55 protein-coding genes, 2 tRNA genes, 1 pseudogene and 1 riboswitch (2 of these 59 running past the window's edge) are annotated in these 55,983 nt (G+C 58.6%); of the genes and pseudogenes, 33 read left to right on the forward strand and 25 right to left on the reverse strand.

Annotated elements, in window-relative coordinates:
- The 4 genes from PH5382_RS09320 to PH5382_RS09335 all read right to left on the reverse strand — a co-directional run.
- Nucleotides 1-1,679: the 5' portion of a sarcosine oxidase subunit alpha family protein gene (locus PH5382_RS09320; RefSeq protein WP_058334114.1), read on the reverse strand. Its footprint begins 1,267 nt before the window's first position; 1,679 of the gene's 2,946 nt are visible here — the first part of the coding sequence; it begins with the start codon at nt 1,677-1,679; its stop codon lies beyond the left edge, outside the window.
- Entirely contained in the window at nt 1,676-1,957 is a 282-nt protein-coding gene (locus tag PH5382_RS09325) for a sarcosine oxidase subunit delta (RefSeq protein ID WP_058334115.1), read from the reverse strand. Before PH5382_RS09325 ends, PH5382_RS09320 begins: the two co-directional genes overlap by 4 nt.
- Nucleotides 1,958-2,026: 69 nt before the next feature.
- The gene (locus PH5382_RS09330; RefSeq protein ID WP_058334116.1) at nt 2,027-3,280 is read right to left on the reverse strand and encodes a sarcosine oxidase subunit beta family protein; all 1,254 of its coding nucleotides are present in this window, start codon (nt 3,278-3,280) and stop codon (nt 2,027-2,029) included.
- 599 nt (nt 3,281-3,879) lie between these two features.
- Nucleotides 3,880-5,310, reverse strand: coding sequence for a Glu/Leu/Phe/Val family dehydrogenase (locus tag PH5382_RS09335; protein ID WP_058334117.1), 1,431 nt, complete (start codon nt 5,308-5,310; stop codon nt 3,880-3,882).
- 348 nt (nt 5,311-5,658) lie between these two features.
- On the opposite strand from PH5382_RS09335, the gene PH5382_RS09340 reads away from it, so the two are divergent.
- The 3 genes from PH5382_RS09340 to PH5382_RS09350 are packed head-to-tail and all read left to right on the forward strand — an operon-like array spanning nt 5,659 to nt 8,429.
- A complete protein-coding gene (locus PH5382_RS09340; RefSeq protein WP_058334118.1) occupies nt 5,659-7,290 on the forward strand; it encodes a pilus assembly protein TadG-related protein in 1,632 nt (543 codons plus the stop codon).
- Nucleotides 7,287-7,826 (forward strand): TadE/TadG family type IV pilus assembly protein, encoded by a 540-nt coding sequence (locus PH5382_RS09345; RefSeq protein WP_058334119.1) that lies wholly within the window; start codon nt 7,287-7,289, stop codon nt 7,824-7,826. The genes PH5382_RS09340 and PH5382_RS09345 overlap by 4 nt, the downstream gene beginning before the upstream one ends.
- 3 nt (nt 7,827-7,829) lie before the next feature.
- The gene (locus PH5382_RS09350) at nt 7,830-8,429 is read left to right on the forward strand and encodes a TadE/TadG family type IV pilus assembly protein (RefSeq protein ID WP_058334120.1); all 600 of its coding nucleotides are present in this window, start codon (nt 7,830-7,832) and stop codon (nt 8,427-8,429) included.
- A gap of 113 nt (nt 8,430-8,542) precedes the next feature.
- On the opposite strand, the gene PH5382_RS09355 is transcribed toward PH5382_RS09350, so the two are convergent.
- A complete protein-coding gene (locus tag PH5382_RS09355; protein WP_156414876.1) occupies nt 8,543-9,016 on the reverse strand; it encodes a hypothetical protein in 474 nt (157 codons plus the stop codon).
- Between the two features lie 235 nt (nt 9,017-9,251).
- Here PH5382_RS09355 and PH5382_RS09360 point away from each other — a divergent pair, with 235 nt between their 5' ends.
- Complete coding sequence (locus PH5382_RS09360; RefSeq protein ID WP_058334121.1) at nt 9,252-10,439, forward strand: 4Fe-4S double cluster binding domain-containing protein; 1,188 nt, start codon at nt 9,252-9,254, stop codon at nt 10,437-10,439.
- Nucleotides 10,440-10,556: 117 nt separating this feature from the next.
- The gene (locus PH5382_RS09365) at nt 10,557-11,483 is read left to right on the forward strand and encodes a pirin family protein (protein WP_058334122.1); all 927 of its coding nucleotides are present in this window, start codon (nt 10,557-10,559) and stop codon (nt 11,481-11,483) included.
- Between the two features lie 39 nt (nt 11,484-11,522).
- Here PH5382_RS09365 and PH5382_RS09370 read toward each other — a convergent pair whose 3' ends face one another.
- Entirely contained in the window at nt 11,523-12,110 is a 588-nt protein-coding gene (locus tag PH5382_RS09370) for a TetR/AcrR family transcriptional regulator (RefSeq protein ID WP_058334241.1), read from the reverse strand.
- Between the two features lie 129 nt (nt 12,111-12,239).
- On the opposite strand from PH5382_RS09370, the gene PH5382_RS09375 reads away from it, so the two are divergent.
- From PH5382_RS09375 to PH5382_RS09400, 6 genes are all read left to right on the forward strand, one after another.
- On the forward strand, nt 12,240-12,503 hold the full coding sequence (locus PH5382_RS09375; protein ID WP_231751836.1) for a hypothetical protein: 264 nt from the start codon (nt 12,240-12,242) through the stop codon (nt 12,501-12,503).
- A 154-nt stretch (nt 12,504-12,657) separates the two neighbouring features.
- Nucleotides 12,658-13,944: a homoserine dehydrogenase gene (locus PH5382_RS09380; RefSeq protein ID WP_058334243.1), complete on the forward strand. Its 1,287-nt coding sequence runs from the start codon at nt 12,658-12,660 to the stop codon at nt 13,942-13,944.
- A gap of 167 nt (nt 13,945-14,111) precedes the next feature.
- On the forward strand, nt 14,112-15,104 hold the full coding sequence (gene glpX / locus PH5382_RS09385; protein ID WP_058334123.1) for a class II fructose-bisphosphatase: 993 nt from the start codon (nt 14,112-14,114) through the stop codon (nt 15,102-15,104).
- Nucleotides 15,105-15,205: 101 nt separating this feature from the next.
- Nucleotides 15,206-16,951, forward strand: a complete 1,746-nt coding sequence (gene recJ / locus PH5382_RS09390) for a single-stranded-DNA-specific exonuclease RecJ (RefSeq protein ID WP_058334124.1) — start codon at nt 15,206-15,208, stop codon at nt 16,949-16,951.
- 119 nt (nt 16,952-17,070) lie between these two features.
- Nucleotides 17,071-17,145, forward strand: a tRNA-Glu gene (locus tag PH5382_RS09395).
- Between the two features lie 336 nt (nt 17,146-17,481).
- A tRNA-Glu gene (locus PH5382_RS09400) sits at nt 17,482-17,556 on the forward strand.
- A gap of 263 nt (nt 17,557-17,819) precedes the next feature.
- On the opposite strand, the gene PH5382_RS09405 is transcribed toward PH5382_RS09400, so the two are convergent.
- From PH5382_RS09405 to PH5382_RS09425, 5 genes are all read right to left on the reverse strand, one after another.
- The gene (locus tag PH5382_RS09405) at nt 17,820-18,830 is read right to left on the reverse strand and encodes a GGDEF domain-containing protein (RefSeq protein WP_058334125.1); all 1,011 of its coding nucleotides are present in this window, start codon (nt 18,828-18,830) and stop codon (nt 17,820-17,822) included.
- Nucleotides 18,827-19,414, reverse strand: a complete 588-nt coding sequence (locus tag PH5382_RS09410) for a heme NO-binding domain-containing protein (RefSeq protein WP_058334126.1) — start codon at nt 19,412-19,414, stop codon at nt 18,827-18,829. The genes PH5382_RS09405 and PH5382_RS09410 overlap by 4 nt, the downstream gene beginning before the upstream one ends.
- 588 nt (nt 19,415-20,002) lie before the next feature.
- A complete protein-coding gene (locus PH5382_RS09415) occupies nt 20,003-21,556 on the reverse strand; it encodes a trimethylamine methyltransferase family protein (protein WP_058334127.1) in 1,554 nt (517 codons plus the stop codon).
- Nucleotides 21,557-21,850: 294 nt separating this feature from the next.
- Nucleotides 21,851-22,540 carry an HAD family hydrolase gene (locus tag PH5382_RS09420; RefSeq protein ID WP_058334128.1) on the reverse strand — a complete coding sequence of 230 codons (690 nt, stop codon included), beginning with the start codon at nt 22,538-22,540 and terminating at the stop codon, nt 21,851-21,853.
- A gap of 152 nt (nt 22,541-22,692) precedes the next feature.
- Nucleotides 22,693-22,986, reverse strand: coding sequence for a DUF3572 domain-containing protein (locus PH5382_RS09425; RefSeq protein WP_058334129.1), 294 nt, complete (start codon nt 22,984-22,986; stop codon nt 22,693-22,695).
- 107 nt (nt 22,987-23,093) lie between these two features.
- Between PH5382_RS09425 and PH5382_RS09430 the strand changes: the two genes are divergently transcribed.
- The gene (locus PH5382_RS09430) at nt 23,094-24,506 is read left to right on the forward strand and encodes a diguanylate cyclase (protein WP_058334130.1); all 1,413 of its coding nucleotides are present in this window, start codon (nt 23,094-23,096) and stop codon (nt 24,504-24,506) included.
- Between the two features lie 74 nt (nt 24,507-24,580).
- Here the strand turns inward: PH5382_RS09430 and PH5382_RS09435 are convergent, their stop codons facing one another.
- From PH5382_RS09435 to PH5382_RS09450, 4 genes are all read right to left on the reverse strand, one after another.
- The gene (locus tag PH5382_RS09435; protein ID WP_058334131.1) at nt 24,581-25,114 is read right to left on the reverse strand and encodes a periplasmic heavy metal sensor; all 534 of its coding nucleotides are present in this window, start codon (nt 25,112-25,114) and stop codon (nt 24,581-24,583) included.
- Nucleotides 25,111-25,512 (reverse strand): hypothetical protein, encoded by a 402-nt coding sequence (locus PH5382_RS09440; protein ID WP_058334132.1) that lies wholly within the window; start codon nt 25,510-25,512, stop codon nt 25,111-25,113. The genes PH5382_RS09435 and PH5382_RS09440 overlap by 4 nt, the downstream gene beginning before the upstream one ends.
- Nucleotides 25,505-26,107: an RNA polymerase sigma factor gene (locus PH5382_RS09445; RefSeq protein ID WP_231751837.1), complete on the reverse strand. Its 603-nt coding sequence runs from the start codon at nt 26,105-26,107 to the stop codon at nt 25,505-25,507. The genes PH5382_RS09440 and PH5382_RS09445 overlap by 8 nt, the downstream gene beginning before the upstream one ends.
- A gap of 67 nt (nt 26,108-26,174) precedes the next feature.
- The gene (locus PH5382_RS09450) at nt 26,175-26,678 is read right to left on the reverse strand and encodes an EF-hand domain-containing protein (RefSeq protein WP_058334134.1); all 504 of its coding nucleotides are present in this window, start codon (nt 26,676-26,678) and stop codon (nt 26,175-26,177) included.
- Between the two features lie 198 nt (nt 26,679-26,876).
- Here PH5382_RS09450 and PH5382_RS09455 point away from each other — a divergent pair, with 198 nt between their 5' ends.
- Both PH5382_RS09455 and PH5382_RS09460 read left to right on the forward strand, forming a co-directional pair.
- Nucleotides 26,877-27,332 carry a DUF983 domain-containing protein gene (locus PH5382_RS09455; RefSeq protein ID WP_197410027.1) on the forward strand — a complete coding sequence of 152 codons (456 nt, stop codon included), beginning with the start codon at nt 26,877-26,879 and terminating at the stop codon, nt 27,330-27,332.
- Between the two features lie 36 nt (nt 27,333-27,368).
- Nucleotides 27,369-28,100 carry an NUDIX hydrolase gene (locus PH5382_RS09460; RefSeq protein ID WP_058334135.1) on the forward strand — a complete coding sequence of 244 codons (732 nt, stop codon included), beginning with the start codon at nt 27,369-27,371 and terminating at the stop codon, nt 28,098-28,100.
- 55 nt (nt 28,101-28,155) lie between these two features.
- Here the strand turns inward: PH5382_RS09460 and PH5382_RS09465 are convergent, their stop codons facing one another.
- From PH5382_RS09465 to PH5382_RS09475, 3 genes are read right to left on the reverse strand one after another with little or no spacing between them, the layout of a single operon-like run.
- The gene (locus PH5382_RS09465) at nt 28,156-29,058 is read right to left on the reverse strand and encodes a DMT family transporter (protein WP_058334136.1); all 903 of its coding nucleotides are present in this window, start codon (nt 29,056-29,058) and stop codon (nt 28,156-28,158) included.
- A gap of 17 nt (nt 29,059-29,075) precedes the next feature.
- Nucleotides 29,076-30,005: a fatty acid desaturase gene (locus PH5382_RS09470; protein ID WP_058334137.1), complete on the reverse strand. Its 930-nt coding sequence runs from the start codon at nt 30,003-30,005 to the stop codon at nt 29,076-29,078.
- Complete coding sequence (locus PH5382_RS09475) at nt 29,998-30,204, reverse strand: DUF2061 domain-containing protein (protein ID WP_058334138.1); 207 nt, start codon at nt 30,202-30,204, stop codon at nt 29,998-30,000. Before PH5382_RS09475 ends, PH5382_RS09470 begins: the two co-directional genes overlap by 8 nt.
- A gap of 109 nt (nt 30,205-30,313) precedes the next feature.
- Between PH5382_RS09475 and PH5382_RS09480 the strand changes: the two genes are divergently transcribed.
- Nucleotides 30,314-31,177 carry a helix-turn-helix domain-containing protein gene (locus tag PH5382_RS09480; protein WP_058334139.1) on the forward strand — a complete coding sequence of 288 codons (864 nt, stop codon included), beginning with the start codon at nt 30,314-30,316 and terminating at the stop codon, nt 31,175-31,177.
- A 109-nt stretch (nt 31,178-31,286) separates the two neighbouring features.
- Here PH5382_RS09480 and PH5382_RS09485 read toward each other — a convergent pair whose 3' ends face one another.
- From PH5382_RS09485 to PH5382_RS09495, 3 genes are all read right to left on the reverse strand, one after another.
- Nucleotides 31,287-32,057: an SDR family oxidoreductase gene (locus tag PH5382_RS09485; protein WP_058334140.1), complete on the reverse strand. Its 771-nt coding sequence runs from the start codon at nt 32,055-32,057 to the stop codon at nt 31,287-31,289.
- Nucleotides 32,054-33,529: a carnitine 3-dehydrogenase gene (locus PH5382_RS09490; protein WP_058334245.1), complete on the reverse strand. Its 1,476-nt coding sequence runs from the start codon at nt 33,527-33,529 to the stop codon at nt 32,054-32,056. Before PH5382_RS09490 ends, PH5382_RS09485 begins: the two co-directional genes overlap by 4 nt.
- Nucleotides 33,530-33,718: 189 nt before the next feature.
- Nucleotides 33,719-34,636: a 3-dehydrocarnitine:acetyl-CoA trimethylamine transferase BcoG gene (locus tag PH5382_RS09495; RefSeq protein WP_058334141.1), complete on the reverse strand. Its 918-nt coding sequence runs from the start codon at nt 34,634-34,636 to the stop codon at nt 33,719-33,721.
- Between the two features lie 133 nt (nt 34,637-34,769).
- Here PH5382_RS09495 and PH5382_RS09500 point away from each other — a divergent pair, with 133 nt between their 5' ends.
- Nucleotides 34,770-35,807: a GlxA family transcriptional regulator gene (locus tag PH5382_RS09500; RefSeq protein WP_058334142.1), complete on the forward strand. Its 1,038-nt coding sequence runs from the start codon at nt 34,770-34,772 to the stop codon at nt 35,805-35,807.
- 278 nt (nt 35,808-36,085) lie between these two features.
- Here PH5382_RS09500 and PH5382_RS09505 read toward each other — a convergent pair whose 3' ends face one another.
- Nucleotides 36,086-37,129 carry an aldo/keto reductase gene (locus PH5382_RS09505; RefSeq protein WP_058334143.1) on the reverse strand — a complete coding sequence of 348 codons (1,044 nt, stop codon included), beginning with the start codon at nt 37,127-37,129 and terminating at the stop codon, nt 36,086-36,088.
- A 206-nt stretch (nt 37,130-37,335) separates the two neighbouring features.
- Here PH5382_RS09505 and PH5382_RS09510 point away from each other — a divergent pair, with 206 nt between their 5' ends.
- From PH5382_RS09510 to PH5382_RS09525, 4 genes are all read left to right on the forward strand, one after another.
- Nucleotides 37,336-37,737 (forward strand): rhodanese-like domain-containing protein, encoded by a 402-nt coding sequence (locus tag PH5382_RS09510; RefSeq protein ID WP_058334144.1) that lies wholly within the window; start codon nt 37,336-37,338, stop codon nt 37,735-37,737.
- A gap of 130 nt (nt 37,738-37,867) precedes the next feature.
- A complete protein-coding gene (locus tag PH5382_RS09515; protein WP_231751838.1) occupies nt 37,868-38,551 on the forward strand; it encodes an ImuA family protein in 684 nt (227 codons plus the stop codon).
- Between the two features lie 60 nt (nt 38,552-38,611).
- Nucleotides 38,612-39,238: a YceI family protein gene (locus tag PH5382_RS09520; RefSeq protein WP_058334145.1), complete on the forward strand. Its 627-nt coding sequence runs from the start codon at nt 38,612-38,614 to the stop codon at nt 39,236-39,238.
- 81 nt (nt 39,239-39,319) lie between these two features.
- A complete protein-coding gene (locus tag PH5382_RS09525; protein WP_058334146.1) occupies nt 39,320-40,549 on the forward strand; it encodes an MFS transporter in 1,230 nt (409 codons plus the stop codon).
- Nucleotides 40,550-40,633: 84 nt separating this feature from the next.
- Here PH5382_RS09525 and PH5382_RS09530 read toward each other — a convergent pair.
- Together PH5382_RS09530 and PH5382_RS09535 are read right to left on the reverse strand one after the other, a co-directional pair.
- Nucleotides 40,634-41,296 (reverse strand): annotated as a pseudogene (locus PH5382_RS09530) (flotillin family protein); the annotation flags it as partial.
- A gap of 94 nt (nt 41,297-41,390) precedes the next feature.
- Complete coding sequence (locus PH5382_RS09535) at nt 41,391-42,155, reverse strand: OB-fold-containig protein (RefSeq protein WP_058334147.1); 765 nt, start codon at nt 42,153-42,155, stop codon at nt 41,391-41,393.
- A 236-nt stretch (nt 42,156-42,391) separates the two neighbouring features.
- Here PH5382_RS09535 and metG point away from each other — a divergent pair, with 236 nt between their 5' ends.
- From metG to glpD, 12 genes are all read left to right on the forward strand, one after another.
- Nucleotides 42,392-44,110 (forward strand): methionine--tRNA ligase, encoded by a 1,719-nt coding sequence (metG, locus tag PH5382_RS09540; RefSeq protein WP_058334148.1) that lies wholly within the window; start codon nt 42,392-42,394, stop codon nt 44,108-44,110.
- A gap of 508 nt (nt 44,111-44,618) precedes the next feature.
- Nucleotides 44,619-44,789, forward strand: coding sequence for a hemin uptake protein HemP (hemP, locus tag PH5382_RS19445; protein WP_082645616.1), 171 nt, complete (start codon nt 44,619-44,621; stop codon nt 44,787-44,789).
- A gap of 11 nt (nt 44,790-44,800) precedes the next feature.
- On the forward strand, nt 44,801-45,280 hold the full coding sequence (locus PH5382_RS09545; protein ID WP_058334246.1) for a hypothetical protein: 480 nt from the start codon (nt 44,801-44,803) through the stop codon (nt 45,278-45,280).
- A 59-nt stretch (nt 45,281-45,339) separates the two neighbouring features.
- Nucleotides 45,340-46,608, forward strand: a complete 1,269-nt coding sequence (locus PH5382_RS09550; protein WP_058334149.1) for an imelysin family protein — start codon at nt 45,340-45,342, stop codon at nt 46,606-46,608.
- Between the two features lie 92 nt (nt 46,609-46,700).
- Nucleotides 46,701-47,717, forward strand: coding sequence for a porin (locus PH5382_RS09555; RefSeq protein WP_058334150.1), 1,017 nt, complete (start codon nt 46,701-46,703; stop codon nt 47,715-47,717).
- A 229-nt stretch (nt 47,718-47,946) separates the two neighbouring features.
- Complete coding sequence (locus PH5382_RS19450) at nt 47,947-48,240, forward strand: (2Fe-2S)-binding protein (protein WP_082645617.1); 294 nt, start codon at nt 47,947-47,949, stop codon at nt 48,238-48,240.
- Nucleotides 48,188-48,676 carry a bacterioferritin gene (gene bfr / locus PH5382_RS09560; RefSeq protein WP_058334151.1) on the forward strand — a complete coding sequence of 163 codons (489 nt, stop codon included), beginning with the start codon at nt 48,188-48,190 and terminating at the stop codon, nt 48,674-48,676. Before PH5382_RS19450 ends, bfr begins: the two co-directional genes overlap by 53 nt.
- Nucleotides 48,633-50,195 carry a di-heme oxidoreductase family protein gene (locus tag PH5382_RS09565; RefSeq protein WP_058334152.1) on the forward strand — a complete coding sequence of 521 codons (1,563 nt, stop codon included), beginning with the start codon at nt 48,633-48,635 and terminating at the stop codon, nt 50,193-50,195. Before bfr ends, PH5382_RS09565 begins: the two co-directional genes overlap by 44 nt.
- 1 nt (nt 50,196) lies before the next feature.
- The gene (locus PH5382_RS09570) at nt 50,197-51,201 is read left to right on the forward strand and encodes an imelysin family protein (protein WP_231751839.1); all 1,005 of its coding nucleotides are present in this window, start codon (nt 50,197-50,199) and stop codon (nt 51,199-51,201) included.
- Nucleotides 51,202-51,237: 36 nt separating this feature from the next.
- Nucleotides 51,238-52,323, forward strand: a complete 1,086-nt coding sequence (locus tag PH5382_RS09575) for a DUF1513 domain-containing protein (protein ID WP_058334153.1) — start codon at nt 51,238-51,240, stop codon at nt 52,321-52,323.
- A gap of 184 nt (nt 52,324-52,507) precedes the next feature.
- Nucleotides 52,508-53,305: a DeoR/GlpR family DNA-binding transcription regulator gene (locus tag PH5382_RS09580; RefSeq protein ID WP_058334154.1), complete on the forward strand. Its 798-nt coding sequence runs from the start codon at nt 52,508-52,510 to the stop codon at nt 53,303-53,305.
- Nucleotides 53,298-54,875 (forward strand): glycerol-3-phosphate dehydrogenase, encoded by a 1,578-nt coding sequence (gene glpD / locus PH5382_RS09585; RefSeq protein WP_058334155.1) that lies wholly within the window; start codon nt 53,298-53,300, stop codon nt 54,873-54,875. Before PH5382_RS09580 ends, glpD begins: the two co-directional genes overlap by 8 nt.
- Before the next feature lie 38 nt (nt 54,876-54,913).
- Here glpD and cobO read toward each other — a convergent pair whose 3' ends face one another.
- Complete coding sequence (cobO, locus tag PH5382_RS09590) at nt 54,914-55,549, reverse strand: cob(I)yrinic acid a,c-diamide adenosyltransferase (protein ID WP_058334156.1); 636 nt, start codon at nt 55,547-55,549, stop codon at nt 54,914-54,916.
- A gap of 51 nt (nt 55,550-55,600) precedes the next feature.
- A riboswitch (cobalamin riboswitch) is annotated at nt 55,601-55,839 on the forward strand.
- Between cobO and PH5382_RS09595 the strand changes: the two genes are divergently transcribed.
- Nucleotides 55,827-55,983, forward strand: the 5' portion of a protein-coding gene (locus PH5382_RS09595; protein WP_306341245.1) for a DUF1636 domain-containing protein. 365 nt of this gene lie beyond the right edge of the window; only the first 157 of its 522 coding nucleotides appear in the window; its start codon is at nt 55,827-55,829; its stop codon lies off the right edge, out of view. (Overlaps the previous riboswitch by 13 nt.)

Raw genomic sequence — 55,983 nt, forward strand, 5'->3', positions numbered from 1 at the left:
ATGGACCGTCCGGTCACATCCGCCAGCACTGCCAAAGCTGCCACATTGGAATTCTTGCCTTGATCCGTGGCCATTCCCTGCGTCGTGTAGCGCTTCATATGTTCGACCGAGCGGAAATTCTCATCTGCCGCCTGGGCCACATCCTTAACAGTGACATCGTTCTGAAAGTCCAGCCAGGCGCGCCCCTTGCCCGGCACCGCCCAAAGCGGCGCAATGCGATAGGGCGCATCATCCGCTTGCGGCAAGGCTGCAGCCACGCGCGCAAGCCCCAGGTCTTCCAGTGCCGCCGCAGCCGCCGCCTCACCTTCGCTGAGGGCACCATGGGTAGAAAAGGCACCGTTGCAGGCCCCAGCCGTACGCAAACCCGGCACCGCGCCCGGCGTCGGTACAAATGCCAACAGATCCCGCTGCCAGGTTGGACGTGCATTCAAATGGCAGGTCAAATGCACCGAAGGGTTCCACCCCCCCGACATCGCCAGACAGTCGGTCTGGATCTTTTCTTCCCCACGCACCGAGCGCACAGTAATGCTTTCGAGCTGTCGTCCGCCTGACGAATTACACACCTGTGCCCCTTTGATCACCGGGAACAGATCACTGTCCGGCGCGTCATGGCGACTGTCGATCACGGCTGCCAAATGCACCCCGGCCTGCGCCAGATCACGCGCCGTGCGATGGGCATCGTCATTGTTGGCAAAAACCGTCAGGCGCTCTCCCGGGGCCACGCCCCAACGATTGAGATAGGCTCGCACAGCTCCCGCCATCATCACGCCGGGACGGTCATTGTTGCGAAAAGCCACAGGCCGCTCGATCGCACCGGCGGCCAAGACCGCCCGCTTGGCAGCAATGCGCCAGAAACATTCGCGCGGACGATGACTGCCTTTCAGGGAATGACTGCGCGGCAGATGATGGCTCACCCGCTCCAGCGCGCCATAGGTGCCCTCATCATAGGCCCCGGTGACAGAGGTTCGGGTCATCAAGCGCACGTTGTCCATCGACCTCAGCTCAGCCAGCACAATCTCAACCCAATCGACAGCCGCCAGGCCGTCGATCTCTTCCTGCTCCACCAAAAGACGCCCGCCCATGCGGCTGTCTTCTTCCAACAGAAGAACGTCCGCCCCTGCCCGCCCAGCGGTCAAAGCCGCCATCAGCCCGGCAGGACCTGCGCCAATGACCAGAAGATCGCAAAAGGCATAGGCCTTCTCGTAGCTGTCGGTATCCGCTTCTCCAGACAGCGCCCCCAGACCGGCAGCGCGACGGATCATCGGCTCATAGAGTTTTTCCCAGAAGGCGGCTGGCCACATGAAAGTCTTGTAATAAAAACCGGCACTAAAAAACGGCGCGGCCAGATTGTTCAGCGCCAAAATATCATGTTCCACCGACGGCCAGCAATTTTGACTGCGCGCCTCCAGCCCATCAAACAGCTCCTGCGTGGTGGCACGCTGATTGGGGTCCTGGCAGGTGCCATGCCCGACGGTGACCAGCGCATTCGGCTCTTCGCTGCCTGCGGTCAGAATGCCGCGCGGACGGTGATATTTGAACGAGCGCCCCACCAGATGAATATCATTGGCCAGCAGCGCCGAGGCCAATGTATCGCCCTCCTGCCCCATCAGATGGCGCCCGTTGAACGTGAAGCTGACCGATTTTGGCTGCGTCGAAAGCCCCTTGCCTGCAATCCTCATGGCTTGCCTCCCGAAGCTGCACCCGGCTCAGCGTCTGACGCTAGCCGCACATCCAGGATTTCATGCGTCGCCGTGTTACGCATAACAGTAAGCCAGCTACCGCAACCCATCTCGTGGTACCAAAGCTCAGCCAGTGGCCCTGCCGGATTTTCCCGCAGATTGACATAGGCATGCCATGCCTCAGGCTCTGCATCTTCGGCGGGACGATCAAGGGCTGCACCCTTGTAATAGAATTCGCGGCGATCCCGCTCACCACAATGCGGACAGGTGATCCTCATGACCAACGCTCCCGTTTCATCTTGCCCCAAATACCTCCGCCAGAGGTCTCACTGATCAACCCCCAAGGCCTAGTGCAGATTATGTTGCGCACCGGTGCCCTCCTCGTCCATCAGGCCATGACCAGACCGGAACCGGTCCAGTTTGAATTTACGCGCAGCCCCATGCGGGCGATCCGTAGCAATCAGATGCGCATAGGCATTGCCCGATCCGGGGGTCGCCTTGAAGCCGCCGTAGCACCAGCCGCAATTGAGATAGAGGCCATCAATGGGCGAGTGATCAATAATGGGCGAGCCATCTGGCGTCATGTCCATGATCCCGCCCCAGCTGCGCAAAAGGCGCGCCTTGCTGACCGCAGGCACCATCGCCACGCAGGTCTCCATCGTGTGTTCCACCATCGGCAGGTTGCCGCGCGCTGCGTAAGATGCGTAGAAATCCAGATAGCTGCCAAAAACCAGCCCGCCCTTGTCGGACTGGCTGATATAAAGATGCCCCTCGGCAAAGGTGATCACCTGATCAATCAGCGGCTTCACCCCTTCCGTGACAAAGGCCTGCAAGACATGGCTCTCAATCGGCAGGGTCAGTCCCGCCATCGCTGCCACCTGCGAGCTGCGCCCAGCCGCCGCCAGCGCCACCTTTTTGGCGCGGATCGGCCCACGTGCAGTTTGCACGCCAGTAACCTTGCCACCCTCGACATCAATGCCGGTGACTTCGCATTTCTGGATCAGATCGACCCCACGCATATCCGCCCCGCGGGCAAAGCCCCAGGCCACCGCATCGTGGCGTGCAGTGCCAGCGCGGCGCTGCATCAGCGCGCCCATGATCGGAAAGCGGTTGTTGTCAAAATTCAGATAGGGCGCCAATTTACGCACCCCGTCACGGTCCAGCAACTCCGCATCATCCCCTTGATTGATGATGGAATTACCACGCCGCACAGCCGCATCCCGTTGCCCGTCATTGTGATAGAGATTGAGGATCCCCCGCTGCGACATCATCGCATTGTAGTTCAGCTCCTGTTCCAAGCTTTCCCACAATCGCAGAGAATGAGAATAGAACTCAGAGTTGCCTGGCAGATAGTAGTTCGCCCGCACGATGGTAGTGTTGCGGCCAACATTGCCGCCGCCCAGATAGCCTTTTTCCAACACGGCGATATTGGTGATGCCATGTTCTGCCGCCAGATAATAGGCCGTGGCCAACCCATGACCGCCACCGCCAATGATCACCACATCATATTCGCGTTTGGGTTCCGGGTCACGCCAATGCGGGCCCCAACCCTTGTTACCGGTCAGCCCCTCTTTGAGCACCCGCCATCCAGAAAACCGCATCACGCCCCTCCCCGTTCGTATCCCGTCCGGATTTTGCCAACAGACGATGATAAACCTGTGATATTGCTAGCGGCTTTGCCGCAAGCCGCCTAGCCCCAGAGGTAAAATTTTCCACAACAGGCGTGCTCTTGCTGGTCTTTGCACAGGAAACAGACACATGTGTCTAGCTCGAAGCGCGACGTGCCGTGCCGCTTATGAACCATGGTCAAAACCAGGCTGGCACCTTCAACCACGCCAGCCTTCTGCATCCAGCCAAACAGGCCCCGCTATTTTTCAAGAGATGTACAACGAAAATTCAACGTCTCGGCAGCACAGCTCCCCGCCCTCCCGCACTCGCTAAAAAGGCCATTGGCTTCCGTTATAGCCCCTTCAACTTAGGGCAAAACCTGTATGCTTGACCTCTGAGCCACCTGTGCGCTCTGCCATCTTGTAATGGTCACACACCCCCGGTCCCTTAAGTCCCTTAAGTTTCTTAAGTCTTTTAAGTCTTTTAAGGCCCTCAAGGCTGTATGGATATCAGTCGGCGCCTCGACAAAAAAATGGCGGGCACAAGGCCCGCCAAAAAGACCAGAAAACTGGCCAGAGCTTTGTGCAAAACCTCAGAGCCCCTTGGCGCGATAGCTGGCGGCCACCTTGCCAATGGAAACCAGATAGGCCGCAGTCCGCAAATCGGTCACGTCATCACGGCTGTGCCAGACTTCGCGCATCGACTGATAGGCAATCCGCATGGTGTCATCGAGCCCCGAGCGCACCAGCTCCAACTCATCGGCACCGCGCAGATACTTCTCTTTGAAGCCCTCGTTCAGCGTCCAGGTTTTGCCCATGCTGTCCGAAAGCCCCTCCAATTCGTCCACCACCAGCTGGTGACGCGCCTCTTCCTGGCGTCGCTGCATGCGACCAAAACGAATATGGCTGAGGTTCTTGACCCACTCAAAGTATGACACCGTCACACCGCCGGCATTGGCATACATGTCCGGAATGATCACCGTGCCCTTTTCGCGCAGGATTTCATCCGCACCCGCAGTCACCGGACCGTTGGCGGCCTCGATGATCAGCGGTGCCTTGACGCGGTCTGCATTGGTGAGGTTGATCACCCCCTCCAGTGCCGCCGGGATCAGGATATCGCACTCCTGCTCCAACAGCTCTGCCCCGTCTTCGGTCAGTTTGGCATCCGGGTAGCCAGAGATGCCGCCATGTTTAACGATCCAGTTGTGGACAGCTTCCACGTCAAGACCTTCGGCACGGTACAGGCTACCATCGCGTTCGATGATACCGGTAATCAAAGAGCCATCTTCCTCGCTGAGGAATTTGGCCGCGTGATAGCCCACATTGCCAAGCCCCTGCACGATGACGCGCTTGCCCTTCAGCTTGCCCTCAAGACCGGCCTTGGCCACGTCTTCCGGGTGACGGAAGAATTCCCGCAGGGCATATTGCACGCCGCGACCGGTGGCCTCGACCCGGCCGGCGATGCCGCCCGCATTGAGCGGTTTGCCGGTCACGCAGGCCTTTGCATTGATGTCGGTGGTGTTCATGCGCTGATACTGATCAGCAATCCAGGCCATCTCGCGCTCGCCGGTGCCCATATCGGGGGCTGGCACGTTCTGGCTGGGATTGATCAGGTCGCGCTTAGCCAGTTCATAGGCGAAACGACGGGTGATCAGTTCCAGCTCATGTTCTTCGTATTTGCGCGGGTCAATGCACAGACCCCCCTTGGATCCACCAAAGGGCGCTTCCACGAGGGCACATTTATAAGTCATCAGTGCCGCAAGGGCTTCGACTTCATCCTGATGCACGTTGATGGCATAGCGGATACCACCTTTTACAGGCTCCATATGTTCGGAATGCACCGAACGATAGCCGGTAAAGGTCACCATCTCACCCCGCAGTCGCACCCCGAAACGCACCGTATAGGTGGCATTGCAGACGCGAATTTTCTCCTCCAACCCAGGTGGCAGATCCATCAGTGCGACGGCTCTGTTGAACATGAGGTCAACGCTTTCGCGGAAACTGGGTTCTTGGGGGCTGCTCATGGGCGGTTCTCCGTACTCTTAAAACGACTGATTCCTATCGTTACGGCAACTCTATGCACGGAAGTTTAAAGAGTGCGACCTTTTTGACCATTCCCTTCCAAAGATTTTTCGGAACGCCATCGCATACTGATTCTGTTTTTTCAAAGCAGGACGGCCAGGCTCCTTTGTTGACAAATCGTGAACAGTCAGCGGCATCGGTTAAAGATTGCCTCACTCATTAAGAAAATTGAAACTAAATGGACCTAACCGCGCCCCATTTCCGCCATCTTCCCCAACCAAATATGAACAACACGAAATCTCGTTCCACACTGACGCCCTGAATCCACGGGGCAGATGAGGCTGTTGTCCATGACCCTGCGTTCCAAGACTACTACAGCTCTGCCATACAATGTCCTGCAAAAAGGCGCTGCACATCTGCGCGCCTTTCGACAGGACGAAAGTGGCGTCATGGCCTATCCCACGGTTGCCTTCTTTCTATCGATGCTGGCGGTTGGCGGGATTGGCGTGGATCTGATGCGGATGGAGCGCGACCGCACCATCCTGCAATACACGCTTGACCGCGCAGTACTGGCTGCGGCTGACCTCGATCAGACCCTAGCCCCGGCCATTGTCGTCAAGGACTACCTGAACAAGGCCGGCCTGGGTGACTATTATCAGGATCCGATCGTCGAGTCGGGCCTTGGCTACAAACGGGTGCAGGCCACAATCGACCAGACATTCGAAGCCCACCTGCTGAAGTTTTCCGGCGGCGGTGACCTACCAGTCTATGCAACGTCCAAAGCCGAGGAAAGCATCGACGGGCTGGAGATTTCTCTGGTGCTGGACGTATCCGGGTCGATGAATTCCAACAGCCGTCTCACCAACCTGAAATCCGCAGCCAAAGATTTTATCGACACTATGGTGGCCAATACCACCGATGGCAAAATGTCGGTATCGATCGTGCCCTACGCAACCCAGGTCTCCCTGCCGGATGACCTGTTCGGCGAATACACGACCACCGGCGGGAACGACTATTCCAATTGTGTAAACTTTGAAGGATCTCAGTTCAGCTCTGCGTCATTGCCGACCAGCCAGTCCCTGGAAGCCTCGATGCATTTCACCCCTTGGGGGTATAGCAACCGGGACATGCGAACCTATTACAGCACTCAAAATCTGGTCAGGAGTCCGGTTTGCGACGATCGTGACAGCCGCCAGATCCTGCCGTTCCAGAAAGACGCAACCAAGCTGAAGACCTTCATTCAGAACCTGTCGGCAGGCGGCAACACCTCGATCGATATCGGGATGAAATGGGGCACCTCGCTGCTGGATCCAACTGCAAGACCGGCAATTCACGCCCTTTCCACAGGGTTTGAAACCTCGGTTCCTGCTGATTTCACCGAGCGCCCAGCAGATTATACTGACTCCGACACATTGAAGATCATCGTGTTGATGACCGACGGTCAGAACACGTCGCAATACTATGTCGAGGATGAATACCGGGATGGTTTCAGCGGTGTATGGTACAACTCACACTACAAATCCTACTCGACCTATGACTCCCGGTATGGCGGACGCTACTTCTTTCACTACAACAACAGCTGGTACGACCATCCCTATGGCAATGAAGGCAGTGAATCAGGCACCGCTGTCAATCTGACCTACGCCGAACTGTTCGCCCGCACCTCGCTAAAATATTTGTATCGCTACATCTACGATGAGTGGATGGATTTCTATGATGCGCGCAACAAGTGGTACTATGACGTTTTTGGCTCCTACGGCAACTCGACCAAGAACGCCCGCACCCGCAGCATCTGCACGGCCGCCAAGGCTAAAGGGGTCATCGTCTATACCATCGGCTTTGAGGCCCCCAGCAACGGTGTCGCCGTCCTGAGAGACTGCGCCAGTTCTGATGCTCATTACTTCGATGTGGACGGGCTGGAAATCAATGATGCCTTTGCATCGATCGCCACCTCCATCCGCCAACTGAGGTTGACCCAATGACCCAACATGGACCCCTTCGCGCCCTGCGCCGGTTCCGGCGCGAAGAAGATGGCAATGCCACATTGGAATTTGCCATCCTCATCCCGGCCTTCCTGATGATCCTGATGTCCACGGTCGAATTGGGGCTGATCAATATCCGCCAATCCCAGCTTGAACGCGCCTTGGACATCACGGTCCGTAGCATTCGCCTCTCGACTGGTGCGGTGCCACAGCATGACGCAATCCGCGATCAGGTCTGCGAGGTTTCCGGCTTTATCGACAATTGCAGCACCTCGCTGCGACTGGAAATGGTGCAGCTGGATCCCTTCGCCTGGGCAGGCGTCGATCCAGAGCCCGATTGCATCAGCAAGGTCGAAGACGTCCAGCCTGTACGCAACTTTACCGGCGGACAATCCAACGAACTGATGCTGATCCGCGCCTGCATGAAGTTCCGCCCGATGTTCTCTGACTGGGGCCTGGGCGGAGATCTGGGAAAAGACAGCGATGGACGGGTCAGCCTGTTTGCGTCCTCCGCCTTTGTTCAGGAGCCAAGATAAGCCATGTTACATGCTTTCCTCCAGCGCCTGCGCGCCTTCCGGCAAGAGACCTCCGGTCTGGTCTCCGTTGAATTCGCTCTCTATGTTCCGCTGCTTCTGTGGCTCTTTGCGGCAATCTACACCTTTTTTGATGCCTTCCGTCAGGAAAGCGTCAATCTGAAAGCCGCCTATACCGTTTCGGATCTGATCTCACGCGAGACGACAACGCTGAACGAGACCTATATCGACAGCATGTACGAGATGACCAAACTGCTGATCCGGTCGGATTCGCAGATCTCGCTTCGGGTCTCGGTGGTGCGCTGGGACGAAGACAACAATCGCTACTATGTGGACTGGTCAAAGGTACGCGGCAGCAATCTGCCAGTCTGGACCAACAGCACAATCAGCGAGGTCAAAGATGACCTGCCGGCCATGCCCGACGAAGAACGCGTAATTCTGGTGGAAACCCGCAACGAGATGGTGCCCGCCTTCAAGGTCGGCCTGCCGGATCTGGACATCAACAATTTTGTCTTTACCCGCCCCCGTTTTGCACCGCTGGTACATTTCGAAGGCGAAGACCTGGGCGGTGGCGATCACAACGATGGATCAGACGAGCTGGATTGATGCAGACTTGAACTGTTTCAGGCTTGGCCCGGTTCAGACTTAGTCTGACACCAATCAGGACTTCAGACTTAGTCTGACACCAATCAGGGCGGGGCAGTTACAGACACTGCTGGCTACAGGCTGCGCTGAGCAATCATGGCGGCGAGGATTTCCGACATCGCCTTGCTGTGCGAGCCCGGCGTCACACCGCCAATGCCGATACGACGCCCTGCGCGCCACCACAGACCCGGCATCCAGATCCGACTTCCGGGTGTCGCAGTGCGGATCAAAAACCCGTTCGAGGGCTTAAAGGCAAAAAAACCACGATCAATGGTCTGGATGTCTTCCACCCGAGCAATGACGGTCCCGTCGGTGCAACGCAGCTCACGTTCGGTCAGCTCAATCTGGTGCTCTGTGGCCTGCCACATACGCACGGCCAGCCACAGCGCGCCCAGCCCGACAACCAGCAAAAACACCAACCACCCCATGGATGGCGGCGTGGCAACCGCAACATAGAGCAATGTCGCACCAATTACGGCCAGCATGCTCACGCCCATGACACGCCGCAGACCCGAGGCCTCAACCGTTACCAAGACTTCGTCTGTCATCCGTTGTTCTCCTGCCATCATCTGTCACAGCACTCCTTTTGTCAGCGCCATGGGTCGGCCCAACCTCTGGCCGGACACTGGCGGGAGGCATAACCTGAATTTACAAAAACGAACAGCCCCACTCCAATCCCGTCTGAACTTCGCTTCCCACAAGAGCAGCCGACCTTGGCACTGCAACGACAAAAACTGAAACAGCTCTATTGTGCGCGCCACTTAGCCTCACTATCGTCGCGCCATGAGCTGGCCACAAAATACCCCCCCGCGCCAAGACAGTGATGCCGCTGCTGGCATCGAGATCTCAGATAATTTCGAACGCTTCACGCAGCGCAACGATATCTTCACCCGCGCCTTTTGGGACCCCAGCGTCACATCCAAACATACCGCCAAATTCTTTGCCTCCTATCGCATGGAGGCAGCACCCCGGCGTGGTGACGGGTTTGCGCAGCGCGATTTTGCCCTGCGCAATGCAGCCTGGCTGGTGTCGGATGTGATTTCCAACCGGCGCGGTGATCAGGGCATCCGCGAGGGGTTTCAGGCTCCGATTCAAAACGACACCCCCGTCGCACCTGACCCTTTGGAGGTCGAAGACCCTGCCCGCATGAGCGCCGAAGTGAAACGCATTGCAGAGTTTTTTGGCGCCGATCTCTGCGGAATCACTGATCTGGATGAACGCTGGCTTTATGCCTCCCGCGTGGATACCCGTGATTTTTCAGAAGCCCCGCATGATCTGCCCGAAGGGCTGAACACAGTGATCGTTCTGGGCCACGAGATGGAAGCCGATCTGGTGGCCACCTACCCTTCGGCGCTGGCCGGAGCTGCGACCGGGCGCGAATACAGTCACGAGGCCTCGGTGGTGATGCAGCTGGCCGCCTATATCCGCAATCTCGGCTACGAGGCCGTTCCGTCGATGAACGACACGGGTCTGGTGATCCCCTATGCGGTCAAGGCTGGTCTCGGTGAATATGCCCGCAATCAGATGGTCATCACGCCAGAGTACGGCCCGCGTCTGCGGTTTTCCAAGATCTTCACCAATCTGCCGCTGGCCCATGATGCCCCCAAACCCAAAGGTGTGCGCGCCTTTTGCGATATCTGCACCAAATGCGCCGAGGCCTGCCCGGTCAAGGCGCTGCCCTTTGGCCCACCGCAAGAAGGCGGCAGCAATGTCTCGGCCATCAAAGGCGTGCGCAAATGGACTTCGAACGCAGAGAAATGCTTTTCCTTCTGGGCCAAGATGGCCTCGGACTGCGCCATCTGCATGCGGGTCTGCCCGTTCAACCGCGACTATGAAAAGCCAGTCAACCGCCTGTGGTTGCGACTGGCCCTGTCCCGGTTTCGCAAACTGGCTCTGCGGCTGGCAGAAAAACACGGCACCCGCCTGAAGCCCGGAGACTGGTGGGCGCAGAGCCAAAAAGGCTCAAAGTGAGGCTTGCGCCTGACCATATCTGTGCATTTTCGCGCAGACGTGGTGATGAGATCGGGGTTTTGTGAAACCATGTAGCGTCCTAGCTATTGGGGGCACCAACCCCTCAGGAGGCGGAACATGTCCCTTCAATCCGGCAAAGCAAGGCCTATTCTCGAAACCCGGGCTGCCCGACCCACGCTCGAAGGGGCGGGTGTGAAACTGCACCGCGCCTTTGGCTTTCAGGATCCGAGTGAACTCGACCCCTTTTTGCTGTTTGACGATTTTCGCAACGAAGATCCTGTCGACTACATGCAGGGTTTCCCGTGGCACCCGCATCGCGGAATTGAAACCATCACCTATGTTTTGTCCGGCGAGGTCGAACACAGCGACTCTCTTGGCAATACCGGCAGTCTTGGGGCTGGTGATGTGCAATGGATGACGGCTGGATCCGGCATCCTGCATCAGGAAATGCCGCGCGGCAACGCACAGGGACAGATGCACGGGTTTCAGCTCTGGGGTAATCTGCCTGGGGACCAGAAAATGTGCGCCCCGCGCTATCAGGACGTGGCCGCGCGCGAGATCCCGGAAGTTATCGATGATGACGGCACCCGGGTGCGGGTGATCACCGGCGAGTTCTGGGGCAAACGCGGCCCAGTGGATGGCATTGCCGCGGATCCCCAGTATCTTGATGTCTCGGTTCCGGCTGGGGTGACCAAGACCTTTCGCATCGACACCTACCGGCGCGCCTTTGCCTATGTGTTTGAGGGGGCCGGTGCCTTTGTCGATGCCTCTGCTCCGCAGGGCGTGCTGCTGGAAAAGGAAGTCGCAGGCCAAGAGGTCAATATCCGCGACCTGTCAGGCAATCGCACTCTGGTACGGTTTGGCACCGGCGATGAGGTCACCGTGCAGGCAGGCCCTGACGGGCTGCGTTTCTTGCTGATTTCAGGCGCGCCAATTGATGAACCTGTCGCCTGGCACGGCCCCATCGTGATGAATACAAAGGCCGAATTGCAGCAGGCCTTCAAGGATCTACGCAATGGAACCTTCATTGCTCCGACACATTAACACCTCTCGGGCGGGGAGTTTCTCCGCCCAATGCGCCCTTCAAGCGGTGACTGATTTTCGCACCATGTCCCAATAGACGCTTTCAACCTCGTCCAGCGACAGACGGCCGCCACTGCGATACCAAGTCATCACCCCGTTCAGCATGGCAATCACCGCAAGGGTGGCGATCTTGGTGTCCGGGATGGTGAATTGCCCCGTCGCGACCCCCTGCTTCAGCACCGCCTCCAGCGCGTCCTCATAGGCTCGGCGCAGGGTCTCGATTGCGGCAAAATTTTCCTCGGTCAGATTGCGCAGCTCCATATAGGCGATGAAAACCGCATCCGGGCGCTGCATGTGAAAGCCGATGTGAAAGCGCACAAATGCCTCCAGTTGCGCCATGGCATCATCGGGCTTGGCAGCGGCCTGCCAGGCCGCCAGCAACTCGCGCATGTGGCCCTCCATCAGGGAATGCAGCAGGCTTTGTTTGTCTGGCGTGTAATTATACAGAGCCCCAGCCTGCACCCCGACCTCTTTGGCGATCTGGCGCATCGAGACCGCAGCATAGCCATGCTGCGCAAACAGATGCAGCGCCGCATCACGAATGCGCGGGCCAGTGATATCGGAATGAGAACCTTGAGTACGTGCCATGGCAATGACGGTAACTGAACATTTGTTCAGAAAAAAGCCCCCAAGCGGTAAAAACACCCCAACGCAAAGGCCCAGCTTGTGCCTATCCTGACAATTGTGCATCAAGGGGCATCTCAAAGGAAATGTGATATGCGCCGTCCTCTTGCTCTGCTGCCAATATGTGCTGTTCTTGCGATTGGATTGCTGACCGGCTGCACCAACGAGCCGGAACTTGAAAATCGCATCTCGCCTGCCCTGCGCAAAGCGGACTATCCTGATCTGGCGCCGATTGATCAGCTGCTGGAACCGCTGCCTGCACCACAGGACCAGGCTTTGGAATTGGAACAGGAGCTTGAGGCCCGCAGCAACAGGCTGGAACGCCGCGCCGAGGCGCTGCGCCGGGCAACCAACTGACCCCAGCTGCGACCGCATCAAATCTGCGCAAGCCACCCTTTCTTATTTGGGCAATCACTCCTTATTTCCCGGCGCTTTTGCCAGCGCCGTTGCACCCTTTCTCTGAACCCGCTAAGGCGGGACAACACAGATGGATAAAAAAGGATCTCCGGCTATGACAAAACCGCTTCGTCTTGGGATTGCAGGTTTGGGCACGGTTGGCGTGGGCGTTGTCAAAATCGTCCGCCGCCAGGCTGAAATGCTGGAGATGCGCACCGGTCGCCCTGTGGTGATCACAGCCGTTTCTGCCCGCGACGCCGACAAGGATCGCGGTGTCGCCCTGACCGGTTATGCCTGGGAAAGTGACCCAGTGGCATTGGCCAAACGCGATGATGTCGACGTCTTTGTCGAACTGATGGGCGGCCACGAAGGCGCTGCCAAAGAGGCAACCGAGGCAGCGCTTGCCTCTGGCAAGGATGTGGTCACCGCCAACAAAGCACTTTTGGCCATCCACGGTCAGGCCCTCGCAGAACAAGCCGAGGCCGCAGGTCAGGTGATCCGTTTCGAGGCAGCTGTCGCTGGCGGCATCCCAGTGATCAAATCTCTGACCGAAGGTTTGGCCGGCAATCAGATCACCCGGGTGATGGGCGTAATGAACGGCACCTGCAACTATATCCTCACCCGGATGGAGGCCACCGGCGAAGGCTACAATGTGTTGTTCGACGAATGCGCCCGCCTCGGCTATCTCGAGGCTGATCCAAACTTGGACGTCGGCGGCATTGATGCAGGCCACAAACTGGCGCTGCTGTCGTCGATCGCCTTTGGCAGCAAACCCGCCTTTGACGACGTGGTGCTGCAGGGCATCCAGCGCATAGAGCTGGATGATATCCGCCATGCCGCCGATATGGGCTACCGGATCAAACTGCTTGGGGTTGCCCAACGTACCGCCCGCGGGCTGGAACAACGCATGACGCCCTGCCTGGTGCCTGCAAACTCGCCCCTGGGTCAGCTCGAAGGCGGCACCAATATGGTGGTGATAGAAGGCGACGCAGTCGAACAAGTGGTGCTGCGCGGCCCTGGTGCCGGCGAAGGCCCTACCGCCAGCGCTGTTCTGGGAGACATTTGCGATCTCGCGCGCGGCTTGCGTATTGCCACCTTTGGCCAGCCCGCCACCACCTTGCAGCACATCCCGGCCGCACAAACCGGACTGCCTGCCCCTTACTATTTGCGTCTGGCACTTCAGGACAAACCCGGTGCGCTGGCCAAGGTCGCTGCCGTGTTGGGGGATGCGGGGATCTCCATCGACCGGATGCGCCAATACGGCCATTCTGAGCCCACCGCCCCGGTGCTGATCGTCACTCACAAATGCACCTCCGCAATGCTGGATATTGCGATCGAAGCCCTGGCAGACACCGGTGTCGTGGATGGCGACCCCGTCGCCCTGCGCATCGAAGAGTTGTAATTTGCCGCCCAATCGGAGCGAAAAGACGAAAAAGGCGCGCAAATCTGCTCCCTTCAGAGCACAGAGCGCGCCTTCCCGCCAAAGCTAACGCTATCATCCCTTGCCCGCGGCCCCAGCAAAAGGCTATGCGACAGGCAGCCCGTACGGATTGTAACAGGATTTTGAGTATGACCTCGACCGAGACCGCCACCGACGCCCCTTTCCATGACCGCATGCTGTCCCTCGGCCTTGCCCGTGTGGCAGAACAGGCCGCTCTCGCCTCTGCCTCGCTGATTGGCCGTGGTGACGAAAAAGCCGCCGATCAGGCCGCCGTCAACGCCATGCGTGAACAGCTGAACCTGCTCGACATCAAAGGTGTCGTTGTGATCGGCGAAGGCGAGCGCGACGAAGCGCCCATGCTTTTCATTGGTGAAGAAGTCGGTACCGGCAAAGGCCCCGGCGTTGATATCGCGCTGGACCCTCTCGAAGGCACCACGCTGACCGCCAAGGACATGCCCAACGCCCTGACCGTGATCGCCATGGGCCCGCGCGGCTCAATGCTGCATGCGCCTGACACTTATATGGACAAACTAGCGATTGGCCCCGGCTACCCCGAAGGCGTTGTCTCGCTCGATATGTCGCCCCGCGCACGTGTTGAGGCCCTGGCTGCCGCCAAAGGCTGCGCGCCCTCTGACATCACCGTCTGCATTCTCGAACGTCCCCGCCATGAGGCAATGATTGCCGAAGTGCGCGAAACCGGCGCTTCGATCCGTCTGATCACCGATGGGGATGTGGCTGGCGTCATGCACTGCGCCGAATCTGAGACCACCGGCATCGACATGTATATGGGCCAGGGTGGCGCCCCCGAGGGCGTTCTGGCAGCAGCCGCGCTGAAATGCATGGGCGGTCAGATCTTTGGTCGCCTGTTGTTCCGCAACGACGACGAAAAGGGCCGTGCCGCCAAGGCCGGCATTACCGATCTGGACCGCATCTATACCCGTGACGAGATGGTAACACAGGACGTGATCTTTGCGGCAACCGGCGTCACCGGCGGCTCCTTGCTGCCCGCAATCAAGCGCCAGCCCGGTTGGGTCGAGACAACAACCCTGCTGATGCGCTCCAAAACCGGGTCGGTTCGGCGCATGTCCTACCGCACACCCGTTGATGCGCTCGAGGCCTGAAGACCTGCGTTAGCGGCAGGCACGACTTCCAGAAAAGGGCCGGATCCATCGGGGTCCGGCCTTTTTCAGTTTTGAAGGGAACAACAGATGAGCTTTCACAGATGAGCTTTCTAGGGGTAGAGACATCTCTGACCGGGCGTCGCTGGCTGGGTCTTGGCATTGATCTGGAACGCGCCGCCGAACATATGGTGCAGCAGACCGGCCTGCCCGCGCCGCTGTGTCAGGTGCTGGCCCGTCGTGGCGTCCCCGCCCATGAGGCCACAGGTTTCCTGACCCCACAGCTGAAAGAACTGCTGCCCGATCCACGCAGCATGAAAGATATGGAAGTGGCCGCCTCCCGCTTCCTGCAGGCGGTGGAAAAGCGTGAGCGCATTGCGATTTTTGCCGACTATGATGTTGATGGCGGCAGCTCAGCCGCGCTGTTGATGGTCTGGCTGCGCGCCATGGGGCTGCAGGCCACGCTCTATATCCCGGACCGCATCGACGAAGGCTACGGCCCCAATGACGCCGCCATGTCCGGGCTGGCGCGGGATCACGACCTGATCATCTGCGTCGACTGCGGCACCCTTTCGCAGGGGCCTATCGCGGCCGCAAAAGGCGCAGATGTCGTAGTGCTGGACCATCACCTAGGCGGTGAGACCCTGCCTGACTGTGTCGCGGTGGTGAACCCCAACAGACAGGACGAAGACGGCGATCTGGGCTATTTCTGCGCCGCAGGCGTGGTCTTTCTAATGTTGGTCGAAACACGTCGTCAGGCTCGCGATAAGGGGCTTGGCACCGGGCCGGACCTTTTGAGCCTGCTGGATCTGGTAGCGCTGGCGACGGTGGCTGATGTCGCGCCCCTGATTGGTGCCAACCGCGCTCTGGTGCGACAGGGGCTCAAGGTTATGGGCGCACGTCAACGCCCCGGTCTGGTGGCGCTGGCAGATGTATCGCGTATGGATGCGGCCCCCTCGACCTATCATCTGGGATTTCTTCTTGGGCCACGTGTCAATGCTGGCGGGCGCATCGGCAAGGCCGATCTTGGCGCGCGGCTGCTGGCAACGGAAAACCCACACGAAGCGGCAGCGCTGGCGGAACGCCTGGATCAGCTCAATACCGAACGGCGTGACATCGAAAACGCAGTACGCGCCGCCGCCATGGAACAGGCTGAGGCCCGGGGCTATGACGCGCCTCTGGTCTGGGCCGCTGGCGAAGGCTGGCACCCCGGCGTGGTCGGCATTGTTGCCTCGCGTCTGAAAGAGGCTGCAGGACGTCCTGCCGTCGTTATTGGCCTGCAGGATGGCGAAGGCAAGGGATCGGGCCGGTCTGTCAGCGGCATTGATCTGGGCGCTGCGATCCAGCGCTGCGCCGCTGAGGGACTGCTGATCAAAGGTGGTGGACACAAAATGGCCGCTGGCCTAACGGTGGCCGAAGACAAGCTGGAAGCCGCCATGGAACGGCTGAGCGACCTGCTGGCAAAGCAGGGTGCCGCAGACCTAGGACCAGCAGATCTAAAACTGGACGGTATGCTGATGCCGGGTGCGGCAACCGTGGATCTGATCGAACAGATAGAACAGGCTGGCCCCTTTGGGGCAGGTGCCGCCGCCCCTCGCTACGCCTTTCCTGATCTGGCTGTCCGATTTGCCAAACGTATCGGTGAAACGCACCTGAAGCTGTCTCTGACCGATGGGATGGGCGGTAATCTGGACGCGATTTGTTTTGGTGCCTTTGACACCGATCTTGGCCCGCGCCTGCTCGAACATGGAGGCGCGAGATTCCATTTTGCTGGCCGACTTGAAATCAATACCTGGGGCGGCAGACAAAGTGCACAGCTGCGTCTTGAGGATGCTGCTGCCACCAGCTGAATCGGCAACGGCTCACTAGATCCAAGACGAAATTCGCCGCAGAAAAGAATCTTTCGCCAGACGCATTTTTTGTCTTGCGGCTTTGGTCTGGAATAACTAAACACCGCTCCACAGCAAGTGGCCCGTTCGTCTATCGGTTAGGACGTCAGGTTTTCAACCTGAAAAGAGGGGTTCGACTCCCCTACGGGCTGCCACTTTACTTTCCTTGACAAAATGCTCCCTCCTACGAGGCAGTCTTCCAGTAAGACAACCTCGCAGATAAGACAGCGGGTAAAATCCAAGCCTTTGTGCTCTGGCGGGACGCGTTGCCCGCTCGTGGTGTGGTCCGGACTGTCTATCGGATTCGGCCTGCCTATTGGCACTGAAGTGGTGAGCAGCCTGGAAAAACGGCTCCCCCATTTGAAAAGCCACGAGGCGGTGGAATGTCTCGATTTTTCAGGAAGTTATCCAACTTCAAAAAAAGTCAATTTCTCGCAAAAACCCCCTTGCGCTGCCCCGTCGGACTGAGTAGAAACCGCTTCACAGAAAGTGGCCCGTTCGTCTATCGGTTAGGACGTCAGGTTTTCAACCTGAAAAGAGGGGTTCGACTCCCCTACGGGCTGCCACTTTACTCCCTTTCGTTTGAAAAAATGAATGCGCTTGAAACGCCTGCATCAGTGATCACTGAGCCAAGAAACGCGCCTTGCTCTCACGCCTGGTTCTCACGGAAGAGATGTCTTGTTCGGGTGATACTCTTTTCAGACGACACTCATGATGCATGCAGTGTGCGTGCGGCACGTCCCACAGGAAAATCTGGCCGCAACACCAGCCCGCCAGTCCTGAGCAGAACCCCGCCCTATAGAAGCACCACTTGCCTTTCTTAGGGGCCTTAGGGGGTTGCCAGCTGCTCGTCTTTTTCCATGCCCTGCTCATAGAAACAATGCCGGGAGCGACCAGCCCGCTTGGCCGCATAGAGGGCGACATCGGCCTGATGCAGTATTTCGGCAGCTTCAAATGGCACGGTATTCCAAACAGACAGCGTCGTACCGGCACTGGCAGACACTTTGCAAAGCCGCCCTCCATAGGGAACAGGCTCTTCAAGTTGGGTAATCAGACGCGTCGCCAAAGTCTCTAGTATCTTCGGCTCTCGTACGCCTTCAAAAAGCATCACAAACTCATCGCCACCAACGCGGGCGACAGTGTCGGTTTGACGGGTACATTCCACCATGACCTTGGCTACATTTTGCAAAACAGCATCACCGGCAGCATGCCCCAGAGTGTCATTGACCTCTTTGAAGAAGTCGAGATCGACATGCATCAGGGCAAAATCGGCCCCGGCCCCAATCAGACGCCCCAGAATGTGATCCATAGCGCGGCGATTCTTTAGACCTGTGAGCGTGTCGGTAAAGGCCTGCTCCTCCGCCGCAATCATCGCCCCCTGCAGACGCAGGTTCAATTGACGCGAGGCCTCCATCGCGGCCGACTTCGCCTCCACCAGGTAGAGCATTTCAATGGTCAGATCCGTCGGCGAGAAATCAGCACTTGTCAGATCATAGTCGCGTACAGCCTCCAAAACCGAAATCCCAAAGGACAGGTTGATCAAAGCACCTTCACCATCGGGCAAAGGCACCAGAACCCCTTTCAGGCTGGTATGCGGAGAATCGCGAAATTGCAGATGCAACTTGGATCCGGCAGTCTGCAGCAGATCATCCATTGAACGCACCCAACGCGGGCGCAACAGATCAAAGACCCGAAAGAACCGCCTCCCCTCCCACTCAAAGTCGGGGCGGAGCTTTTTCAGTGTTGGTCCAACACCGCGCAACCGGCCATTGCCGTCCACCAATGCGTACATCGGGCAGAGCTGGTCAGCCATCGCGAGGAGGTCGGCAGACGTCATCATAAGGAATGTGCCCCAAGATCGAAGGCGCGGCCTTCTGCAAAATCGGTTTCAACCAGGGTAATCGAAATCACCTCCGCACCATCTTGGGTTCCGCGATGATCCAGAATGACCAAATCACCGTAGTCATCCCCCATGGCGCGTAAGACACCCATCATCACAAAGGCGTACCCCGGCAACCCGGGCTGACAAATCAAGTCGAACTGGCCAGGCGAATGCTCTACCAGCTCCAGTGCGGGCAAGTGCAGGTCGGCGACAGCCAGACGAGCGCGATCAGGCAAGTCATCCAGTGAGTGTAGAAACTCCACATAGTTTACTCCGCCAAACCGCAACAGGCGGCGAAGGGCCTCTACCTGTGGATTTGAAACCAGAAACGTCCCCATATCCTCGAGAATTTCGGGCAGAGGGCGCTCCAGAACCTGCTCCATGGCGGAGAGCATCGTATTTGATTGTTCATCCGTATAGATCAGCATGGCTTCGAACTCGGCAAAGCCAAGTCCCGCAAGATCCATGACGTCACGCCACCGCTCTTCCCCGTAGGTACTGGCGACGAACACCTGAATAGCCCTGTTGATCAGACCATGCATACATTGGCCCCTTGTTTCACTACACTCATGTTTGGCGCTGGATTGTTAAGATACGCCCAACAAGTAAAAATCGACAGAGTTTCCGAGGCAAATTCCGCCCAATAGTTCTAATACAGCACAAACATTCCTGCGAGCCACAGTTTTTATCAGATCTAAATCGAGATTCGCTCAAAATACCCCCTCCGATGGCACTCAGCTTTTGCAGAAAAATGTGAACCATTCGGCGACTCCTCCCGAGCACTGCCTTTTGGCACCAAGATTTTTCAAATCGGCTGAACCATCACTTGGGGGAGGGTCTTATCCTGTCCGGATGCCGCGCGAAAGAAAAAACTGCCCAGATTACCTGCCTGGCTACAGGTCCCCTGAAGGCAGCTGCTGTTGACTTCAATACAATCTAAACGAGGCGGCCGCTTCCTGCCGCACGCCCGGCCGTCGCCTTGCGCAGGGCGACTTCAGAATCCGCCCAGACCAGGCTCTGAAATCATCACACATATCGAGCATGAAAAATGGCGCCGGAAGACGCGAAAGGATGCCTCGGCCTGCGATCCGGAAACACGTCTTGATAGACCGCTCGCAAGGATCCTCGCGCTAAAAATCTGTCGGTGCGCCGCCCTGGGATTTACGCCGGGCGACAAAATCCTTCAGCTCATCATGAATTGCGTCTTCCAGGGGCGGCGCTTCAAATTCAGCCAAAATGTCTTTGAACACCTTATTGGCCCGCTCCGGGGTCCAGACTGCCCCTGCTGCCTCCCAGGCCTCATAGTTTCGCCAATCGCTGAGAAAGGGCTGATAGAAAGCCGTGGTGTATCGATCCTGGGTGTGCTGGATGCCAAAGAAATGCCCCTCGTTGCCGACTTCGCGAATGGCGTCCAGGGCGATCTCTTCGGGGCCCGTCGCGCAAATCTCGGGCTGCATATAACGCTGGATCTGCTGCAGGATTTCGCAATCCATGATGAATTTTTCCGGGCTGGCGATCAGCCCCCCCTCAAGCCACCCTGCCGCGTGATAGACCATATTGGTGCCAGACTGCACCGCCGCCCAAAGCGAATTCGACGTCTCCCACATGGCCTGCCCGTCGGGCACATTGGCAGCACAAACCCCGGACGAGCGCATTGGCAAGCCGTAATAACGTGCCATCTGCCCAGTCATCTGCGTGGCCCGCATATATTCCGGGGTACCAAAGGCAGGCGCGCCAGATTTCATATCCACATTTGAGGTAAAGGTGCCGATCGCGCAGGGCGTGCCAGGACGCACATATTGAAACAGTGCAATGGCACAAAGGGCTTCGGCCAGCGATTGCGCCACGGCCCCCGCCATGGTCACCGGTGCCATGGCACCTGCCAGCGTAAAGGGGGTGACGACAACTGCCTGCCCCCGGCGCACCAAACGCAGGCAGCCGTCGATCATCGGATAGTCATGTTTCAGCGGGGAGGTAGAGTTGATATTGGTATACATACGCGGTGTGGCTTCAAATTCAGCCTCGCTGAGCCCGCCGGCGATCCGCACCATCTCCATCACGTCTTCAACGCGTTCCTTGCCCAGCGAATAGGCATGCATCACCTTGTCGCTGAGTGTCAGCTTGTCATAAAGCACATCCAGATGCCGTACAGAGGCATGGATATCCACCGGCTCCACCGGATAGCCACCGGCAAAATGGATGCAGTTGAAATACTGTGTCAGCTTCAGCAGGTTGCGGCACTGTTCACGGTTGCCAGCCACCTTTTTGTTGAGATCCATATCCCAGTAGTTCGGCGGCGAAGACACATTGCCAAACAGGATATGATTGCCCCCAACCGGCAGGGTGCGATCCGGATTGCGCGGCGTTAGCGTAAAGGAGCTGGGGGCCTTACCCACCATCTCCATCACGAATTCGCGGTCCATGCGCACCAGATCCCCTTCGACCCGGCAGCCGGCCTCCTTCAGGAGCTGCAGTGCTTCGGGGTTTAGAAAGACAACACCGATTTCCTCAAGGATGCGCATCGCGCCATCATGGATGGCAGCCACGCCGTCTTCGCTCAGCGGCTCAATCGGGCGGTCGATATTGACCGGAATGGACCAGGGCATCTGCTGCAAGGCCGCCTTGCCGCGCCGTGCCGCTGCTCCGGCTCTGCCGCCGCCTCTTCTGCCTGCTTCGCGCGCCATGACATTCTCCCTGCGTTCTATTCTGGTACCTTTCCTTTCAGCAGGCCCAATCTGACGCCCCGAAACCTGTCCATTCACGACACCTGCCGTCGTTTTTCAACTACAATCCGCCGTGAAGCTGCTTTTCTGTACAGAAGTGCCCAGTATTCAGAAAACCGCCTCTGCAACGCCGCTGAACACCTTTCCGGGAGAAGAAAAAAGGCGCACCCTTAAAGATGCGCCATAGGCAAACGTCTGACAGAATCACCAGAGGCAGCTACCGATTGGGTTGTGCTCTCCCGTAGCGTGGTTGGCTCAGCGATCCAGCCAGCCTGGGATATGGCCGATATTGGGCAACACGACATCCGCATGGGGTGCCAGGTCTTCGTGTAACGCCATGCCGGTCAGCACACCGATTCGGGTCATACCAGCGGCAGCGCCCGCCTCCAGATCGTGCAGGCTGTCGCCTACCATTGCGGTCCGCGCCGGGGACACACCGGTTGCGGTGCAGAACGCCAACAGCGGATCAGCGGCTGGCTTTTCCCCGTGGCCACTATCGAAACCGGCAACAAAGGCAAACCGGTCCAGCACACCAGAGCGTTCCAGCTGGCTGATGGCGGAAATCTCGGCGTCATTGGTCATCACCCCCAACACCTTGCCTCGCGCCAAAAGCCCGTCAAGGAATTCCGCCAGCGGCACAGCCTCGCTCAGCGCGGCCGTCGCCGCACTGCGGGCCAGAAAGCGTTCCAGCTCAGCCTCTTGCATCTGCGGCACCAGGGGGGCAAGCACTGCCGCGACTTCGCCATTGGTGCCGGCAATCACCAGACTGTCAGGGTTGAACTCTCCCTTGCTGCGATCGAAACTGATCACTTGCGCCATAGCTTCGGCGCGGGCCTCGTCGCCCTGAGACAATTCCTTCAGCATCTCCTGTGCCCAGGAGTTCCAAGTCTCGCCAAATTCAAAAAGCGTTCCGTCTTTGTCAAAGAGAAGAGCATCCACCGGCATTGCATATCCTTGCGCGTTTCAGGTTTGGCGCGAACCGTATCGGCAATTGCCGACAGCGCAAGCCAATAGTCCTGTTATTCCTATCGTGGTTCCTGTTGTGCGCGTCCTCCCCCCTACGAGAGAGCCCCGGAGGGATGGAAAAGTCGCCAATCTCAGGTCCAGTGCACCTGATTGCCGCCAGGCAAAGCCATGCGTGCCATCAGCGGTGTCTCATATGTTAACCCGGCTTGGTCGCAAAATGCGATCACCCAGGCATCGTCCATCGTTAAGAAATCGAGCAGAGAGCCCAAAAACTCTGGCTCGGCAGCGCGGACACGCAAATCTGCTTCGGAAATGCCCGAGGCGCCCATAAATACTGGCAATAGCTCATCGTTTCCCATCAACCAGGCAAGCGCTTTTAGGCCTATGACCTCGGCTTGGTCGGCGGAAATCTGCGTCTTGGACATCTTCCTGACACCTTGTGAACAATTTAGTAAAACCCCGAAACAGTTTATTAACCAGTCTCGCGGAAACTTCCAAGTGTAGGAAGTGCAAGGTTTGAAAGGCGTGCGGCGTGCAAGGTACCATCCTCGTCATAGACGGTGTATCCACCAACCGCATCTTGTTGAAGGTGCAGCTCGCCGGTGCGTATTACGCGGTTGAGCAGGCAGGATCTGTAGCCGAAGCCATGACAGCCGCGCGTGCCAGTCGTCCTGATCTGGTCCTCACCGCCATGTCCCTGCCCGATGGCACCGCCGCGGATGTAAAAGAAGCACTCAACAGCGACGAGATGCTGGCCGAGATCCCGGTGATTGCCATCAGCCACTCCAACGCGCCCGAACGCCGTCTCAAGGCATTGTCGGCCGGGATTGACGATGTTCTGCCGCAGCCTGTTGACGATGTCATCCTGCAGGCCCGTATCCGCAGTCTGCTGCGCGCCCGCAGCGCCAACGAAGAACTACACATGCAGCGCGATGCCTCCCATGGATTCGTCCTGCCGCTGTCAGACCGGACCGGCGCGGCCGAAACCGCCAAGGCCCGCGTGGCACTGGTAGCTCAGGATCCACAGACGGCGCGGAACTGGGCCAAGCGTCTCGGGGAGCAGGTGCCCTATGATCTGTGCTGTCACCAGCTCGATGATATTCAACCCCTGATGAGCGAACCTGTCGCCGATGTCTTTGTCATTGAACTGAACGAGCTCTCAGCCGGCCCCGGCCTGCGCCTGCTGGCCGATCTGCGCGCCCGCGCCGCGACCCGGCAATCGGTCGTGATCGCGGTGCCGAACCCGGCAGATCCTCATATTTCCGCCGAAGCTCTGGACCGTGGTGCCCATGACGTGCTGCAATCCGGTTTCGATGTAGACGAGCTGGCGCTGCGCCTGACCACCCAGCTGCAATATAAGTGCCGCAATGATCGTTTGCGCGACAGTGTACGCAATGGCCTGCGTGCAGCCGTGCAGGACCCGATGACCGGGCTGTACAATCGCCGCTACGCCAAGCCCTTTCTCGACCGCACCGCCAAGCGCGCCGCCGAAACCGACGAAAAATTCGCGCTGATGCTGGCTGATCTGGACCACTTCAAGCGGATCAATGATCAATACGGCCATCCGGCTGGCGACGCGGTTCTGATCGAAGCCGCCCGCCGCCTGCAGGCGGAGCTGCGCCCGGTTGATTTGCTGGCGCGTGTCGGCGGGGAAGAATTCATGTTTGTGCTGCCAGGCGCCGACGAAATCGCCGCCGGCATGGCTGCGGTGGATCTGTGCAACGCCATCAACAGCAAACCTTTCCAGGTTCCTGGACTGGACACGCCGATTGAAGTCACGATCAGTATCGGCGCGGTCATCGGCGGCGGCAAAGATCAGGCCGAAGGATCGGCAGTAGCCCAGGTTGCCGAGCTGATTTCCGCCGCAGATCGGGCGCTCTATAATGCCAAGAACGCAGGTCGCAATCAGGTCACCCTTGGGTCTGGCAATACAGCTGCCGCCTAGCGCTCAAACCTTACAAAAAAAGGCGCAGCAAGACAGCCGCGCCTGTTCTTTGATTGGCATTCAGGTAACGACAATCAATCGGAAAGATCACCGCGGCGCCCTTCATGAAAGTCATCATGCGAGCGTCTGGAATGATGTGGGTCATGCTCCATCCGCCGCTGCATGCGGTCGGCAAGCCTGCGGCGGTCTTTCAGGCTCATGCCCTCCAGGCGCTGCCCCCAGGCCTGCACCACCGAACGCATAAAGGCGCTGGTTTCCACAATATGGGCATCCAGAACCGCATTCATTGCAGGGACATCCAGTGTCTCGGCCTTGATCAGCGCAATCACCTGCCCCATCTCGGCGCGACGTCGGTCTGGTGCTCCGCCGGTTGCTGCCGATCCCTCACGCAGCAGACGACGGATCTCCTTGCGGCCCAGATCCTTGAAAACAAAGCGCCCGAGCATTGGCGGCCCCTCCGCCATGGGAGGCCCGTCGCGAAACCGCCAGGCCGCACCGGCCCCAAGTCCCACTACCGCCAGGTTCAGCGCCAAAGAGACGCCAAGCAAGACCTTGAGCCAAGGGCGTAGACCACGTTTCGTTTCCTGGCTTGTTCCATCCTGGCTCATTCAATCACCTCTTCGCCGATCAGCAGGCTCACGTCATAGCCCAGGTTTGATATCAGTTGCGAGCCATTGGACAGCTCTGCGATTTGCGCCACCGGGTCAGGCAAAAACGACGGAGGTGCTAGGCCAATCCAAAGCCCTGACAGGCTTGCCGCAACCATACCGCCCAGCGCCGGCCAGCCACCAACAGCGCTGGTGAACTGCCGCCAGAGCCTGCGCACCCCCTGATCCTGCTGCGCAGAAACAAACGAAACCGCTGCAGTCTTGGCTCTCTCATCCAGCACATTAGCGGCATCAGACAGGATGGCCGCCGTCAGATCCTGCGACATCCGTGGCGGTGTATGCCGTGCCACCGCGAACAAATCGTCCAGTTCTGTCATTGCTTCATCTTTATCAGACATCGCTATACCCCAACTCATCACGGCGCTCGGCAAGGATCTTGGCCAGAGCGCGCTTGCCGCGGGCGGTCAGACTTTCGACCGCCTCGACAGTAATCTCCATAATCCCGGCAATTTCCGGGTTTGTAAGTTCTTCTATGTGGCGCAGAACCACCGCCTGACGCTGACGTTGCGGAAGCTGCATCAAGGCCTGCTGCAAAGCATCCTGACGCGCCGCCTCCTGCAGCTGTTCCGGGGCCGAAGCCGCCGTGTCCGGTGGTTCCGGAATGGCATCCAAGTCCAGAAAACCACCGCGCTGACGTCGTTTGAGGTCAATGCAGAGGTTCATCACCACCCGGTAAAGCCAAGTCGAAACCTTGGCCTGCCCTGGCTGCCAGTCCGGCGCCATACGCCACAGACGCATCATTGCCTCCTGGGTGACATCCTCTGCCTCGGCATTGTTGCCAAGCACCCGCATAGCGACACCAAAACTACGCGGCGCCAAACGCTGCATCAATTCTGACGCAGCAGCGGCCTCGCCATTGGCGTAAAGCACCAGCAATGCGTCATCGCTGAGTGCAGCTTCCGCAGCCGCAGTATGGACGGTGGCTGCGGTCACCTCAGGCCCCCCCATAAGATGGGAGTGCCTGTGGGATATGGGTTCTGAGTGAAACACCGGTCTCTGATCAGTTCTGCTCCGTAGCCGGGCCCCAAGGACAGCCACCGAAATTGCGACCGGGGCGTTTGCCGCCGCGATACATGGCGGCCTCCTCGAATTCGTCTTTCGAGATCCCGCCACTGCCATCGGCATCCATGCGCTTGAACATATCACCACGGCGACCCGGTTTGGGCAACTCGCTTTCGCTCAGCGCGCCGTCGCCGTCGGTGTCAAAACGCTTGATCATCTTCTGCGTGCGGATTTCGGCGCGTTTCTGCGCCATTGCCAGCATTTCTTCGGCCGAGAGTTTGCCGTCGCCATTGCTGTCGGCAGTCTTGAACCGGGCCGCCTTGTGAGCATCCATTTCAGCCTTGGTGACCTCACCGTTGCCATCGGCGTCAAGTTCTTCGAACTGCATCATGGGACCACACCCGCCAAAACCTGGCTTGGCCATGACTGCTGTCGCACCCAAAACACCTGCTGCGGCAATGATTGCGGCGATGGTTTTGATCTGAGATTTGGTCTGTGTCATGTCTCTATCTCCTGTGCGCTTCAAAGCAGCCCCTTGCTGCCGAAGACACAGACTAAACGGCACCTAGCCGGGTTTCCGTCGCCTGAGCCGTAAAAAAATTTCAATTCGCTGTCTTGCGGCATCGGGCCGCAGAGATTTGCTTGGGCTTTCCATTTCCCCATATAGGGGCAAAGATGCTGGCAAAACACAGGATTTAAAATGGTTGAATCTCAGACTTCGGCCCCCGGTATAATGGCCAATGGTGCGACGGTAGAGGGTGTCACGACTGGCGTAAGGGCTGCTGCGCAGGATGCGCGCGCAACCTGGCCTGCCCTTGCCAAGGGCTGGTCCCGTAAATGTCCCGACTGCGGTAAAGGAAAGCTGCTGCATTCCTACCTCAAAGTGAACCAGAGCTGCAGCAATTGTGGGTTGGACCTGTCGCAGGCGCGCGCCGATGACGGACCTGCCTATCTGACCATCCTGCTGGTCGGTCACGTGATGGCGCCGCTGATGCATGTGGTCTATTTCACCTGGCGTCCGGAACCTCTCGTAACGTTTTCCGTTTTCTCGATTGGCTGTATCCTTTCTTCCCTCTATCTTTTGCCACGACTAAAAGGGGTGGTCGTCGCCTACCAATGGGCGCGCCGGATGTATGGGTTCGACAGCAAAAGCTGACATCCCTCCAAGATCAAGAACAAGCGGGAGAGGCACATGAGCAAGACAGCAATCCAGGGTGTGACATCCGAGGACAGAACGGCAATCCGCAACGCGGCAACGATCATCGCCCTGCGTGACCGGATGGGTGACAACCCCAAGGTTCTGATGGGCCAGCGCGGCGCCAAGGCCGCCTTTATGCCCAATAAATTCGTCTTTCCCGGTGGGGCTGTCGATCTGGCTGATGCCGACATTCCTTTGGCAGAACCCCTGCCCGAAGTCTGCCGCAACCGTCTGGCCGATCAGGCCAGTGCCGGTCTGGATCACGCCTTGGCCGTGGCGGCCATTCGCGAGCTTTGGGAAGAGACCGGATTGATCCTCGGCTATCCCGGTGCCTGGCAGGGAGAGGCCATCCCCGACTGGCAGGGCTTTGCCGCAACCGGCCATCTGCCTTCCGCCCGCGCGTTGCAATTCGTTTTCCGCGCTCTCACGCCTCCGGGTCGCCCCCGACGTTTTGATGCCCGGTTCTTCCTTGTGGATGCGGATGAGATCGCCAGTGACCTAGATGATTTCTCGCAGGCCTGTGATGAGCTGTCGCATCTGCAATGGATCCCGCTGAGCGAAGTCCGCAGCTTTGATCTGCCCTTCATCACCGAGGTGGTTCTGGCCGAGGTCACGGGTCGCCTCAAGGACCGTACACCGCCGCAAAGTGTGCCCTATTTCTGCAACAACGACGAAGAGAGCCTGTTTTTACAGCTTAAAGGCCATATCATGCCCCTGCATGGATGAATGACCGGAAAGCGGCACCGGGAACGGAAAGCCGCCCGCTGTCTCGACGTTACTCTTAGATTGCCAGTCCCAGCGCCAAGATCGACAGGACCAAAAGCGCCATGCCTGCCATCTCGCGACGGCTGATCTTTTCCTTGAAAAACAGCACCGAGGCCAGAACTGAGAGCAATAGCTCCACCTGACCCAGCGCCTTTACATAGGCTGCGTTCTGCAGGGTAAAGGCCCAGAACCAGCAAAAAGACCCTCCCAGACTGGTCAGCCCAACCCAGACCGCAACGCGGCGGGCCTGCCAGACGCGCATGATCTCTCCCTTTTCGCGCAGCGCGAGCCAGATCAGCATCAACACTGTCTGCAGGCTGACCACCGCAGCCAGCGTTACTCCGGCGCGAAACACGGGGGCCAGATCGCCCAACTGCAACGAGGCCCCGCGATAGCTGACGGCCGAAAAGGCGAATAGAACCCCTGCCCCCAACCCCAACTTTGATGCTTTGTTGGTCAGATGCGTCCACCAAGCGCCACTTGCCTCAGGTGGCTTTGACAGAACCAGCACGGCGCAAAGGCCAATCAGGATCGCGACCCACCCCCAAGCGCTGATGCCATCGCCAAGAATAACCAGCCCGACAATGGCAGTCTGTATCACCTCGGTCTTTTTGAAGGTGATCCCAACCGCAAAATTGCGCTGCTTGAACAGGGAGACAACGCAGACGGTCGCCAAGATCTGCGACACGCTGCCAATCAGCCCAAAGATCCAGAACTGTAGTCCCAGATGGGGCAGGCTTTGGCCACTCAGCCAGAGATAGATTGCCAGACCGCTCAGGATGAAGGGCGCCGAATAGGCAAAGCGCGCAAAGGTGGCGCCGCCCGGTGACAGCGTGACAGAGCTCAGCACTTTTTGCAGCATGAAGCGCAGGGTCTGAAAGGTGGCGGCCGCCAAGGTGACGGGGATCCAGGTCAACATGCGGTGGTTATGACGCTCTAACCCTTGGATGACCAGAGCGGATGCGGCACAGGGTCTTTGCTGCGCAAAAGGTAGCGCCAGAACACCTGTCCATAATTACGGTAAAGATAGCCGTCATTGGCCGCCAGAAAGGTATTCTTTTCTGCGCGATAAAGCCTGGGCAGCGCATACCAGGGCACCCCTGGATGCAGGTGATGCACGACGTGCAGATTGTTGTTCAGAAACAGCCAGGCCAGAGGACCACGATCTTCGATCACCACCGTGCGCCCGTGACAATCTGCATGGGCGCGGTGCTCCAGAAAGGTGCGGATCTTGACCAGCCCCAACCCGATATAGGCCCCGGCGACAAGCGCCCATAGCGGCGTTGGCGTCTGCAGGACAATCCAGATCACCATCGCGAGGCCCAGCGCGTGCAGCAACCAATCGCGGACTACGCTGGTGTCTCCTCGCCACGCAAGACGCCAATCTCCGGCCATGAAAGCGGCCTGCCCCATTAGCGGGCCCAACAGCATGCGCCCCAACAGCGTATTGTTCAGCCGCAGCAACAAGCGGCGTGCTGCGCACATCTGCGTCCAGACGATTGGGTCCTGAAAATTGGTTTCGGGATCGTCATAGGGGTCGGTCAGGCTTTCGTCTTGATGATGCGCCAGATGGGTATCACGAAAGCGGCCATAGGGGATGAACAGGGTCAGCGGCAAAAACAGCAGTGCCTCGTTGATCAGACGATTGCGAAACGGATGGCCGTGCAGCGCCTCATGGGTCAGTGACGAATGCAGCGCTGCCACGATGCCAAGGCAGATCACCGTCAGTGCCAGACTCTGTGCAGGCAGCAAAACCAGTACCGCCAGCCAAAGCCCATAGCAGACCAGGATCAGCGCGAAAGTGCCCCATTCGATGCCCTGTGGCATATAGGCCTTGCGATCAGCCTTGCTCCCGGCCTCAGACATTGGCCCGGCCCCATGTGATCCGCGTCCAGACCCGCTCGTAGATCAAATAGCAAGCAAAGCCCAATCCGGTGTTGATCAACGCCATGGCCCCGCCAAGGCTTACAGATCCGGTTGCCGCCAGCCCCACCAGGGTCATGGTCAGAAACCCGATCGTGTTCCAGACCAGCGCTTTTACCAAGGATCGCTTGCGCGTTTCCATCTGTTCATCTCTCCTGCTCATGTGATTGCAGCAGACTAAGCGGGCGCAGCCCTGTGCAGAATTCTGAATATGATTAACATTTCTAACGGTCCGTGATATTTATGGACACATGTCGCAAAAAATTGACAAACGCTTGCGCGCCGAACAATTTCGTCTCCGCCTCAACCGCGCGCTCAGCGATAGCGGCATGAGCCAGAGCGCATTGGCGCGCGAAACGGCTGTGGATCGTTCCACCATCTCGCAACTGCTAAACGACGATGGCGCGCGCCTGCCCAATGCACATGTGGTCGGGGCTTGTGCCTCAGTGCTGGGGGTGTCTGCCGACTGGTTGCTATCGCTCTCGGATCGTCCGGAAAGTGCCGCCGAACTGCTGGCTTCCAGCCTGTCACTCAGCGAAGCGCCGCGCGCCCTGGTGGATCAGCGGATCTTTGACTGGCACCGAGAAGCCGCCGGCTACAAGATCCGACATGTACCGGCAGCGCTGCCAGACATGTTGAAAACCCGCAGCCTTTTGGAATGGGAATATGCACCACATCTGGGCCGCACTGCAGATCAGGCCATTGGTGCCTCCGAAGATCGCCTGTCCTGGATGCGGCAATCGCAGTCGGATTATGAAATCGCCATGCCCATTTATGAACTGGAAAGTTTTGCCCATGCCACCGGATACTATGCCGGTCTGCCGCTGGAGATCCGGTTGGAGCAGCTAGAACAGTTCGAACGCCTGACCAGCCAGCTCTATCCACGACTGCGGATTTACCTGTTTGACGCCAAACGACTGTTTTCTTCGCCATTAACCATATTTGGCCCACTACTCTGCGTGTTTTATGGCGGCAGTCACTACATGGCCTTTCGCGACCGCGAACGGATCGAGACATTCACCCTGCATTTTGATCAGCTTATCCGCGAAGCTGATATCACCGCGCGCCAAATTTCCGGCCGCCTACGGGCGTTGAAATCAGCCATCAGCCAATAGCCACCGCAATGTACTGCGACACCCCTTGCGCCCAGCGTCAGGCGCGCCTTGGCGCGCCGCTCAGGCTCAAAGCGCGGCAGCGCTTTGAGCCTGGTTTGCTATGGCCGCTTCAGATCTTGGGATCGGGGTTCTCCGTATGGCCATCCACCGCGATCACCTGACCAGACACCAGCCGTGCCGCGTCCGAACCCAGGAAGACCGCCATATTGGCAATGTCACTTGCCTCCACAAAAGACCGCATCGAAGTCCCCTTGGCATAGCCTTCATAGACGGCATCGCGGGTCATGCCCTTAGCCGCCGCCTCGCGTTCCAGCACGCCTTCCATGCGTGCTCCCTCAACGGCACCAGGACAAATCACATTGGCGCGGATGCCATAGGGGCCCAACTCCATCGCCAATGTTTTGGTGAGACCGACCATAGCCCATTTGGCGGCCGCATAGGGCGCACGGTTCGGATAGCCATATTGACCAGCGGTTGAAGAGGTCACGATGATTGACCCAGCCCTGGCTGCCTTCATCAGAGGCGTGGCATGTTTTGCCGCCAGAAACGCCCCCTCCAGATTGACGCTGACGCAATTTCGCCAATCCGCAAGCGCGACGTCCTCGACCAGCGCTGTGGGCCCGGCAATACCGGCATTGGCACACAGCACGTCCACCCCGCCCCAAACTTCGGAAATCTCAGAAAACAGTGCCTTTACCGCTTCCTCATCCGCCGCATTCGCAACCGACCCCCGCCACCCCTGCGGCAGATCCGCCAGGTTGTCAGGGTTGAGGTCAGTGACCCAGACCTCAAACCCAGCCTCGGCAAAACCCTCTGCCATGGCGCGACCAATCCCGGATCCGCCAGCCGTGATCAGAACCCGCTTTGAGACCTCACTCATCTTGGGGCACCAATCGCGCGACCCAACCCGTCTGGGGCTGCCAATGCGGCATGGGCTGCGGCCAGCTTCACCAGATTGGCCTCGATATGGGCTGTGGGCGGGGCAGAGCGACGGGTTTTCAGATCCACATGCAAAAGCATATGTTCCCCGGTCGCAAGCAGACGTTCGCCAGCATACATCTCGTGCCAGAGATGCATCTTCTTGCCCGCCCCCATGATCACCCGGGTTTTCACCTGAATGGCATCGCCCGCGTGCACTTCATCGATATGGCGGATATGGGTTTCTGCAGTGAAATAGCTGCCGCCATTGGCAATATATTCCGCATCACAGCCAATGATGGCCATCAGCCGGTCAGTGGATTGCGCAAAGGCATCCAGATAGCGACTTTCGGTCATGTGCCCATTATAGTCGGTCCAGTCCAGCGGCACGATCCGGCTCTGCGTCAAGACAGGCTCGCTAAGGTCCGCGATTTGGTCAATCTTGTTGACCAGCCCAGCGCCGCTTTCAAGGCTCTGGTCATGGGCGTTTTGCAAGGCACCCGTGCCCCAGTCATTGGCCCCCAAAGCACGCATCATACCCACGAGGTTATCGTCACGAATGCGCTCCATCTCGCGGATCGACAAATGACCGGACTGCGCATCTGACTGTCCTGCAATCAGATCCACCAGATCATCTGTGAATTCGGGCACATCCATCAGCTTGGTCCAGGGCGAGGTAAGACAAGGACCAAACTGCGCCATGAAGTGTTTCATGCCCGCTTCGCCGCCCGCCACCCGGTAGGTGTCAAACAGACCCATCTGGGCCCAGCGAATGCCAAAACCATAGCGGATCGCATTGTCGATCTCTTCGGTGGTGGCGATGCCGTCCTTGACCAGCCAAAGCGCTTCGCGCCAGACAGCCTCCAGGAAACGATCCGCCACATGCGCGTCGATCTCGTTCTTCAGATGCAAGGGGTACATGCCGATGCCCGATAGGATCTCCTTGGCGCGCACAATCACCTGTTCCGTGTTGGCAGGCGTGGTCACGACCTCGGCCAGCGGCAGCAGGTAAACCGGATTGAACGGATGCGCGACGACGATCTGCCCTGCATTGCCGCGCTTCTTTTGCAGCTCTGATGGCTTGTAGCCCGAAGTAGAAGAGCCGATCACCGCATCGCTGTCACAGTGTTTTTCCAGCTCGGCGTAGACTTTTTGCTTCAGATCCAGCCGCTCCGGCACGCTTTCCTGGATCCAGTCCGCGCCAGCAACGGCCTCGGCAATTGTCTGGTGAAAGCTCAAACCGCCTTCGGCAGGCAGCGCCACATTGCCCAGCCCCGGCAAGGACCGGCGGGCATTGTCCAGCACTTCGCCTATTTTGCGCGCGGCCTCTGGGTCCGGGTCAAACACCCGCACATCCCAGCCATTAAGCAAGAACCGCGCGGCCCAGCCGCCGCCAATAACACCGCCACCGATGATTGCTGCTGTTTTCATGATTTCACTTCCACTCGCGATTGCCCCGTGCATCTGCACGGGCAGCGCCCGACCCTCCCCACGGGAGGGCGCTTCGCGTCCTCCCAGGGCCGGGTCCAGCCCTCTGTTCTTTGTCAAAACACCACCTGGTCAGTCCACACGTGCTGCACAGGCGATGCAATGGGGAGCACATATGCTCCCCAATTTCACTGTTTACTTCGCCACTGGTGCGCGTTTGGTCAGGCCCAATTGTTCGCGGACCTCTGCCGGTCCCATCAGCTTGCTGCCCATGTTCTCGATGATGGTGCCCGCGCGCTCTACCAGCTGGTAGTTCTCGGCCAACACACCTTTGTCCAGCCAAAGATTGTCTTCCAACCCAACCCGCACATTGCCGCCCGCCAGGATCGCCGCTGCCACATAGGCCATCTGATCACGGCCCAGCGAGAAGGCCGACCAGTTCCAGTCCGCTGGCACATTGTTGACCATAGCCATGAAAGTGTTCAGGTCATTCGGCGCGCCCCATGGCACCCCCATGCAGAGCTGAACCAAGGCGGGGCTTTGCAGGATGCCCTCTTTTTCCAACTCTTTGGCAAACCAAAGGTGGCCGGTGTCAAAAGCCTCAATCTCGGGCTTCACACCCAAATCGGCCATCATCTGCCCCATGGCGCGCAACATGCCAGGCGTGTTGGTCATCACGTAGTCTGCTTCAGCAAAATTCATGGTGCCACAATCCAGCGTACAGATTTCTGGCAGGCATTCCGCGACATGCGCCATACGGGCTGTGGCCCCGATCATATCGGTCCCGGACTCATTCACAGGCAGCGGATTTTCAACATCGCCAAAGACCATATCGCCGCCCATGCCGGCGGTGAGGTTCAGCACCACATCTGTGTCGCTGTCGCGAATTCGGTCGGTCACTTCGCGGTACAGCGCCAGATCACGCGAGGGCGCTCCGGTCTCGGGATCGCGCACGTGGCAATGCACCACTGCGGCTCCGGCCTTGGCCGCAGCAATGGCGCTTTCGGCGATTTGTTGCGGCGAGCGGGGCACATGAGGGCTGCGGTCCTGGCTGCCACCAGAGCCGGTGACGGCGCAGGTGATAAAGACGTTTTTGTTCATATTCAGAGGCATTTTGGTTTTCCTCGCAATGTACAGGGTTTTGCCTAGAGTTATCCCCAGGCTCTTCCCCAGATTCCTATTTGCTTCACTTGCCACTGTGCCTCAGCATTTGCGCAGACAGTTTACACCAAGCGAATCGAAGTTGATGAAATCCGCAAAAAACATCCTGCAGCCCGAACATCGCCCGCTGAAAACAGCGGTGCTGGTGCTTGATGAATGCAACACGCTTTCCTTTGCGGCCGCGGTTGACCCGATGCGCGCCGCCAACCGTCTGGCCGGGCGCTGCGTCTTTGACTGGGACTATGTCAGTGCCACCGAAGACCAGCCGATGCTGACCAGTGGCCTCACCGTGCCGGGCTTTCCGCTGGCCCGCCTTGAAGACTGCGAGCTATTGATCGTGGTGGCTGGCTTTCAGCTGGCACGACAGGCTACCCCCAGCCTGCTGGCCGGTCTGCGCCGCTTGGCCGCCAAAGGTACCACCATTGCCGGCATCGATGGCGGCCCCTGGCTGATGGCAGAGGCTGGCCTGCTCGAAGGCCATCCCGCCACCACTCACTGGGAAGACCTGGAGAATTTCGCCGGCCGCTTCCCTGATGTGGACTGCCGCAACGACCGTTTTACCGTCTCCGAAGGCCGTCTGACCTCTGGCGGCGCCACCCCGGCGATCGAGATGATGCTGCATATCATCAGCACCCGTCATGGGGCCGGTTTTGCCGCCCGCGTCGCCGGATTGTTCCTCTACGATGGCCCGGCAGCGCCAGCACGCCCGCAAAGCCGCCTGGGCAACCACAAGCACAATGCCCTCACCGCCAAGGCCAATGCCCTGATGGAGGCAGCCCTGGACGAGCCCCTGACGCTCTCCACCATTGCCGACCGCCTGGGCACCAGCCCTCGCAGCCTGCAGCAACAGTTCCGCCTGCGTCTCAACACCACGCCGCAGGACCACTATCTGCAGCTGCGCCTCTCTGAGGCCCGCCGCCTGGTCAGCGACACGGATCTCTCCTTGATGGAGGTGGCTTTGGCCACGGGTTTCACCTCCCCCTCCAGCTTTGCCCGCGCCTTCCGGGTGGCCCATGGCACATCAGCGCGTGAGCTGCGGCAAAATCGCGACGCCATCAGCCGCGCCAGCCTGAGATCCTCAGGCCAGCCACGCCCGGAAACACCGCGCCCCACCACACATTAGTCCGATGCCTCGCGTACCCGGCCCGCACAAATCCCGGGTCAAGGGCCGCTGCGCGGTCCTGCCCAGCAGGGTTTACCCTTGAGACGGAATTTATGCGGCGGAATTTGCGGGGTTATACTTGCGCTGGCCTCTGAAGGGCAGACCTGCTCCTCAGAGGCGTCTCAGCAGCTTTTCTTTTGCGCCGCGCAAAGCGCGGCGCCGGGCCCAACAGTGCGCGGGCATGAAATGCACGCAGAACTGGCGGGAGCCACTCCCTTTCGAGTTTTAAGAGGGCATGGCTAGTAGGGCATAGGATGGGCGCGATGCGCCTGATCAATCTCTTCCAGAACGTCCTGCGACAGCTCCAACGCCACCGATTTCAGCGCGTGTTCCAGCTGGTCCTGTCGGGTGGCCCCAAAGATGGCAGAAGCCATGAAGGGCCGCGTGCGGCACCAGGCCAGCGCCATGTGCACCGGATCCAGCCCATGGCGGCGGGCAATCTCCAGATAGGCATCAACCGCACCGTAGACGCGGGGTGAATGGCGCCCGCCCAGCTCTGGCACCAGTGATTTGCGTGACCCTTCTGGCACCGCACCTTGCTGATACTTCCCGGTCAGCAAGCCAGTCCCCAACGGCGAAAACGCCAAAAGTCCGACATCCTCGTTGACACTCAGCTCTGCCAGGTCGGTGTCATACATGCGACAAAGCAGCGAGTATTCGTTCTGGATTGAGGCCACCCGTGGCCCCACGCCCTCTTCCGCCAGCCGCAACCATTGCGCCGTGCCCCACGCACTTTCATTGCTCAGACCAAAGGCCCGGATCGTGCCCCGGTCCACCTGTGCCTGCAGCGCCTCCAGGCAGTCGCGCATATTGTCGAGAGTCTCTTCGCGATTCTGGCTTGAAGGATCAAAGCTCCAGTTTTTGCGAAACATATAGCTGCCGCGATTGGGCCAGTGGAACTGATAGAGATCAATGTAATCCGTCTTCAACCGCTTCAGCGAGCCTTCGATGGTGCTGGCAATGGTCTTGGACGTAATCGCTTCGCCGTCGCGCACTGCCGCAAGGCCTTCGCCGGAATGTTTGGTCGCGAGGATGTATTCCGCCCGCCGCCCGGTCTTTTCGTGCCAGCTGCCCAGGATCTCTTCGCTGCGGCCAATGGTTTCCTTGCTGACCGGATTGACCGGATACATCTCGGCGGTATCAACAAAATTCACCCCAGCCGCCAGCGCATAGTCGATCTGGGCATGCGCCTCAGCTTCGGGTGTCTGCGTGCCAAAGGTCATGGTTCCAAGGCAAAGTTCCGACACCATCATACCGGTGCGTCCAAGCGGGTTCATCTTCATCGCGCGTTCCTTCTCTTGACGGTTGCCGTAGCGGCCTCTTGCTCAGCCTGCTGTTCTGAACGGCGACCTTAACCTGCCCTGTTCCAGGTGCAAGCGCTGCAGTCTGAGCATCTTGTACTCCCTTGCAGAATAAGAGAGCTTAGCCGCCAAATCCGCTCCGCATCTGCAGCTGGAGTACAACCCACAGTGTCCGAAAGGAAGCACCTATGGCGCAGAACATCACCAAGGGTATTAAGGCCCTGCTGGCCGAGGCCAGTCACGTTGTCACCACCATGTCGGTGGCCGAAGCCAAAGAGAAGGCGCAGGATCCATCTTACGTCTTTGTTGATCTGCGCGACATTCGTGAGTTGCAGCGTTCGGGCTTGATTCCCGGCGCGTTTTCCTGCCCGCGTGGCATGCTGGAATTCTGGATCGATCCGGACAGCCCCTATCACAAGCCGGTTTTCAATCAGGACAAAACCTATGTGTTTTACTGCGCCAGCGCCTGGCGGTCGGCGCTCAGCGCCAAACAGGCGATGGAGATGGGACTGGCACCGGTGATGCATCTCGAAGGCGGCTTCACCGCCTGGGAGAAAGAAGGTGGGCCCATCGTCCCCCGCAGCAGCTGATGGCGCGATCTTCATGATTTCCCGCATGCACCGCTGACAGATCTGCGGTGCATGCAGCTCCACTGAAACGCGCAGGAAAAACGCACTAAGAAACATTGAGAACAAAAAGTGAACAGTGTATGATTTCCCCATGTCGACTCACCTGCTCTCCCGCCACAGCCATACCCCCCGCGCCAGCCTCTCTTTGCTTGCAGACATCAGTCTGACCTGGGGGCGCGCCCATGAGGTCTGCGGACCGGCCCGCCGTAGCTTTGCCGCCTGGCTGGCCAGCGCAACCCGCGGGCCGGTTATATGGATTTCCACCACTTGGGAGGGGCATTCTCTCAATCCCGATGGGATGATGGATTTTGTTGACCCTGCCCGGTTTCTTTTTGTCACCGCCAGTCGCCGCGAAGATCAACTCTGGGCACTGGAAGAAGCGCTAAGGTCAGGGGCCGCACCGCTGGTGGTGGCCGACCTAGCGGCCCCACCTGCCATGACGCCAGTGCGTCGCCTGCATCTGGCGGCGGAACAGGGCGGCGCGTCTGGACCAGCCCCGTTGGGGCTGCTGCTGACCCCGAATCAAGGTGGCGCTGCTGGGATCGAAAGCCGCTGGCACATGCGTGCCGCCCACAACGGCCAGCGCCGGATCTGGCACTTGGAGCGCCTGCGCGCCCGCAGCCAGCCCCCGGCCAGCTGGCGGCTGGAACAGAAAGCCCCGCGCATGGCGCTACAAATCTGCCCAGACGGATCACACCAGCCAACAGCGACAACACAAGGCGCCTCCCAGAATGCCTTCCCGTATGCCTTCCCGGGGCCACAAACAGCATCGTGATCCTACAACCTCTATCGGCGTTTCTGAATTTCGCTAAGATAGAGCAGAGGAGACCACATTATGCGCACCGCCCCCACACCTATCACAGGGCGCAAAATCAACAGACGCCAAGCTCTATTCGGGGCTGGTGCCGTTGCGGTCTTGCCTGCAAGGCTTTGGGCTAAATCAGCTGACTACCTGCTGGATCCGCACGAAACTAAAGTAGGATTTGGCTTTCGGCTAAACGGCATCTGGCAAACTGGCAGGATGCCCATTGCCGCCTCGTCAGTAGACCTGGCCCCCAGTCAATTACAGGCTACAAAAGTCGCCGTCTCTCTGAATGCTCGCGCCGCGAGGACCGGCTTGATTTTTGCCACCCAGGCGATGAAAAGCCCGGACGTGCTTGACGTGGAGCGCTATCCGACAATTGCCTTCACATCGCGCAGGATCCGCCTTGGCCCGGACCGGCGCTTGTCTCGCGGGGCTGAGATCATCGGTGATCTGACCCTGCGTGGCATTACCCGCCCCGTCGCCCTGCAGGCCGCTTTGTATCGTCCGGCAGGGACAGACCCGGATGATCTCAGCCGTCTTGATTTCACCCTGACCGGGCAGATCAGTCGAAGGGCATTTGGAGCCACCGGTTTTGCGGCCCTGGTGCAGGACAAAATACGCCTTAACATTCAGGCCAGCCTCAAACGCCAAACATAAAGAGCAGAAAAGGCCCCGATGCGACATTCGCGTCGAAAAACAGCTTGCCTTCACCCGGATCAGCAGCGTTGATGCCCAATCATGCGTATGATCATTTCCTTTGCCGCCCTATTTCTATCCGTCGTTCTTTTGCAGCTCGCAACTGGTGGCGTTGGACCATTGGATGCGCTTTCAGGTTTTACTCTGGGATTTGACAAAGAGCAGATCGGCCTGCTCGGCTCGGCTCATTTTGTGGGCTTCTTTGTCGGCTGCTGGTGGGCGCCGCGCCTATTGGGCACCATTGGCCATTCCCGCGCCTTTGCCGTTTGCACAGCCCTGGGCGCGATGGGGTTGATTGGCCACACACTGACCAATGATCCCTATGCATGGGCCGTCATGCGCATCGCTTCAGGTCTATGTGTGGCGGGCAGCTATACGGTGATCGAGGCCTGGCTTAACGCCAAGGTCACCAATGAAACCCGTGGGCGGGCCATGGGGACCTATCGACTGGTGGATATGGGCGGCTCGCTTGGCGCACAGCTGATCATCGCGGTGCTGCCCCCTGCCTATTATGTTTCTTACAACCTTCTGGCGCTGCTATGCTGTGCGGCCTTGTTGCCGCTGACACTGACCCGCGCCAGCCAGCCGGAAACTCCGGCCGCGCCACGCTTGCGGCCCCGTCTGGCCTGGAACTGTTCGCCGCTGGCCGTTGCGGGCGTCATTGTCGCCGCGCTCAGCTCTGCCTCCTTTCGTATGGTCGGCCCGATCTATGGTCAGGAAGTTGGTCTTGAGATCGACCAGATCGCCTTTTTCCTGGCGTCCTTTGTGCTGGGGGGGGCAATGGCACAATACCCGATGGGCTGGCTTGCCGACAAATATGACCGTCGCTGGGTGCTGATCTGGCTCTCGGCTGCAGCCGTCATCAGCTGTTTCATCACCATGGCGGCCAGCCAGGCGGGCACCATCGGCGTGATGCTGGCAGCCGGGCTTTTCGGGCTGACGACCTTCCCGATCTTTTCGGTTTCTGCCGCACATGCCAATGATTTTGCCACCTCGGAACAGCGGGTTGAACTGTCTGCAGCCCTGATGTTCTTTTTTGCCCTTGGTGCGATTGCCGCCCCCTATGTGGCCTCCAGCCTGATCAGCAGCTATGGCCCACCGGCGCTGTTTGCCTTTGTGGCCTGCGGGCATCTTTTGTTGATTGTCTTTGGCTTGACCCGGATGCAGGCCCGCCCGGCCCCGGAAATAGAAGACAGAACCCGCTACGTATATGCGCCGCGCACTTCGTTCACGATTGGCCGTCTGCTGAAGCGGTCACGTGAGCGTAAATAGAAAAGGGCCGGATCACCCGCCCCTTTTCCTAAACTATACCCAAAATCAAACTGGCTTTGTTCAGGCTGATGCGCCCGGCTCGGCCTCTGCTTCAGCATCAATCTGTGCCCGTTCCATCTTAGAGGTTGCGATTACCTCTGCGAGACGGCGCATACCAACTGCGTTAAAGGCATTGTTTTCATCCAGTGCTTCGAATGGGGTCTGATCCAGCGCGGTCAAGGAAACCGATTCCAGCGAAAGGCCGTTTTTAGTCAAATCTTCAGAGACTGCGTTTTGCACTTCTTGTACGAAATCAGCCCGGTTTTCATGCAATCCATCCATGGTCATCTGCGCGGCAACAGCCCGCAGGCCGTCGATCAGCTTACCTTCGATCATCTCACGCAGCTGTTCCACATCAAACGTGCGGTCCCCAAGGGTCTGTGCTGCGCGCGAAATCCCTTCGACCGAGGCCATCACCGAAACATAGAATTCAACGCCCACATCCACCCGCATCCGGTCCTGGGTGATCAGCGCCGCATCTCCGCTGCGCTGCACTTCCAGACGCAGTGTCTTCATGTTGACTGGGCTGACTTCGTGCAGCAAAGGCACCACGATCGTGCCACCATCCATGATGACCTTTTTGCCACCCGCGCCAGTCTTTACCAGGCTGACTTCACGGGTAGAGCGGCGGTAGAGACGGCCAAGAACCAGGCCAAGAACCAACAAACAGACCAATATGCTGGGTACGGTAACTATCAAAAAATCCATAGGATTTCCTCCATCTATCAAAGACGTATCAAATTTTTCCTTGGTCATGCAAAGCCAGCCAACGGGGCAATGGGCAAGCGCTTAGCCATGACCTTCATTCGGACAGCGGGATCAGAACATAGGTCTTCTGACGCCGGTCCCGGATCACCAGAACCTCGGTTCCCTGGGCTATTTCTTCGCCCTTGGCAAAGGGTTCTGCACGCAGGTAGTGCGCGTTGCCATAGCTATCAATGACGCGCACCTCCGCCGGCCGCCCTTTGGCGGCAGTCCCCTGAGTGACGACACCGCGTCGACGCCCAAGACTGCGCTCCGACACAGCCTCGGTCTCTGTCTGTGGCAGAACCCGTGCAAAAACGATCGCAAAACTGCGGGCAAACCACAGCCCAAAGGCACCCGCAGGCAGCACCGCAAGCCAAGCTGGTGCCGCAGCGGAAAATGTCGCCTTAAGGCCCATTTGCAGACCCACACCCGAAAGGCCAAAAGCAAGCAGAAAAACTGCCAGCCAGATCAGCATCGGGACCTGCCCCAGACCAAGCCAGTTGCTCACCCCTAGCGGAGTTTCCACTGTAGGGCCGACCTCAGCCACATCAAAACCATCGATATCGGTAAGGTCGAGTTCGCCCAGATCCCCAAGATCGCCCATACCATCCAGACTATCCAGACCGTCCGCATCAAGAGAGAAATCTCCCAGATCGGCGCCGTCGAGCCCCTCGGGACCATCAATGCTTGTATCCGCGTCACCGCCCAGAAAGCTTGCCCCGATCAACAATGCCGCCAGTTCCAACCCCGCCAGGCCAAAAAGCAGCGCCAGCGCAAAACTGAAAGGCAGCAGGGCCGGGTCAAACAGAAAGTCAAACATCTACAGGCAAAATCCTCAATTCAGTATACAACGGCATACAGTCAATCTGATAACCCACCCGTGACTTTTCAAGACGCTGGTACAAAAAAATTCCCGTTATAGGTGCGCCAGCGGTAGTGGCAAAGCAAGTCAAAGTGCTTCCAAGATCCAAAAATGTGCGGAATATCCCAGCCGGGGTTTTCGCGCCGCCCCGCTTGGGGTAGACGGGCCTTCGACGTTATACATGGGTGGATGGCATGGCACGCATTCTGATCACTTCGGCAATTCCCTATATCAACGGGATCAAACATCTGGGCAATCTGGTGGGCAGCCAGCTGCCGGCCGATCTCTACGCCCGCTACCAGCGCGGCATCGGCAACGAGGTTCTGTTCCTCTGCGCCACGGATGAACACGGCACCCCGGCCGAACTGGCTGCTGCCAAAGCAGACAAACCAGTGGCTGAATTCTGCGCTGAAATGCACGATGTGCAGGCCGAAATCGCCAAAGGCTTTGCCCTCAGCTTTGACCACTTTGGCCGCTCGTCCAGTCCGCAAAACCACGCGCTGACCCAACATTTTGCCGGCAAGCTGGCCGAAGCCGGTCTGATCCGCGAAGTTGAAGATCGCCAGGTCTACTCCAATGCGGATGGCCGCTTTCTGCCCGACCGCTATGTCGAGGGCACCTGCCCAAACTGCGGCTTTGAGAACGCCCGCGGCGACCAGTGCGAGGAATGTACAAAGCAGCTGGATCCCACCGATCTGATCAACCCCCGCTCGGCGATCTCTGGCTCGACCGATCTGGAAGTGCGCGCGACCAAGCACCTGTTTCTGTGCCAGTCACAGATGAAGGATCAGCTGGAGGCCTGGATCGACAGCAAGGCTGACTGGCCTGTTTTGACCACCTCCATCGCCAAGAAATGGTTGCATGATGGCGACGGCTTGCAGGACCGGGGCATTACCCGGGATCTGGATTGGGGCATCCCGGTCAAAAAGGGCGATGAGGACTGGCCCGGCATGGAAGGCAAGGTCTTCTATGTCTGGTTCGACGCCCCCATCGAATATATCGCCTGTGCGGGTGAATGGGCAGAAGCCAACGGCAAAACCGATGCCGACTGGCAGCGCTGGTGGCGCACCGACAAAGGCGCGGATGACGTGAAATACGTTCAGTTCATGGGCAAGGACAACGTGCCGTTCCATACGCTGTCCTTCCCGGCCACCATTCTCGGCTCGGGCGAGCCGTGGAAACTGGTCGATCACCTGAAAAGCTTCAACTATCTGAACTATGACGGCGGCCAGTTCTCCACCAGCAAGGGTCGTGGGATCTTCATGGACCAGGCCCTGGAAATCCTGCCCGCTGATTACTGGCGCTGGTGGCTGCTCAGCCACGCGCCTGAAAGCTCGGATTCTGAATTCACCTGGGAAAACTTCCAGCAATCCGTGAACAAGGATCTGGCCGATGTTCTGGGCAATTTTGTCAGCCGCATCACCAAATTCTGCCGGTCCAAATTCGGCGAGGAAGTTCCCAGCGCCGGAGAATACGGCGCACAGGAACAGGCTCTCATCGAGGAGCTGAGCAAGCGCATCCGCGCCTACGAGAGCCATATGGAACATATGGAGGTTCGCAAATCAGCACAGGAACTGCGTGCCATCTGGGTCGCGGGCAACGAGTACCTGCAAAGCGCCGCCCCCTGGTCCGTCTTCAAGACCGATCCGGATCAGGCAGCAGCCCAGGTGCGTCTTGGCCTCAATTTGATCCGTCTCTATGCGGTGCTGAGCGCACCCTTCATTCCAAATGCCTCCGACCGGCTGATGGACGCGCTGAACTGCGATGATCGCAGCTGGCCCACAGATGTCGCGGCAGCGCTTTCAGCTTTGCCTGCCGGACATGGCTTTACTGTCCCGGATGTGTTGTTTGCCAAAATCACGGACGAGCAACGCGAGGAATGGCAAGAGCGCTTTGCGGGCACGCGCGACTGACAACGGCCTAGTACAAAGCCGCCAAACGAACGCAGAAGGTTGCAACCAGACGCCAACCCGGAGCGCCTAGTGCGCTCCTAGACCTGCAAAACCCGTCTCGCAAGAGGCGGGTTTTTCCGTTTGGATCCGGCCAGCGCCTCACAATCTGGCAAGTACAGCAGCACCAAAACCAACAAAACGCCTCATTTTTTGCCATTTCGGGAGCGACATCCACAAAGGTGACTTTTTTCTGACTAATTTACTCAGGATGGGTTTCCTGATGAAAAAAATCAGGTATATATCCCCACAGCCAACCTGCTTTCAGGCCAGCCCGATTCACAACACCACAAATAGAAATCGCCACCATGTCGAACGGAAAACCCAGTTCTGCGCCCTACTCCCATCAGCCTGAACCTCAGGATGGTTTGGGAGATCTCTGGGCCTCGGTTTTTGCCCCCAGCGGGTCTCTGTCCGGCTTCTGTCTGGAATGGCTTCTGGACAAGGCGGAATTCAACAATGGGCGACCCTCATGAACCAGATGACATCCGATCCGGTGGCAACCACCGCTACCACAGAAGTTTTCCCAACCTATCATGCCGAAGATCTGACCCGCGGCGGCATCCAGGCCCGTATTTTGTTGAATGGCCAGATCTACAGCCTGCGCATCACCCGCGCTGGCAAGTTGATCCTGACCAAATGACCACTGGGCAGATGAGAGCGGGCATCGGCCCGTCGCGCGGCGGCACCTCCGTCGGCCTGATCAGCGACCTTCCGCCGCTTGAAGCAGCTGCAATCCGTTATCTGCGCTACTGGTTTAGCGGTGCAGGGCCACGCTCCGACCTGCACCAGGCCTTCTGTGCCTCGCTCGGCCCGGATCTGGCCGAAAGCGCCTATGAAAGCTTCGGTGAACTTTGTGATTACTGCGTCCAGCATGGTCGCCGCCCGCTGGTCCGTCATGGCCTGACCTGCTCCTGTCTTGGGGCGGACGAGAACTGCTTTGCCAATCTGGTGGCCGCAGCGGCCCAGGGCGAGATTGCAGATGCCGACTTGCTCGCGTCACTTTTGGTCGTACCACAAAGGGCGCGCACTCTGAGTACGCTCGCAACGCAGTCTGCCCTGTTTATACAACAAATGACCCCGGGCCAGCCGCCACGACGCATCTATCGCCCAGGATCGGCCAGCCTGCATTGATTAAACCGCCCGAACTCATCCCCCATACCCACCTAGTATCACTATCAAGGACTTCACAGATGAAATCTCTGTTTCTCACAGGCACTGCACTGGCAGGTATCGCACTCGGCACGACCCCGGTTTTTGCCGACACCAAGACCGATGTTGTCATCAATTATGCCAATATCGCTCAGGCCAAATATCAGGACAGCCTGACCACCGCAAAAACCTTGCAAGCCGCAGTGAACAGCCTGATCGCCTCCCCCTCGGCCGAAGCGCTGACCGCAGCCCGCGCAGCTTGGCTGGCGGCGCGCGTTCCTTACCAGCAGTCCGAAGTGTTCCGCTTTGGCAATGCCGTGGTTGATGACTGGGAAGGCAAGGTCAACGCCTGGCCGCTGGACGAAGGCCTGATCGACTATGTCGATGCCTCCTATGGCGGCCCCAATGATGAAAACGCCTTGGCGGCGCTCAATGTTGTGGCAAATCCAGCGTTTGAACTGTCTGGCAAAACCATCGACACCAGCACCATCACCCCAGCCTTGCTGGCGGACACCCTGCATGAAGCAGACGGCGTCGAGGCCAATGTCGCCACCGGCTATCACGCCATTGAGTTCCTGCTCTGGGGGCAAGATCTGAACGGGACGGATCACGGCGCCGGTGACCGCGCCTGGACGGATTATGGCCAGGGCGATGTCTGCACCAACGACAATTGCGATCGCCGGGGCGACTACCTGAAAGCCGCAACTGATCTGCTGGTATCGGATCTTGAATGGATGGCTGCGCAATGGTCTGAGGCAGGCGCGGCGCGGACCACGCTATTGGGCGACGTCGACGCCGGTATTTCTGCAATGCTGACCGGCATGGGATCGCTGTCTTATGGTGAACAGGCAGGCGAACGCATGCGTCTGGGCCTAATGCTGAATGACCCTGAAGAAGAGCACGACTGTTTCTCCGACAACACCCACAACAGCCACTACTATGATGGTCTTGGGGTGCAAAACGTTTATCTCGGCGAATACGTCCGGGTAGATGGTGCGCTGGTCTCTGGCGCTTCCCTGTCTGATCTGGTTGCATCTTCGAACCCCGCACTTGATGCCGAAATGCGCAGCAAGCTCTCCACGACCATGCGTGCACTTGGCCGGATCAAGACCACGGCCGAGGCCGGTTTTTCCTATGACCAGATGCTGGAACAGGGGAATGCCGCCGGTGAAGCCCTGGTGATGGGCGGCGTCAACGGTCTGGTTGATCAGACGCAATCCATTGAACGTGTTGTAAAACTGCTCAACCTCGATGGTTTGGAATTTGAGGGCTCCGACAGCCTTGACAATCCATCGGCTGTCTTCGAATAAGAAGCATGCACGTAATAACATAACAGAATCAAAACCAGAGGAGCCTGACTGAAACCAGCAGTCAGGCCCCCTCACCTGAAAGAAGAAGTCCTATGACAATCAAAACAACTGCGGCGCTGGCCCTCAGCGCCCCCGTCTTCCTGTGCGCTAACGCAGCCCTAGCAGAACAAGGTTTCTCCTGGGAAGGCGAAATCGAAATTGGCAACGAGCAGGTTGTCTCTTCGGATGTTGCGGGCAATGAAATTCGCGATACCTATGCCATCATCACCGCCACCGGCACCTATACCTTTGGCAGCGGCATCGAGATCTTTTCGACTCTGACAGCAGAAAGCGTCACCGATGCCACCCTCGATCGCACCTTTGATGACATGGGGATCTATGTCGAAGAACTGGGGCTGAGCTTTGGCCTGGGTGAGGCGACCACCGTCACCATCGGTAAACTGCATCCCGTATTTGGCACAGCCTGGGATGATGCGGCAGGATTCTTTGGTGGCACTCTAGCCGAAGACTATGAGCTGGCAGAGCAGATCGGTGTTCTGGCCGATGTTGAGCTGAACGGCGCAGGCACACTGTCCTTTGGCGTCTTTTATGCCGATGATACCGGGCTCAGCCGCTCTTGGGGCGAAAACCGCGGCCGCAACCGTGCCAGCGCCGGCGGTGCAGGCAACACAGGTGAATTCGACAACTTTGCGATCCAGTGGGCGCATGAAGTCGATGGCACCCGTTTCCACGTCGGTGCCCGCCATCTGAGCGCCAGCGCTGGTGACGTGGATGACGAACAGGGCTTTGTCGCCGGTATCGGGCATTCCTTCCAGGGCGGCTTTGACGTCTTTGCTGAAATCGCCTCCTTCTCCAACTTTGGTGGCGGCGCAGATGATGCCACCTTTGCTACCCTGAACGCGGCCTATGCGATTGGCGAGCTGACCCTGTCAGGCACCCTGGCACAGCGCGATCTGGATACCGGCGGCAAAACCGATCTCTACTCGATCGCGGCTGAGTACGAATTCCAGAACGGCATGACCCTGGGTGGCGCGCTGGCGCTGCAAGACGACAATGGTGTCGAAGACACCATTCTTGGCGTCAACCTTATCATCCCACTGGGTAGCTAACTGGGTATCCAACGGAATGCCCGCCTGACCAGCCATTCGTTCCCTCGGAGCTGGCAAGGTGAGTCGACGGAATCCCGAAGGGGTCGCAGTTTCTGCGGCCCTTTATTTTGTGCAAATAGCCTTACCTGATAAAAACAATCAATTTTTAAAACTTGTAACCCGATTGTTTTTGTCAGATATTGTGGCATGTCGGCGTTGTTCGACATGAAACACCCTAGGGACCACGCGCATGATCATATGTCACTGCACCCAGATCACTGATCACGATATCCACGCGGCAATCGACTGGATGCGAAACGCGGACCCCGAAACCATCATTACTCCGGGCAAGATCTACCACGCCTTGGGCAAAGCGGCGGATTGTGGCGGCTGCATGCCACTGTTCCTCGACACGATGCGTTCCAATGATAAGATGGAGGTTCCGGCACAGTTGCGAAACATGCGCCGCAGAACAACTCAGGAGAGCACCTATGAAGGGCGACCCCAAAGTCATCGACTACCTCAACAAAGCGCTGCGTCATGAACTGACTGCAGTCAGCCAGTACTGGCTCCACTACCGTCTGCAAGACGATTGGGGGCTGGGCAGCATGGCCAAGAAAAGTCGCGAAGAAAGCATCGAAGAGATGCAGCATGCGGACGATCTGATCGAGCGGATCCTGTTTCTGGGCGGCCATCCAAATCTGCAAAAGCTGGACCCGCTGCGCATCGGCCAGACCCCTAAGGAAACTTTGGAATGTGACCTCGCCGCCGAAGAAAGTGCGCGCGCACTCTACAAAGAAGCCCGCGATGTCTGCAACGATGCGGGCGATTACGTGACGATGAAACTGTTCGAGACGTTGATGGCCGATGAAGAAGGGCATATCGACTTCCTCGAAACCCAACTTGACCTCCACGACCGGATTGGTGCCGAAAAATATGCACAACTCAACGCCACCAAGATGGAAGCGGCCGAAGAGTAACCTTTTTCTGGCTGCCGCCTTTGCGGCAGTCACACCCGCAGCGGCACTCGACCTGACCAGCCTGTCGCTTGGTGATCCGCACCTGAACACCCTGCCCCGCAGCACCGCGGAACTAAACCGCATCGCCAAGGTGACCGCGCCGACTAGGGATTTCACCGGGCCCGAAGCCTTTGAGATGAACCCGGCCGGCAGTGCCACCGTGCGCGCCCTTGATGATGAAGAGGCCTTCTCGCAGCACGCAGCCAACCTGTCGTTTGAGCAGGAGCTGGAATTCAAGCTCGGCAATGGGTTGTTCAAAAAGATCTGGGTGTTTTCTCCTGCGTCGACCCGCGCATCAGACGGGCTGGGGCCGCTGTACAACGCCCGCTCCTGCCAGCGCTGCCATATCAAAGATGGCCGGGGCGAGGTACCAGAAGATCCCGACTACCGCTCTGCTTCGATGTTTCTACGCATCTCCATTCCAGCCACTCCACCGCTAAACCTTCAGACCGTCAACGACTATATCGGCACGGCCCCCGATCCCAATTATGGCGGCCAGCTGCAGGACTTTTCGCCGCCGGGACTGACACCGGAATACCGGCTGCACGTCAGCTATACTCCGCGTAAGATCTCGCTTGCCGGTGAGGAAAGCGTCACACTGCGCGTGCCGAGCTATACCGCCGCTGAACTGGGTTATGGGCCCTTGCACCCCGATGCGATGCTGTCACCACGGCTTGCCCCACCGATGATCGGTCTGGGACTGCTGGAGGCGATATCCAGCGCTGACATCCTTGCCAATGTGGACGAAACAGACCGCGACGGTGACGGAATTTCTGGACGCGCCAACCTGACCTGGTCCCGTGAATTCAACCAGATCATGCTGGGCCGTTTTGGCCACAAGGCAGGTATGCCGACACTGCATGAGCAATCTGCTGCGGCTTTTTCCGGCGACATCGGCATTTCAACCCCGCTGTTTCCCGCCGCCGCTGGTGACTGCACCGAGGCCCAGACTGACTGCCTTGCTGCACCACACGGAGACCGCGATACTCGCGGCACTGAGATTGACCAGGCCAATATGGATCTGGTGACCTTTTATGCCCGCAATCTGGCCGTGCCCGCCCGGCGCGACGTCGCAGACCCAGAGGTGCTGCGCGGCAAGGCCGTGTTTTATGACAGTGGCTGCACCAGCTGCCACACACCGAAATTTGTGACCCAGCGCCTGGCAGATCGCCCCGAAAACAGCTTTCAGCTGATCTGGCCCTATAGCGATCTGTTGCTGCACGACATGGGCGCAGGTCTCGCTGACAATCGCCCCGAAGGACGCGCCACCGGGCAGGAATGGCGCACACCGCCGCTCTGGGGGATTGGCCTGACCCAACAGGTAAACCCCCGTGCCACCTATCTGCACGATGGCCGCGCCCGCAGCCTGATCGAGGCGGTGCTTTGGCATGGTGGCGAAGCCCAGGCCGCCCGCGACACAGTCGTCCAGCTCGCCCCTTCTGACCGAAATGCCCTCATTCGTTTTCTGGAAAGCCTTTGACGTGAAAAACTATATTTTGATCCTGACCACCCTCGCCAGCCTGACCGCAGCCCCTTTGCAGGCCAGTATGGTAGACGAGGTTCTCGATGACCAAATCCTGCCCGGCATGCAGACCCTTGCTGAAATGAGCGATGATCTGGCCCAGACAAGCCAAACCGCCTGCCAGGCAGGTGATGCCAGGTTGCAAAACGCCTTTGGCGCCGCCTTTGATGCTTGGATCCGAGTCAGCCATCTGCGGTTTGGCCCGACCGAAACCAACAACCGTGCCTTTGCGCTGTCTTTCTGGCCTGACAGCCGCGGCAAAATCCCCAAAACGCTAGCAGCAACCCTTAGTCGTGAGGACACCTCCCTGCTGCCCCCCGAAGCCTTTGCCCAAACCTCGATCGCCGGACGCGGCTTTTATGCACTGGAATACTTGCTTTTTGATCCGGTGCTGACAGCCGAACCCGAGACCCCGTTCAAATGCCAACTGATACAGGCCGTCTCGCAGGATATCGCACTGACATCCGCCGCGATCCAGGCCGACTGGGAGCAAACCTATGCCAACCAGATGCGTGAGGCGGATGGGCGCTACAGTGACGAGAGCGAGGTCAAACAGGAACTTTTCAAATCCCTGAACACCGGGCTGCAGATGCTGTCTGACATGCGTCTGGGCCGCCCATTGGGCAGTTTTGATGCGCCCCGCCCCAAACGGGCCGAGGCCTGGCGGTCTGGCCGCAGCCAGCACCATATTGTTCTGGCGCTGCAATCCCTGCATCCGCTGGCCGTGGCACTGGCCGATGGGGATCAACCCCTGATCGACGCGCTGGATGCGGCGTTTGAGAAACCAATCACCCGCGCCCTACGCCTTGACGACCCCAGCCTCGCCGGTGTGGCAGATCCCGCCAAACGGTTTCGCATCGAGGCCCTGCAACAAGAGATCCGCGACCTGAAACTGCTTGTCGAAAGCGATCTGGGGCCATCTCTGGGTGTGCAGGCAGGGTTCAACTCACTGGATGGCGATTGAGCCTTTCTGAACCAAGAGTAAGAAAGGCTGGGCACTATGACCTCACGACGTGGATTTCTCGCAGGGCTTCTGGCCAGCGGTCTGGCACCACAGGCCAGCTGGGCGGACCTTGGCGCGCCCGCATTTCTGTCGGCCGCGCGCGCACCGGACGGCCGGTACCTGCTGGCCGGGCTTTCATATCAGGGCGATATCCGCTTCACCTGCCCCCTGCCCGGCCGCGGCCATGCTGCCGCCGCCCACCCCAATCGCCCCGAAGCTATAGCCTTTGCCCGTCGCCCAGGGCGCTTTGCCGAGGTCATAGACTGCCTCAGCGGAGCAACTCTGGCGCAGCTTCAACCACCAGCTAGCCATCACTTCTATGGCCACGGCTGCTTCACCCCTGACGGAAAACGGCTGTTCACCACAGAGAATGATTTTGAAAATTCCCGTGGAGTGATTGGCGTCTGGCAAGTCGGAGCCTCCTACCAACGCATTGGCAGCTTCAGTTCAGGTGGCATTGGCCCCCATGATCTGATGCTGCGCCAGACGGATAGTTCAGTGGCACTGGTCGTTGCCAATGGCGGCATCGAGACACATCCTGACAGTGGTCGCGCCAAACTGAACATCCCCGACATGCGCCCAAATCTAAGCCTGCTATCGCTGGATGGCACCATGCAAGACCAGATGCAGCTGGGCTCCGACCTGCGGATGAACTCAATCCGTCACCTCGCCTTGGCAGCGGATGGAACCATTGGGTTTGCCATGCAATGGCAGGGCGACCAGGGGAGCGATCTGCCCATTGTCGGACTTTACAGCCCCGGCAATGCTCCACGTCTGATGGCACAAGAGGATCCCCGCCTGCGCCATCTGAACGGCTATGGCGGCTCGCTCGCCTTTGCGGATCAAGGTCGGCAGATCGCGGTCACCTCTCCACGCGGTGGCGTGGTGCAGGTGATGAACACCGGCAACGGCACAATTGTGAATGAACACCCCCTGACTGATGTCTGCGGTCTGGCCACAACGGACAAGGGACTGGTTGCCAGCACCGGAACCGGACAGCTGATATCGATCGCTACAGGTCAGGCCCGCCGCCTGCAGAGCCACGGCTTGGCCTGGGATAACCACCTGATACCGCTGATCTAGGCTCTGTCAGGGCTCTGTCAGGGCTCAATCCCACAACACTGGACATTCGCAACTCCAAAGGGCGCAGCCTTCGCTGTGCCCTTTTCACATTTCACAATTATCGAAAGCATAACGAAAGAATTCGAAATCAAAGATGACAATTCGAAGAAATTCGAATAGAGCTGCTCGGCGAAAGGACCACACAATGGATTCCACGACGCGTCAAAGCGCCATTCTCGAACAGCTGAACACACAGGACCGGGTCGAGGTAGAAGAGCTCGCAAACCTATTTGGCGTCTCGTTGCAAACCGTGCGCGCTGACCTGCGGGATCTGTCCGCGCGCGGGGCACTGTCGCGCGTGCATGGCGGGGCTGTTCGGGTGAGTTCAGCCGCCAATCGTGCCTATGCGGATCGGCGGCGCCAAAATGCTGCGGCGAAACAGGCCATGGCGGCAATGGTGGCGGATCTGATCCCTGACAATTGCTCGCTCGCGCTCAATATCGGCACCTCCACCGAACAGGTCGCACGGGCTTTATCCGGGCATCGCGGCCTCACTGTACTTTCCAACAATATTAACATTATCAATATAATGATGGGTGGTGAAGCCAAGGAGTTGATCCTGGCAGGCGGCACCGTCAGGCAAAGTGACGGGGCCATTGTCGGCGAAGACGCGGTGGAATTCATTTCGCGATACAAAGTCGATTTTGCCATAATCGGCGCCTCGGCCTTGGATGCAGACGGTGCAGTTCTGGACCATGACGCCCGTGAAGTTTCTGTGGCGCGCGCCATTGTGAAAAATGCCCGCACGCGAGTTCTGATTTGTGATGGCAGCAAGTTCGCCCTCTCCGCACCTGTGCGTATTTGTGACCTCTCGGATCTTGATGTCGTGGTCACAGATCGCGCGCCCCCTGCCGAATTCATCAAGGCGGCCCGCGTCGCAAACACCCGTATCCTCAGCACCGCAGATCGCACCGACACAAACGAAAGTCGCGAAAATGAATGACCCCAAAATTACCGACCTCTTTATCATCGGCGGCGGCATCAATGGCTGTGGCATCGCCCGCGATGCGGCTGGACGCGGATTGTCGGTCACCCTGGCCGAAATGAATGACCTCGCCTCGGCCACCTCCTCTGCGTCGACCAAGCTGTTTCATGGCGGGCTGCGCTATCTGGAGTATTTTGAGTTCCGCTTGGTGCGTGAGGCCCTGATTGAACGCGAAGTGCTGCTGCGCGCCATGCCGCATATCTCCTGGCCGATGCGGTTTGTGCTGCCTTTTCACCGGGACATGAGGTTTGACGGTGACACGCCTACGTCGAAACTGCTGACCACCTTTATGCCCTGGATGAGGGGACGCCGCCCGGCCTGGCTGATCCGCCTGGGACTATTTCTTTATGACAGCCTTGGCAAACGCGGCATTTTGCCGGGAACCCGTACCGTTGACCTGACGACGGATCCGGCGGGCAAACCTCTGAAGAACAGATTCAAAAAGGCATTCGAATATTCCGACTGCTGGGTTGAAGATGCTCGGCTGGTGGTCCTGAACGCGCGCGACGCCGCAGCGCGCGGCGCCCGCATCATGACCCGCACAGAAGTGCTGAGCGCCCAGCGCAAGGCCGATTACTGGGTCGTCACGGTAAAAGACCACGCCAGCGGTGAGGTCACCGAGCATCACGCGCGAATGCTGGTCAATGCGGGCGGTCCCTGGGTGGCGAACCTGCTAAGGCAAAAACTGGGACAGAACAGCCGCGAGACGGTACGCCTGGTGCGCGGCAGCCATATCGTGGTGCCAAAACTGTTTGACCATGGGCGCTGCTACTTTTTCCAGGGGGAAGATGGCCGCATCATCTTTGCCATTCCCTATGAGGAAGATTTCACCCTGATCGGCACCACGGATGCGGATCACCCCGATCCGGAAACAGCCCCCCAATGCACACCTGACGAGCAGAAGTATCTGGTCGATTTTGCCTCGCAATATTTTGAGAAACCACTGAACCAGTCTGATATTGTCTGGACCTATTCCGGGGTGCGCCCGCTCTATGATGACGGGGCCAGCTCGGCCACGGCAGCGACCCGCGAATACGTGCTGACACTGGATCAAGCACAGGCACCACTGCTGAATGTTTTTGGCGGCAAGATCACCACCTATCGCAAGCTGGCCGAGGCCGCTTTGGCCAAAATCGGCGCGGCTCTGCCCGGCGTTTCGGGAAACTGGACCGCAGGTGTCCCCATGCCCGGCGGGGATTTCGCGGTTGAGGATGTGTCAAAGCTGACGGCGAAACTGGCGCGTGACTACCCCTTCCTGTCGGCCTATGCGACCCGGCGTTTGATTCGCGCCTACGGGCTGGAGGCCTGGGAGGTGCTGGGGGATGCCAAAACCGCGGCCGATCTGGGCGAGGATTTTGGCGCCACCATTACCGCGCGGGAACTGGACTGGGTAATTGCCCATGAATGGGTCCGCACGGGTGAAGATTTCTTGTTGCGGCGTACCAAGCTGAACTTGCGACTGGATGATGCTCAACGCGCAGCGGTGAACAGCTATGTGGCCGGACATGTGGCAGGGCTAGCCGCGTAGCTGAAAGGGGCGCCCGGCCTAATGGCCGGGCAAACCAATTAAAATTCAACGCCCTTTTGCGCTTTTACACCAGCACGGAAAGGGTGCTTGATCTGGCCCATTTCGGTCACCAGATCGGCGATCTCGATCAGCTCTTCCTTGGCATTCCGACCGGTTAGCACCACATGGGTCATTGGTGGCTTTTCTTCCACTAGGAACTCCAGCACCTCATCCAGATCCAAGTATTCATAGCGCAGCGCAATGTTGATCTCGTCGAGCAGCACCATGGTGTTGCGCTCGTCGCGGATCATCTCCTTGGCCTTTTCCCAGCCCTTTTGCGCCGCGGCAATATCTCGCGCCTTGTCCTGGGTCTCCCAGGTGAAGCCCTCCCCCATGGCATAGAACTGGCACAGATCACTGAAATTCTCTTCGATCAGGGTGCGTTCACCGGTCTGCCAGGCGCCCTTGATGAACTGCACCACTGCCGAAGGCATGCCATGGGCAATACAGCGCATGATCATGCCAAAGCCTGAGCTGGATTTGCCCTTGCCGGGGCCGGTGTGGACGATGATCAGCCCCTTTTCACCATCCTTGGTTTTCATCATGCGGTCACGGGCGGCCTTCTTCTTGGCCATCTTGGAGGCGTGACGTGCCGCTTCCTTTTCTGAAATGCCGGTTTCGGACTTCTCACTCACGGGGTTCACTCCTGCTGTTTGAGCAAGTCTTGACAAGGAAGGCCCCAATAGCGCAAGGGGGTTTTCGTTGGTTCCTGCAAATTGCAGGCGAAGAGGGAATGTGACAGGCTCGAAAGCGCATAAGCGATCGGGTTTCAAGCACAGCCGCCCCCGCGACCGTGACCGGAGAGGTCTCTGATGCCACTGGGCCCGTGAGTTTCACGTCCCGGGAAGGCAAGAGTACCGCAAGCAGGCTTCAGGCCTGTTGAGATCCGCAAGCCGGGAGACCTGCCAACGAATGAGACAACGGGCGGACGGGGTGTTTCGCGACTGGTTGTGGGAGTGCGAATATGCCTCCCCCTACTGGCCCAGCCCCGATCCGTCACCACAAAGGACGCGCGCGCTGATGGCTGAAGATATGGCGGATCCCCCTGCCCTGAATACCGCAGAAGTCA

It is taken from the genome of Phaeobacter sp. CECT 5382 (genome assembly GCF_001457775.1).
Taxonomy (GTDB): domain Bacteria; phylum Pseudomonadota; class Alphaproteobacteria; order Rhodobacterales; family Rhodobacteraceae; genus Pseudophaeobacter.

Bases quoted from the DNA above. Each gene is read 5' to 3' on its own strand.
- PH5382_RS09325 (WP_058334115.1), bottom strand. From the start codon at position 1,957: ATGAGGATCACCTGTCCGCATTGTGGTGAGCGGGATCGCCGCGAATTC.
- PH5382_RS09330 (WP_058334116.1), bottom strand. From the start codon at position 3,280: ATGCGGTTTTCTGGATGGCGGGTGCTCAAAGAGGGGCTGACCGGTAAC.
- PH5382_RS09335 (WP_058334117.1), bottom strand. From the start codon at position 5,310: ATGAGCAGCCCCCAAGAACCCAGTTTCCGCGAAAGCGTTGACCTCATG.
- PH5382_RS09340 (WP_058334118.1), top strand. From the start codon at position 5,659: ATGACCCTGCGTTCCAAGACTACTACAGCTCTGCCATACAATGTCCTG.
- PH5382_RS09345 (WP_058334119.1), top strand. From the start codon at position 7,287: ATGACCCAACATGGACCCCTTCGCGCCCTGCGCCGGTTCCGGCGCGAA.
- PH5382_RS09350 (WP_058334120.1), top strand. From the start codon at position 7,830: ATGTTACATGCTTTCCTCCAGCGCCTGCGCGCCTTCCGGCAAGAGACC.
- PH5382_RS09355 (WP_156414876.1), bottom strand. From the start codon at position 9,016: ATGACAGACGAAGTCTTGGTAACGGTTGAGGCCTCGGGTCTGCGGCGT.
- PH5382_RS09360 (WP_058334121.1), top strand. From the start codon at position 9,252: ATGAGCTGGCCACAAAATACCCCCCCGCGCCAAGACAGTGATGCCGCT.
- PH5382_RS09365 (WP_058334122.1), top strand. From the start codon at position 10,557: ATGTCCCTTCAATCCGGCAAAGCAAGGCCTATTCTCGAAACCCGGGCT.
- PH5382_RS09370 (WP_058334241.1), bottom strand. From the start codon at position 12,110: ATGGCACGTACTCAAGGTTCTCATTCCGATATCACTGGCCCGCGCATT.
- PH5382_RS09375 (WP_231751836.1), top strand. From the start codon at position 12,240: ATGCGCCGTCCTCTTGCTCTGCTGCCAATATGTGCTGTTCTTGCGATT.
- PH5382_RS09380 (WP_058334243.1), top strand. From the start codon at position 12,658: ATGACAAAACCGCTTCGTCTTGGGATTGCAGGTTTGGGCACGGTTGGC.
- glpX (WP_058334123.1), top strand. From the start codon at position 14,112: ATGACCTCGACCGAGACCGCCACCGACGCCCCTTTCCATGACCGCATG.
- recJ (WP_058334124.1), top strand. From the start codon at position 15,206: ATGAGCTTTCTAGGGGTAGAGACATCTCTGACCGGGCGTCGCTGGCTG.
- PH5382_RS09405 (WP_058334125.1), bottom strand. From the start codon at position 18,830: ATGATGACGTCTGCCGACCTCCTCGCGATGGCTGACCAGCTCTGCCCG.
- PH5382_RS09410 (WP_058334126.1), bottom strand. From the start codon at position 19,414: ATGCATGGTCTGATCAACAGGGCTATTCAGGTGTTCGTCGCCAGTACC.
- PH5382_RS09415 (WP_058334127.1), bottom strand. From the start codon at position 21,556: ATGGCGCGCGAAGCAGGCAGAAGAGGCGGCGGCAGAGCCGGAGCAGCG.
- PH5382_RS09420 (WP_058334128.1), bottom strand. From the start codon at position 22,540: ATGCCGGTGGATGCTCTTCTCTTTGACAAAGACGGAACGCTTTTTGAA.
- PH5382_RS09425 (WP_058334129.1), bottom strand. From the start codon at position 22,986: ATGTCCAAGACGCAGATTTCCGCCGACCAAGCCGAGGTCATAGGCCTA.
- PH5382_RS09435 (WP_058334131.1), bottom strand. From the start codon at position 25,114: ATGAGCCAGGATGGAACAAGCCAGGAAACGAAACGTGGTCTACGCCCT.
- PH5382_RS09440 (WP_058334132.1), bottom strand. From the start codon at position 25,512: ATGTCTGATAAAGATGAAGCAATGACAGAACTGGACGATTTGTTCGCG.
- PH5382_RS09450 (WP_058334134.1), bottom strand. From the start codon at position 26,678: ATGACACAGACCAAATCTCAGATCAAAACCATCGCCGCAATCATTGCC.
- PH5382_RS09455 (WP_197410027.1), top strand. From the start codon at position 26,877: ATGGTTGAATCTCAGACTTCGGCCCCCGGTATAATGGCCAATGGTGCG.
- PH5382_RS09460 (WP_058334135.1), top strand. From the start codon at position 27,369: ATGAGCAAGACAGCAATCCAGGGTGTGACATCCGAGGACAGAACGGCA.
- PH5382_RS09465 (WP_058334136.1), bottom strand. From the start codon at position 29,058: ATGTTGACCTGGATCCCCGTCACCTTGGCGGCCGCCACCTTTCAGACC.
- PH5382_RS09470 (WP_058334137.1), bottom strand. From the start codon at position 30,005: ATGTCTGAGGCCGGGAGCAAGGCTGATCGCAAGGCCTATATGCCACAG.
- PH5382_RS09475 (WP_058334138.1), bottom strand. From the start codon at position 30,204: ATGGAAACGCGCAAGCGATCCTTGGTAAAAGCGCTGGTCTGGAACACG.
- PH5382_RS09480 (WP_058334139.1), top strand. From the start codon at position 30,314: ATGTCGCAAAAAATTGACAAACGCTTGCGCGCCGAACAATTTCGTCTC.
- PH5382_RS09485 (WP_058334140.1), bottom strand. From the start codon at position 32,057: ATGAGTGAGGTCTCAAAGCGGGTTCTGATCACGGCTGGCGGATCCGGG.
- PH5382_RS09495 (WP_058334141.1), bottom strand. From the start codon at position 34,636: ATGCCTCTGAATATGAACAAAAACGTCTTTATCACCTGCGCCGTCACC.
- PH5382_RS09500 (WP_058334142.1), top strand. From the start codon at position 34,770: ATGAAATCCGCAAAAAACATCCTGCAGCCCGAACATCGCCCGCTGAAA.
- PH5382_RS09505 (WP_058334143.1), bottom strand. From the start codon at position 37,129: ATGAAGATGAACCCGCTTGGACGCACCGGTATGATGGTGTCGGAACTT.
- PH5382_RS09510 (WP_058334144.1), top strand. From the start codon at position 37,336: ATGGCGCAGAACATCACCAAGGGTATTAAGGCCCTGCTGGCCGAGGCC.
- PH5382_RS09515 (WP_231751838.1), top strand. From the start codon at position 37,868: ATGTCGACTCACCTGCTCTCCCGCCACAGCCATACCCCCCGCGCCAGC.
- PH5382_RS09520 (WP_058334145.1), top strand. From the start codon at position 38,612: ATGCGCACCGCCCCCACACCTATCACAGGGCGCAAAATCAACAGACGC.
- PH5382_RS09525 (WP_058334146.1), top strand. From the start codon at position 39,320: ATGCGTATGATCATTTCCTTTGCCGCCCTATTTCTATCCGTCGTTCTT.
- PH5382_RS09535 (WP_058334147.1), bottom strand. From the start codon at position 42,155: ATGTTTGACTTTCTGTTTGACCCGGCCCTGCTGCCTTTCAGTTTTGCG.
- metG (WP_058334148.1), top strand. From the start codon at position 42,392: ATGGCACGCATTCTGATCACTTCGGCAATTCCCTATATCAACGGGATC.
- hemP (WP_082645616.1), top strand. From the start codon at position 44,619: ATGAACCAGATGACATCCGATCCGGTGGCAACCACCGCTACCACAGAA.
- PH5382_RS09545 (WP_058334246.1), top strand. From the start codon at position 44,801: ATGAGAGCGGGCATCGGCCCGTCGCGCGGCGGCACCTCCGTCGGCCTG.
- PH5382_RS09550 (WP_058334149.1), top strand. From the start codon at position 45,340: ATGAAATCTCTGTTTCTCACAGGCACTGCACTGGCAGGTATCGCACTC.
- PH5382_RS09555 (WP_058334150.1), top strand. From the start codon at position 46,701: ATGACAATCAAAACAACTGCGGCGCTGGCCCTCAGCGCCCCCGTCTTC.
- PH5382_RS19450 (WP_082645617.1), top strand. From the start codon at position 47,947: ATGATCATATGTCACTGCACCCAGATCACTGATCACGATATCCACGCG.
- bfr (WP_058334151.1), top strand. From the start codon at position 48,188: ATGAAGGGCGACCCCAAAGTCATCGACTACCTCAACAAAGCGCTGCGT.
- PH5382_RS09565 (WP_058334152.1), top strand. From the start codon at position 48,633: ATGCACAACTCAACGCCACCAAGATGGAAGCGGCCGAAGAGTAACCTT.
- PH5382_RS09575 (WP_058334153.1), top strand. From the start codon at position 51,238: ATGACCTCACGACGTGGATTTCTCGCAGGGCTTCTGGCCAGCGGTCTG.
- PH5382_RS09580 (WP_058334154.1), top strand. From the start codon at position 52,508: ATGGATTCCACGACGCGTCAAAGCGCCATTCTCGAACAGCTGAACACA.
- glpD (WP_058334155.1), top strand. From the start codon at position 53,298: ATGAATGACCCCAAAATTACCGACCTCTTTATCATCGGCGGCGGCATC.